This window comes from Gottfriedia sp. S16(2024) (genome assembly GCF_050473765.1).
Lineage (GTDB): Bacteria > Bacillota > Bacilli > Bacillales > Bacillaceae_G > Gottfriedia.
In genome coordinates, this window is the sequence record NZ_JBFLUO010000001.1 from 1,957,229 (window position 1) to 2,014,899 (window position 57,671).

General features: G+C 34.4%; 44 protein-coding genes (2 of these 44 running past the window's edge). 32 read left to right on the forward strand and 12 right to left on the reverse strand.

Features of this window, described 5'->3' with window-relative positions; translation table 11 throughout:
- The 7 genes from AB1282_RS09220 to AB1282_RS09250 form a co-directional block, all read left to right on the forward strand.
- Nucleotides 1-1,325, forward strand: the 3' portion of a protein-coding gene (locus tag AB1282_RS09220) for an OPT/YSL family transporter (RefSeq protein WP_429898933.1). The gene continues 280 nt to the left of window position 1, outside the view; the window shows 1,325 of its 1,605 coding nt (coding positions 281-1,605); its start codon lies off the left edge, out of view; its stop codon occupies nucleotides 1,323-1,325.
- Between the two features lie 11 nt (nucleotides 1,326-1,336).
- Complete coding sequence (locus AB1282_RS09225) at nucleotides 1,337-2,386, forward strand: DUF917 domain-containing protein (RefSeq protein WP_429898934.1); 1,050 nt, start codon at nucleotides 1,337-1,339, stop codon at nucleotides 2,384-2,386.
- Nucleotides 2,387-2,420: 34 nt separating this feature from the next.
- On the forward strand, nucleotides 2,421-3,365 hold the full coding sequence (locus tag AB1282_RS09230) for a DUF1177 domain-containing protein (protein ID WP_429898935.1): 945 nt from the start codon (nucleotides 2,421-2,423) through the stop codon (nucleotides 3,363-3,365).
- Between the two features lie 47 nt (nucleotides 3,366-3,412).
- Nucleotides 3,413-4,084: an AroM family protein gene (locus tag AB1282_RS09235; RefSeq protein WP_429898936.1), complete on the forward strand. Its 672-nt coding sequence runs from the start codon at nucleotides 3,413-3,415 to the stop codon at nucleotides 4,082-4,084.
- Nucleotides 4,085-4,503: 419 nt separating this feature from the next.
- The gene (locus AB1282_RS09240; protein ID WP_429898937.1) at nucleotides 4,504-8,646 is read left to right on the forward strand and encodes a S8 family serine peptidase; all 4,143 of its coding nucleotides are present in this window, start codon (nucleotides 4,504-4,506) and stop codon (nucleotides 8,644-8,646) included.
- 282 nt (nucleotides 8,647-8,928) lie between these two features.
- Nucleotides 8,929-12,462: a S8 family serine peptidase gene (locus tag AB1282_RS09245; protein ID WP_429898938.1), complete on the forward strand. Its 3,534-nt coding sequence runs from the start codon at nucleotides 8,929-8,931 to the stop codon at nucleotides 12,460-12,462.
- A 347-nt stretch (nucleotides 12,463-12,809) separates the two neighbouring features.
- Entirely contained in the window at nucleotides 12,810-16,934 is a 4,125-nt protein-coding gene (locus AB1282_RS09250; RefSeq protein ID WP_429898939.1) for a S8 family serine peptidase, read from the forward strand.
- Between the two features lie 342 nt (nucleotides 16,935-17,276).
- Here AB1282_RS09250 and AB1282_RS09255 read toward each other — a convergent pair whose 3' ends face one another.
- The gene (locus AB1282_RS09255) at nucleotides 17,277-17,501 is read right to left on the reverse strand and encodes a hypothetical protein (protein WP_429898940.1); all 225 of its coding nucleotides are present in this window, start codon (nucleotides 17,499-17,501) and stop codon (nucleotides 17,277-17,279) included.
- 475 nt (nucleotides 17,502-17,976) lie between these two features.
- Nucleotides 17,977-18,867 carry a LysR family transcriptional regulator gene (locus AB1282_RS09260; RefSeq protein ID WP_429898941.1) on the reverse strand — a complete coding sequence of 297 codons (891 nt, stop codon included), beginning with the start codon at nucleotides 18,865-18,867 and terminating at the stop codon, nucleotides 17,977-17,979.
- A gap of 727 nt (nucleotides 18,868-19,594) precedes the next feature.
- On the opposite strand from AB1282_RS09260, the gene AB1282_RS09265 reads away from it, so the two are divergent.
- The 4 genes from AB1282_RS09265 (at nucleotide 19,595) to AB1282_RS09280 (ending at nucleotide 27,038) form a co-directional block, all read left to right on the forward strand.
- Complete coding sequence (locus AB1282_RS09265; protein ID WP_429898942.1) at nucleotides 19,595-20,833, forward strand: helix-turn-helix domain-containing protein; 1,239 nt, start codon at nucleotides 19,595-19,597, stop codon at nucleotides 20,831-20,833.
- A 300-nt stretch (nucleotides 20,834-21,133) separates the two neighbouring features.
- Entirely contained in the window at nucleotides 21,134-25,312 is a 4,179-nt protein-coding gene (locus tag AB1282_RS09270; protein WP_429898943.1) for a S8 family serine peptidase, read from the forward strand.
- A gap of 182 nt (nucleotides 25,313-25,494) precedes the next feature.
- Nucleotides 25,495-25,671, forward strand: a complete 177-nt coding sequence (locus tag AB1282_RS09275; RefSeq protein WP_429898944.1) for a hypothetical protein — start codon at nucleotides 25,495-25,497, stop codon at nucleotides 25,669-25,671.
- Nucleotides 25,672-26,261: 590 nt separating this feature from the next.
- Nucleotides 26,262-27,038, forward strand: a complete 777-nt coding sequence (locus tag AB1282_RS09280) for a putative protein N(5)-glutamine methyltransferase (protein ID WP_429901100.1) — start codon at nucleotides 26,262-26,264, stop codon at nucleotides 27,036-27,038.
- Between the two features lie 56 nt (nucleotides 27,039-27,094).
- Here AB1282_RS09280 and AB1282_RS09285 read toward each other — a convergent pair whose 3' ends face one another.
- From AB1282_RS09285 to AB1282_RS09295, 3 genes are read right to left on the reverse strand one after another with little or no spacing between them, the layout of a single operon-like run.
- On the reverse strand, nucleotides 27,095-27,229 hold the full coding sequence (locus AB1282_RS09285) for a hypothetical protein (RefSeq protein WP_056467807.1): 135 nt from the start codon (nucleotides 27,227-27,229) through the stop codon (nucleotides 27,095-27,097).
- A gap of 58 nt (nucleotides 27,230-27,287) precedes the next feature.
- A complete protein-coding gene (locus AB1282_RS09290; RefSeq protein ID WP_429901102.1) occupies nucleotides 27,288-27,932 on the reverse strand; it encodes a YczE/YyaS/YitT family protein in 645 nt (214 codons plus the stop codon).
- Nucleotides 27,933-27,949: 17 nt separating this feature from the next.
- A complete protein-coding gene (locus AB1282_RS09295) occupies nucleotides 27,950-28,387 on the reverse strand; it encodes a GNAT family N-acetyltransferase (RefSeq protein WP_429901104.1) in 438 nt (145 codons plus the stop codon).
- 126 nt (nucleotides 28,388-28,513) lie between these two features.
- Here AB1282_RS09295 and AB1282_RS09300 point away from each other — a divergent pair, with 126 nt between their 5' ends.
- The 4 genes from AB1282_RS09300 (at nucleotide 28,514) to AB1282_RS09315 (ending at nucleotide 30,591) form a co-directional block, all read left to right on the forward strand.
- A complete protein-coding gene (locus tag AB1282_RS09300) occupies nucleotides 28,514-28,966 on the forward strand; it encodes a MarR family winged helix-turn-helix transcriptional regulator (RefSeq protein ID WP_429898945.1) in 453 nt (150 codons plus the stop codon).
- A gap of 25 nt (nucleotides 28,967-28,991) precedes the next feature.
- Nucleotides 28,992-29,510, forward strand: a complete 519-nt coding sequence (locus AB1282_RS09305) for a GNAT family N-acetyltransferase (protein WP_429901106.1) — start codon at nucleotides 28,992-28,994, stop codon at nucleotides 29,508-29,510.
- A 77-nt stretch (nucleotides 29,511-29,587) separates the two neighbouring features.
- Nucleotides 29,588-29,998: a GNAT family N-acetyltransferase gene (locus AB1282_RS09310; RefSeq protein WP_429898946.1), complete on the forward strand. Its 411-nt coding sequence runs from the start codon at nucleotides 29,588-29,590 to the stop codon at nucleotides 29,996-29,998.
- Nucleotides 29,999-30,288: 290 nt separating this feature from the next.
- Nucleotides 30,289-30,591 carry a transposase gene (locus AB1282_RS09315; RefSeq protein ID WP_429898947.1) on the forward strand — a complete coding sequence of 101 codons (303 nt, stop codon included), beginning with the start codon at nucleotides 30,289-30,291 and terminating at the stop codon, nucleotides 30,589-30,591.
- A 78-nt stretch (nucleotides 30,592-30,669) separates the two neighbouring features.
- Here the strand turns inward: AB1282_RS09315 and AB1282_RS09320 are convergent, their stop codons facing one another.
- Nucleotides 30,670-32,910 carry an MMPL family transporter gene (locus AB1282_RS09320; protein WP_429898948.1) on the reverse strand — a complete coding sequence of 747 codons (2,241 nt, stop codon included), beginning with the start codon at nucleotides 32,908-32,910 and terminating at the stop codon, nucleotides 30,670-30,672.
- Between the two features lie 117 nt (nucleotides 32,911-33,027).
- Between AB1282_RS09320 and AB1282_RS09325 the strand changes: the two genes are divergently transcribed.
- Nucleotides 33,028-33,651 carry a TetR/AcrR family transcriptional regulator gene (locus AB1282_RS09325; protein ID WP_390311638.1) on the forward strand — a complete coding sequence of 208 codons (624 nt, stop codon included), beginning with the start codon at nucleotides 33,028-33,030 and terminating at the stop codon, nucleotides 33,649-33,651.
- Nucleotides 33,652-34,090: 439 nt separating this feature from the next.
- Nucleotides 34,091-34,630, forward strand: coding sequence for a DUF2179 domain-containing protein (locus tag AB1282_RS09330; protein ID WP_056467793.1), 540 nt, complete (start codon nucleotides 34,091-34,093; stop codon nucleotides 34,628-34,630).
- 107 nt (nucleotides 34,631-34,737) lie between these two features.
- Here AB1282_RS09330 and AB1282_RS09335 read toward each other — a convergent pair whose 3' ends face one another.
- The gene (locus AB1282_RS09335) at nucleotides 34,738-35,706 is read right to left on the reverse strand and encodes a YeiH family protein (RefSeq protein WP_429901108.1); all 969 of its coding nucleotides are present in this window, start codon (nucleotides 35,704-35,706) and stop codon (nucleotides 34,738-34,740) included.
- A gap of 452 nt (nucleotides 35,707-36,158) precedes the next feature.
- Between AB1282_RS09335 and AB1282_RS09340 the strand changes: the two genes are divergently transcribed.
- The 5 genes from AB1282_RS09340 to AB1282_RS09360 all read left to right on the forward strand — a co-directional run bounded on the left by AB1282_RS09340 (nucleotide 36,159) and on the right by AB1282_RS09360 (nucleotide 42,310).
- Nucleotides 36,159-37,673, forward strand: a complete 1,515-nt coding sequence (locus AB1282_RS09340; protein WP_429898949.1) for a long-chain-fatty-acid--CoA ligase — start codon at nucleotides 36,159-36,161, stop codon at nucleotides 37,671-37,673.
- 33 nt (nucleotides 37,674-37,706) lie between these two features.
- Entirely contained in the window at nucleotides 37,707-38,762 is a 1,056-nt protein-coding gene (locus AB1282_RS09345; protein ID WP_429898950.1) for a TauD/TfdA family dioxygenase, read from the forward strand.
- Between the two features lie 88 nt (nucleotides 38,763-38,850).
- A complete protein-coding gene (locus AB1282_RS09350) occupies nucleotides 38,851-40,149 on the forward strand; it encodes an MFS transporter (RefSeq protein ID WP_429898951.1) in 1,299 nt (432 codons plus the stop codon).
- Between the two features lie 64 nt (nucleotides 40,150-40,213).
- Nucleotides 40,214-41,212 (forward strand): TauD/TfdA family dioxygenase, encoded by a 999-nt coding sequence (locus AB1282_RS09355; RefSeq protein ID WP_429898952.1) that lies wholly within the window; start codon nucleotides 40,214-40,216, stop codon nucleotides 41,210-41,212.
- Nucleotides 41,213-41,359: 147 nt separating this feature from the next.
- Nucleotides 41,360-42,310: an alpha/beta hydrolase gene (locus tag AB1282_RS09360; RefSeq protein ID WP_429898953.1), complete on the forward strand. Its 951-nt coding sequence runs from the start codon at nucleotides 41,360-41,362 to the stop codon at nucleotides 42,308-42,310.
- 91 nt (nucleotides 42,311-42,401) lie between these two features.
- On the opposite strand, the gene AB1282_RS09365 is transcribed toward AB1282_RS09360, so the two are convergent.
- A complete protein-coding gene (locus AB1282_RS09365) occupies nucleotides 42,402-43,175 on the reverse strand; it encodes an SDR family NAD(P)-dependent oxidoreductase (protein WP_429898954.1) in 774 nt (257 codons plus the stop codon).
- 443 nt (nucleotides 43,176-43,618) lie between these two features.
- On the opposite strand from AB1282_RS09365, the gene AB1282_RS09370 reads away from it, so the two are divergent.
- Complete coding sequence (locus tag AB1282_RS09370) at nucleotides 43,619-44,908, forward strand: MFS transporter (RefSeq protein ID WP_429898955.1); 1,290 nt, start codon at nucleotides 43,619-43,621, stop codon at nucleotides 44,906-44,908.
- A 30-nt stretch (nucleotides 44,909-44,938) separates the two neighbouring features.
- Entirely contained in the window at nucleotides 44,939-45,127 is a 189-nt protein-coding gene (locus AB1282_RS09375; protein ID WP_335409101.1) for a hypothetical protein, read from the forward strand.
- Nucleotides 45,128-45,191: 64 nt separating this feature from the next.
- On the opposite strand, the gene AB1282_RS09380 is transcribed toward AB1282_RS09375, so the two are convergent.
- A complete protein-coding gene (locus AB1282_RS09380) occupies nucleotides 45,192-46,097 on the reverse strand; it encodes a LysR family transcriptional regulator (RefSeq protein WP_335409103.1) in 906 nt (301 codons plus the stop codon).
- A 144-nt stretch (nucleotides 46,098-46,241) separates the two neighbouring features.
- Between AB1282_RS09380 and AB1282_RS09385 the strand changes: the two genes are divergently transcribed.
- The 4 genes from AB1282_RS09385 to AB1282_RS09400 all read left to right on the forward strand — a co-directional run bounded on the left by AB1282_RS09385 (nucleotide 46,242) and on the right by AB1282_RS09400 (nucleotide 49,924).
- Nucleotides 46,242-47,030 carry an SDR family NAD(P)-dependent oxidoreductase gene (locus AB1282_RS09385; protein WP_429898956.1) on the forward strand — a complete coding sequence of 263 codons (789 nt, stop codon included), beginning with the start codon at nucleotides 46,242-46,244 and terminating at the stop codon, nucleotides 47,028-47,030.
- 190 nt (nucleotides 47,031-47,220) lie between these two features.
- A complete protein-coding gene (locus AB1282_RS09390; protein WP_056467765.1) occupies nucleotides 47,221-47,697 on the forward strand; it encodes a 2,4'-dihydroxyacetophenone dioxygenase family protein in 477 nt (158 codons plus the stop codon).
- 236 nt (nucleotides 47,698-47,933) lie between these two features.
- Nucleotides 47,934-48,716: an SDR family NAD(P)-dependent oxidoreductase gene (locus AB1282_RS09395; protein WP_429898957.1), complete on the forward strand. Its 783-nt coding sequence runs from the start codon at nucleotides 47,934-47,936 to the stop codon at nucleotides 48,714-48,716.
- A 32-nt stretch (nucleotides 48,717-48,748) separates the two neighbouring features.
- On the forward strand, nucleotides 48,749-49,924 hold the full coding sequence (locus tag AB1282_RS09400) for a thiolase family protein (RefSeq protein ID WP_429898958.1): 1,176 nt from the start codon (nucleotides 48,749-48,751) through the stop codon (nucleotides 49,922-49,924).
- Between the two features lie 84 nt (nucleotides 49,925-50,008).
- Here AB1282_RS09400 and AB1282_RS09405 read toward each other — a convergent pair whose 3' ends face one another.
- Nucleotides 50,009-50,776, reverse strand: a complete 768-nt coding sequence (locus AB1282_RS09405) for a TSUP family transporter (protein ID WP_429898959.1) — start codon at nucleotides 50,774-50,776, stop codon at nucleotides 50,009-50,011.
- A gap of 242 nt (nucleotides 50,777-51,018) precedes the next feature.
- On the opposite strand from AB1282_RS09405, the gene AB1282_RS09410 reads away from it, so the two are divergent.
- The gene (locus tag AB1282_RS09410; RefSeq protein WP_429898960.1) at nucleotides 51,019-51,345 is read left to right on the forward strand and encodes a hypothetical protein; all 327 of its coding nucleotides are present in this window, start codon (nucleotides 51,019-51,021) and stop codon (nucleotides 51,343-51,345) included.
- 425 nt (nucleotides 51,346-51,770) lie between these two features.
- Here AB1282_RS09410 and AB1282_RS09415 read toward each other — a convergent pair whose 3' ends face one another.
- Nucleotides 51,771-51,950 (reverse strand): hypothetical protein, encoded by a 180-nt coding sequence (locus tag AB1282_RS09415; RefSeq protein WP_429898961.1) that lies wholly within the window; start codon nucleotides 51,948-51,950, stop codon nucleotides 51,771-51,773.
- 128 nt (nucleotides 51,951-52,078) lie between these two features.
- Here AB1282_RS09415 and AB1282_RS09420 point away from each other — a divergent pair, with 128 nt between their 5' ends.
- The gene (locus AB1282_RS09420) at nucleotides 52,079-52,498 is read left to right on the forward strand and encodes a hypothetical protein (RefSeq protein WP_429898962.1); all 420 of its coding nucleotides are present in this window, start codon (nucleotides 52,079-52,081) and stop codon (nucleotides 52,496-52,498) included.
- A 5-nt stretch (nucleotides 52,499-52,503) separates the two neighbouring features.
- On the opposite strand, the gene AB1282_RS09425 is transcribed toward AB1282_RS09420, so the two are convergent.
- Complete coding sequence (locus tag AB1282_RS09425) at nucleotides 52,504-55,620, reverse strand: efflux RND transporter permease subunit (protein ID WP_429898963.1); 3,117 nt, start codon at nucleotides 55,618-55,620, stop codon at nucleotides 52,504-52,506.
- 246 nt (nucleotides 55,621-55,866) lie between these two features.
- Here AB1282_RS09425 and AB1282_RS09430 point away from each other — a divergent pair, with 246 nt between their 5' ends.
- Together AB1282_RS09430 and AB1282_RS09435 are read left to right on the forward strand one after the other, a co-directional pair.
- Nucleotides 55,867-56,565: a response regulator transcription factor gene (locus AB1282_RS09430; RefSeq protein ID WP_056467739.1), complete on the forward strand. Its 699-nt coding sequence runs from the start codon at nucleotides 55,867-55,869 to the stop codon at nucleotides 56,563-56,565.
- A gap of 1 nt (nucleotide 56,566) precedes the next feature.
- On the forward strand, nucleotides 56,567-57,671 hold the 5' portion of the coding sequence (locus tag AB1282_RS09435; protein ID WP_056467738.1) for a sensor histidine kinase. The gene runs 254 nt beyond the window's last position; only the first 1,105 of its 1,359 coding nucleotides appear in the window; its start codon is at nucleotides 56,567-56,569; the stop codon falls past the right edge of the window.

Below are 57,671 nucleotides of genomic sequence, written 5' to 3' on the forward strand. Positions count from 1 at the left end.
GAATTCCATTCGTTATGGGGAACTCAAAATTAATTGTTCCAATGTTGATTGGTGCTGCGTTAGCGATGTTTGTTGATGCTGCTATACTTTATAAAATTTTCGATTCTAGGCTATTTCCAGCTTCTGAAACATGGGCACCTGGTGTAGCAACTGCTCAGTCAATTTTAGCTGGAGATAAGGGAGGAAAACGTGCTGCACTTTTAGGGGTTGGTACAGGGATTGGATTAATTGGGTCTTATTTCGGTATTTCGATGTCTGCATTCGGTACAGCATTTATCGGTAATATATGGGCGCTGTCGATGTTTGGGATTGGTTTAATGATTCGCCAATATTCGATTCCTTGGTTTGATTTCGATATTAATCAACATTACATTGCTCATGGATTCATGATCGGAGCTGGAATTGTAGCCTTATTCCAAGTTTCATTGCTGATTTTTGGGAAACAGAAGAAAAGTAATGAGAATTTCCAGACTAGTAAAGCAGAGAAATCAGTTGAGGATACTTTAACTAGACCGATTAAGGAAGCGAGACGCGCATTAGGCTATGGGTTTATTGCATATCTCATTATAGCCCTTCTGATTGCACTTACTGGTGGACTTATTACGAAAATGTCCATAGGGATGTTGCTTGGTTTTATGTTATTTGCAGCTTTTGCAGCATTTGTACATGAGTTAATTGTTGGGATTGCAGCTATGCATTCTGGTTGGTTTCCGGCCTTCGCAGTTGCATTTATTACGCTTCTATTTGGAATGTTAATCGGATTTCCACCTGTGGCACTTGCACTGTTAGCTGGGTTCAGCGCTGCTACTGGCCCGGCCTTCGCCGATATGGGATATGATTTGAAAACTGGTTACATTCTTCGAGGTAATGGTGAAGACAGAGAATATGAATTACAAGGAAGAAAGCAACAATATATTACTGGGATGATTTCATTTGGGGTTGCTCTTTTAACAGTACTTTTCACTTATAAAGGGTATTTCGCTCAAAATTTAGTGCCTCCAATTGATGCCGTGTATGTTTCAACAATTAAAGCAGGCGCATCTCCTGAGGTAGCAAAACAACTTTTACTTTGGGCGATTCCAGGTGCGATTCTTCAATTAATTGGTGGTCCTGGACGACAGTTGGGTGTTTTATTTGCAACCGGACTACTTATTTTAAGTCCAAATGCGTGTTGGGCTGTCCTGTTAGGGATTTTAATTCGAATTGTTGTATTAAAGGTAAAAGGGAAAGAAGCAGAAGCGCCAATGAGTATTTTAGCCGCGGGCTTTATTGCGGGTGACGCACTGTATAGTTTCTTTAATTCTATGTTTAAAATTAAAAAGTGAGGCGAAATCAATTGGCAACTATAAAATTAGATGAAAAAATGGTGGAATATGCAGTTTATGGAGGCGCAGTTCTAGGCGGCGGCGGTGGCGGCTGGATTGAAGAAGGTCTTAAAATTGGTAAGTTGGCTCTTCAAGTTGGCCAGCCGCAACTTCTTACAATTGATGAGCTTGAAGATGACGATACGCTTGTAACTGTATCTTTAGTAGGGGCTCCTGCTGCAAAGGATCAATTTGTTAAACCAATTCACTATGCTCAGGCATTAGAGCTACTTTCAAAAAAAATTGAAAAACCAATCAAAGGGATCATAACGAATGAGAACGGTGCAGCAACTTCTGTGAATGGTTGGTTTCAAAGTGCTGTAACGAATATCCCGGTGATTGATATACCTTGTAATGGACGAGCACATCCAACAGGCTCGATGGGTTCATTAAATTTATCTGAGCTTACTGATTATGTATCCCACCAAGCTGCAATTGGTGGAAAAGATGACAGATATGTCGAGGTGAGTATTTCAGGCTCTCTTGATAAGGCATCTAATATGGTTCGAAAGGCATCAGTTGAAGCAGGTGGAGTCGTTGCCGTTGCTAGAAATCCTGTGTCTGTAGAATACGCAAAGCAAAATGGAGCACCTGGTGCAATCAGACAAGCAATAGAAGTCGGTGAGGCTTTATTAAGCCATGAAGGTGAAGCTGCAATTGATGCGGTCGTTAAAAAGTTAGGTGGAAAAGTGATTACAACTGGAATTGTCACTGATTTTCAACTTGAAACAGCGGGCGGATTTGATGTTGGAACGGTCTGGATCAATGATTCCTATGAGCTAACATTCTGGAATGAGTATATGACACTAGAAAAAGATGGTGAGCGATATGCAACTTTCCCAGATTTAATTATGACTTTTGACGCAAAAACAGCAAAACCAATTGTGTCCGCGGCGATTGAAAAAGGACAGCATCTTTCAGTAATCGCAGTACCGAAAGAAAATTTAATTTTAAGTTCTACAATGAGCAACGAAAAACTACTAAGACAAATTGAAGGTATTATTAAAAAATCAGTTCTTTAATACACAAAGTATTAATGAGACGGGGGTTTTTATAATGGCACTTAAACAAACACTAACTGTAATTGATTTACTAGATAATGCATATGTAAATGGGAAAAAAGTAAAGGAATTATTTACTTCATATCCTAATGTTACAGTAGAAGTAACAACGGTATCAGGAGAGCAAGGTAGTACAGATTTTATTAAAGTAATGATTCCTGGAGTAGAAGGAAAAAGTAGGGGTGGTGTGGCTCCTACTATTGGAATTGTAGGTCGTCTTGGTGGTATTGGTGCACGCCCTAGCCGTATTGGACTAGTTTCTGACGCAGATGGTGCCATTGCGGCAATTGCTTCTGCTTTAAAATTAGCAGATATGCAAGTAAAAGGGGATGCCTTAAAAGGTGACATCATTGTTACAACTCATATTTGTCCAGATGCACCAACTCTTCCTCACGAGCCTGTGGATTTTATGGATTCACCCGTTGATATATTAACAATGAATAAATATGAAGTTTTACCTGAAATGGACGTTGTTTTATCTATAGATACTACAAAAGGTAATCGAGTTATTAATCATAAGGGAATTGCGATATCACCGACTGTAAAAGAAGGGTATATTCTTCGTGTCAGTGACGATTTGCTTCGAATTATGGAAATGACAACAGGTCAGCTTCCTGTTACGTATCCAATTACAATGCAGGATATAACACCTTATGGAAATGACATCTATCATATTAATTCTATTCTACAGCCGTCCGTTGCTACAGATTCACCTGTTGTAGGTGTAGCAATTACAGCGCAATCAGCTGTACCAGGATGTGGTACAGGAGCTAGTCATGAAACAGATATAGCATTAGCAGCTCGATTTGCGATTGAAGTTGCAAAGGAAATAACAAATGGTACTTGCAAATTTTTTGATGAAACTGAATTTGATAAAATTACGAAACTCTATGGTTCTATGAAAATCTTACAAACGATGGGGAATGAAGCTATTCATTGATAGTAAGTGATATGTCCACTTGCCTTGTTTATGGGAGGAAGTAGTAGATGGCAAAACTAGGAATGATTACAATCGGTCAAGCTCCGCGTCAAGATGTTGCACCAGTTATTGAAAAATATATAGATGGCCGATCTGAATTAGTTCAGGTTGGAGTATTGGACGGTTTGAAGAAGGAATATATTGAAGAACATTTGTCACCTGAAATTGGCGATTATGTATTAACCACTCGTTTGGAAAATGGTGATTCTGTAATAATGTCCAGGGAAAAAATACAACCTATTTTACAACAAAAGATCAATCAATTGGAGAAGATGGCAATCAAGCAAATCCTACTTCTTTGTACTGGCGTATTTCCAGGAATACACACAACATCATCCTATTTGATTGAACCAGATAAAATTATTCCTCCTGTCGTTAAATCAATAGTTGGTCAGCGTCGATTTGGCGTTATTTTGCCTTTGGCAGAACAGGAAGAAAGTTTAAGGAGTAAGTTTTCATCGTTTGGAATGAATCCATATTTTGCGGTTGCTTCTCCTTTTAAGAATGACTTGAAAAACTATGAAAATGCAGGAAATGAACTGAAGGATAAAGTAGATATTATTTTACTAGATTGCATGGCATATTCAGAGCAGTCAAGAGAATTAGTTTCCAAATTAACCGACCTTCCCGTGATCGTATCGAATGTAATGATGGGAAAGTTAATTTCAGAAATGATTTAATCGTTTCAGCAACCTTAGCTTTCGCATAAAGTAATTACTTACCCCAAAAAAGAAAAAAGCGCTATTCTTTCTGTCTATTTTTAAGAAAGAATAGCATTTTTTTATGAAGAAGTTTTTCGATAAATTATTACATTTATTTCCAATAGCTAACAACTTCATTAAAATGCGAATAGAAAACGCCAATCAGCTGTTAGGGCAGGGATTGGCGTTTGTTAATTCTATTAAGAATATTTATTTTAACTAGATTTATAAATAACATTAAATAAACTCTTTGTTGAAAATTATCGATTTATATTTGGTGGTTGAATGATTTTGTCAAAATAGCGAATCAATCAACTCTCATTATAATGTGATTAGAATTTTAAGAAAATTAAAAATAAATAACCTGTTTTGTATTCAGAAGGGAGAGTACTAATTCAATGAAGCAACATAGTAACAATAAAAGAAAAAATGCTTTTAATGTAGTAATGAGTCTAGGCGTAATATTAGGAACAGTGACTCCACTAAACTATCATTCTGTTGTAAAAGCCGAATCGAGTGTAGAATCACAAGATATTTTATCGCATCTAACTCAGGAGCAACGTTCTGCATTGAGAAAGATGGAATTAAATGATAGTACTGGCCTTAAGCTTAATCCAAGTATTGACCTAAATAGTGAAAAAGAAATTTCAGTCATCGTTGAATTCAAGCAAAAACCTGAAAAAGTTGCGCAGCTAGAAGCAGAGGTAAATGGAAAAAGCTTAACTGCAAGTAAGGCCAGAAGCTTACGAGATAAAGACCAAGCTACATTTCAACAAGATATAAAAACAATTTTTAAAGAAGATATTCAAAAGAAGAAGTCTTCATTTAAAGTAAAGCGTATCTATAAGAATGCCTTTAATGGGGTGGCTATGACGCTCCCTGCAAACAAGGTTAAGAGCTTACTAACTTCTAATGCTGTTAAAGCTGTTTGGAGCGACGAAGCAGTACAACTTGATCTTCCTAAAGAGGAAAATATAACAAAACAGGATGCAACTTCAGTAAACATCCCGGGCGGAAACTCGTATCTCGGTGTTGATAAATTACATGATGAGGGCTATACGGGTAAGGGAGTTAAAGTCGGTGTTATTGATACAGGAATTGACTATAATCATCCAGATTTAAAAGGTGCCTATAAAGGCGGATATGATTTTGTAGATAATGATGCAGATCCAATGGAAACGACCTATACGGATTGGAAGAACTCAAAGAAAGCTGAAACTACCAATGGTTCAACGTATTATACGGAACACGGTACACATGTCTCCGGTATGATTGCAGGACGTGGCGTAAACAATAGTGAGTATGCGACGACTGGTATTGCACCTGACGCTGACCTTTATGTATACCGTGTACTTGGTCCATATGGTTCAGGAACAACCGACGCTATTTTATCGGGTATCGATAAAGCTGTTGCGGACGGAATGGATGTCATCAACTTATCATTAGGTGCTGCTGTTAATAATCCACTATTTCCAACAAGTATGGCAGTGAATTATGCTGTTTTAAGTGGCGTAACAGCGGTTGTTGCAGCAGGAAATTCAGGTAGTGATTTGTATACTTTAGGATCACCAGGTGCAGCTGCTCTGCCAATTTCAGTTGGTGCAAGTGATGTTCCAATTAACATGGAAACATTTACAATCTCTACAGGAGGCGTAGAGTCTGTACAAGCTCATGTACGTTTAATGGCTAAAGCTTATTCAGATAATATACCTAGTTTAAATGGGAAAACATTTCCTATTGTAGATGTTGGAGTTGGTAGCTCAAGCAACTACTTGGGTAAGGATGTGAAAGGAAAGTTCGTACTTGTTGCTCGAGGTTCAATTACTTTACAAGATAAAGTGAAGTATGCACAGCTAAAGGGAGCAGCTGGAATTTTGATGTATAATGACAATCCAGATGAAGGGCTTATCCCTTACTATCTTGGAGAAGGTACAGCGAATATTCCAACATTCTCGTTATCAAATGCTGATGGATTAGCTTTATTAAAACAAGTACAAGCAGGAAATACATCGTTTACGTTTACAGAAATGGATAAAGGAAGCCTAGAAGGAGACACGTTAGCAGATTTTAGTTCTCGTGGTCCATCACGTATCAATTATGATATTAAGCCTGAGATTGTAGCTCCTGGTGTTTCGATTATGTCAACAGTGCCATCTTACATAAATAGTAAAGATAATCAAAGCAACTACCAGTATGCTTATCAAAGATTATCAGGTACTTCAATGGCATCCCCTTACACTGCGGGTGTTGCAGCGGTCATGTTGCAAGCAAATCCTAATCTTCAGCCAGAAGATATAAAGTCGATTCTTATGAATACGGCTGATGAATTGAAGAAACCATACAGCGTATTTGAAGTTGGGGCAGGTCGAATTGACCCTTATCGAGCAGTCCATACAGGGATGGAGATTGAAGTTATAGATAAAACGCCAATTATTAGTAATGGTGAAGAAACATCTATTCAAGAAAAGACAGGCGGAATTAGTTACGGTTCGTTTGGAGCTTCCGGTAATGACATTTTAGAGAGCCGTAAAATTAGTCTAACTAATATGGAAAATGAGACTAAAACCTTTAGTGTAGATGTACAATTCCAAACTGGTGTAAGAGGTTCAAAGGATGCAAAACAAAATGATGTACATGTTATTACAGATTCAGAGATTAAGGTGAAAGGGAACAGTCAAAAGCAGACGAGTGTGTCTATTTTTGTTCCGAAAACAGCTGAGAATGGTACATATGAGGGGTATATAGTTTATACAAACAAAGCAAATCCAAAAGAGACGTATAAGATTCCTTTTGCAATTCGGACAGTTGAAGAAGGAATGGGTGATTTATCGATTGCTAATCCTTCTATGTCTACCGTATCAAATGGAGCTGATCAAATATACCCAACAAATTTACTGTTCGGTTTCAATGTAAAGTCTCATATAAAAGTGATTGATGCAGTATTAGTGGATGGGAAAACAGGAAAAGATCTTGGCTATATTGGGCAGATTGATGGAATAGCGGTCAATGAAAATGTAGACTATGGATGGCTTGGTTATGATGGATCGTATTTTCCATTTACAGGAAATAAAAATCAGCCAATCTCAGATAAACTTATCAAAGCGTCGCAAGGGCAGTACAAGCTTAAATTAATTGGTACAAACGATCATGGTAAAACATTTTCAATCGAAAAAGATTTTTTTGTAGATAACACAAATCCGGATTTCCAAACGAACGTAGATGATAAAAATGTAATAGAATATCCTGTCAATCAAACGTCTTATCCAATAAAGGCTACAGTTATTGATCATGAAGTGGCAGAAATGCAAGCTCTTGGCTTTGATATCGATCAATCTAAAAATAAAGTAGGATTTACTTATTCTGGTTTTTCAGGTTACCCTGACTCTATAAAACAAGTAGATACTAACGGAAAATTGGAATATGACCTTCCACTAGATAATCGTAAAGATGTTATTACTGCATATATAGATGGTCTTGATGCTGCGAACAATAGGAAGAGTCGAAAAACAGTTTATTTTTTGAAAGAAGGTACAACTTATTTAACAGGTGAATTGGACAAAGATGTAGTAAGACCAGGGGATACGGTGAAGTATTCAGTAACTGCACAAAACCTCAAAAATTTTAAGCAAGTACAATTTAGACCTTATATCGATCCTAAGCAAGTTGAAGTTGTAAAAGTAGATGTACGTCCTGAACTCTCTAAATATGGTTCAGTCGATTTGAAGCATGAAACTAGACCAGTGAATGGTGGAATGTATTCAAGTGAAATCTATACATTGACGATGGATGGTACTCAGGAAGTGACAGGTGATATACCAATGGTTGATGTATATCTAAAGATAAAAGAAGGCAATCAGTCGGATTCAACTGGATTTTTAAGTTTTGCTTCAACTTTCTATGATACAGCAGGAAAATGGGTATCACCTCAACCTTTCTTTAACTACAATGGGATTAAAATAGCTCAAGATAAATCAACTGTATCAGGGAAGGTCATTTCTCAAGGATTACTCACTGAGAGCAATGCATGGAATGGGGCATTAGATTACTCGAAAATTGGTGGAAAGATAAAGTTAGATGATTCTCAAGGAACTATATTAGAACAAAATTTAAACTCTAATAGTACATACAACTTTGGAGATGTACCATTAAATGCTAAGGGATATACCGTATCAATTGATGTGCCAGGACATTTCACCTATTATGACACGGTTAGTACAACAACTAAAAAAGGAAATCTGTTATCAGGTATAAATGCATCAGTTAGCGATGCGTACGTGATTGCAGGAGACGTAAATAAAGATAACGTTATTGATATTTTGGATGCTGAATATATAAAAACTTATTGGGGAACTAACAAGCGTGCAGCAGACATTAATTTCGATGGTGTTGTAAATGAAAAAGATATGAAACTCGTAAAATTAAACTATTTAAAGCAAAATTCAACATTAGAGTATCTACATCCAGGTTCATCACCAGAGGCAAAGAAAAAATATAAAGGTGATACATTAGAATCAATTTTAAGTGAGCTTGGTGTTAAATAGTATTTAATGTGAAGCTGGTTCAATGAGAAAGTAATTTTCCAAAGAACTAGCTTCAACTTATCGCTAATTGTTTCTTTATTAATTAGTTTTTTTAGCAGACGAGTTTAGTTGAAGATGATTATTTATTCTATAGATTTTCTAATGCATATAATCAAATCTGAATTTCGTTTGAAAGATTTAGGTTATTCTTTCAAGTTAGAGTTACTTGAAAACTATAAAATTCTAACTTGGAGTTAACATAGATTAATAGTTATAAGATTACGAGGGGAGAGTTTTGAGTTAATGAGCAAAAGAAAAGTTCCGTTTCAAGTCATTACAGCAACTACGTTAGCCGCAATGTTTTTAACTACACCAGGTTACGCACAAATTATAAAAGAAAATCAATCTACAAGTTCCAACCTTAATGAAAAAGCACAAGGTGCACTAAAGAGCTATTTAGATGATCTTAACAAAGAAGCAGCTATAGATTCTGTTAATTCCGTTTATAAAAATATGAATGAAGAAAATTCAAAAGGTTTTAGTCCGAATGAGAAAGTGCGTGTAATTGTTGAAGTTCAAGAACCAGAACAAGCTACACAAGTTACACAAGTTACACAAACGAAATCCAAGCTAAGTAAAAAAGCTTTAATGAAACAAAGGCAGGATGATGTCGTTTCTAAAATGACGAAGCAGAAATTGAGCCCAAAGATTAGACACCGCTTTTATGATGGCTTTAATGGGTTTAGCTTAGATACAGAGTACAAAAATATTAAAGATTTACAAGCAACCCCAGGTGTTACGAATGTACATATAGCAAGAACTTATGAACAAACAATGAAAACAAGTAAAGAGTTAGTACAAGCACAAAGTGTATGGGAAAAATATGGTTATCAAGGTGAAGGATTAGTTGTTGGTGTAGTCGATTCAGGTATAGACTATACTCATAAAGATATGACTTTAACAGAAAAAGGAAAACAGAAAGAGAAATTGACTCAAAGTAATATTCAAAGTAAATTTTCTGAAACTTCAGTTAATGAACAGTGGTATACTGACAAAGTTCCAACTGGATATGATTGGGCTGATAACGATACAGATGTAATACCACGTGGTGCAAGCGGAAATCCACATGGTACACATGTTTCAGGTACAATTGGTGCAAATGGAGATGAAGACAATGATGGTGTATTAGGAATCGCACCAGGCGTTCAGCTGTTAGCCGAAAAAGTATTCTCTGACAAAGGTGGAGGAGCATACGAAGATGATATCATTGCAGGGATCGACCATGCTGTTGCCATGGGAGCAGACGTTATTAATATGAGTCTTGGAACTGATTCAGGATTTGTTGGTGAAGACAAAGATCCAATTCAAAAGGCAATTCGTGAAGCAACAGAACACGGGACACTTGTTGTAGTTGCGGGCGGGAACGCAGCTTATAGTACGAAAAATAGCATCATGGCTGCTTCTGCTCAACCGTATGCAGATAATCCTGATATTGGAACTGTAGGAGAACCAGGTGTCAGTCCGTATGCTTTGTCTGTAGCTTCCTATGAAAATACTAATTACGAATTAAATACATTAGCGGAAGAAAATGGTTTACATCTTCCATACCAAGATCAATCACAATATAACTTTAAACTTTCTAGAGTACTTTCTCCTAATGAAAGTTATGAGTTAGTTTACGTTGGTGAAGGATTTAAAGACGAGCATTATGCTGGAAAAGATGTAGCTGGAAAAATTGTAGTTTTTAAACCGAATACATCTTATTCAACTTATTCTTCAATGCAAGCTCAAGCTAAAAAGCGAGGTGCAATAGCTACTATTTTAGTTCCAGCTACTAATATGGCAGATTATCCATACGTGAATTTAGGTAGTAATCTTACCCCTACAGCAACAACTAGTAAAGAAGCAGGGGATGCTTTAATTGATAAGTTAAATAGTGGACAAGTTGTCAAAATGAAAATGACAAAAGGGACCTGGATTGATAACCCACTTCGAGATACAATGTCGTATTTCTCATCTTATGGGGCACCAACTACTTTAGATTTTAAACCTGAAATTTCTGCACCAGGAGGAAAAATATACTCTACAGTGCCAGGAAATGAATACGAGGTTATGAGTGGTACATCAATGGCAACTCCGCATGTTGCAGGTGGTGCTGCATTGGTTCTACAATCACTTTATGAGAAAGGTCTAACTCATTCAGAAGATACTGCATTAAAAGCAAAAATTGCTTTAATGAATACAGCTAAAGTGGTGATGGATCCTAAAACTGATAGTAAAATACCATATTCTCCTCGTATACAGGGGTCAGGTTTAATGCAAATACAAAATGCGATTCAGACGCCTGTCATTGTGACAAGAAAAAATACGCCACTTGAGCAAGCTGGCGCAGTTGCATTAAAAGAAATTAAAAATGACAGAGCAACCTTCAATTTAAATGTTGAATCGCTTGTATCAAAAGATACGAAAAAAGATTATGAATATACTGTTAATGTAGACTTACTAACAGATGGAATTGATACAAAGCAATTTGACTTTAATGGTGATGGAGCTTTAGAATCAAAAGACTATTTATCATTAAAAAATGAACGTATTGAAGGTGCCTCGATCTATGTAAATGGAGAGGAGCTTACTGGTGCTGAAGGTTCAACATTGAAAATTAAAGCAGGACAAACGAAAAATCTGAATGTAGAGATTCGCTTACCTAGAACATTAAGGAAAAATGAATTTGTTGAAGGCTTTGTCCGCCTTGTACCAACAGGACAAAATAGTGATTCTGCAGTTCCTCTAACTGTACCGTATATGGGCTTTAATGGTGATTGGACTGAACCGAATAATATTGATCCTGCAGCATGGGATCGGGAAGATGCATTTTTAGGTTATACAGCACTTTGGAATGATGAAGGTGCTTCAGTTCCTATGGGTTATGATTCTAAAACAGGTAAATTTAACATGAATGCAATCGCTTATTCTCCAAATTCAATACTTAAAGGGGCATTTCCAACATTTACAGCATTTAGAAACTTGGCTAAAGCAGAGATGTATATTGAAGACAAAAAAGGAAAGATGATTAGGTACCTAGGCGACTTCAGTGAATATAATAATGGTGCGCCTATGTCGCTTCGTAAGAATATACTTTCTTCGAGTAGAATGTATATGGGATATAACTGGGATGCGAAAGATCAAAACGGTAACACAGTAAGTGATGATATATATACCGTTGTCATCAAAACAACGTTGGACTATCCAGGTGCAAAGCCACAAAAGGTAAAGCTACCAATTAACATCGATTCAGTTGGACCAAAAGTATCGAATGTTAAAGTGACACCAAAAGATGGTAAATATGAAATTTCATTTGATGCAGTTGATAGTAGTTCAGGCTATAAGGGTGCGATTCTTTGGTATAATGGCATACAAAAATCGGCAGCACCAGGAGAAACATCTGTTTTAGTAGATCAAGACCCAAAAAGTGTTGTTGTAATGGGAATAGATAATGCAATGAATATTAGTTATAAAGTTTGGGGAGATCCTTCATATATTAAGTACACAATGCTTGTAGCTACATTTAATGTAAGCCCAAGTACAACTATCAACGCAAGCAAACCAGCTCAAATATTTGGTCTTGCTCAAACACGTGTAAATTGGACAATTTACGTAAAAGACGCGAGTGGAAATATAGTAGACAGTATGAAGGTGAATAATGAACATCAAATTAGTCCTAAATGGACACCAGATGCAGATTTGCCAGCTGGAACGTATTATATCTCCGCTGATGCAGTTGATAAAGAAGGATTTAAAGTAACAACTAAGACAGTTACTGTTACTGTTGTTAAATAAGTTAGATAAGCCGATCTTCTATAGGGAGATCGGTTTTTTTATAGTAAAATGATTAGTTTCTATTCTGTAATTTTACTCTTTTCTAAAACTATTAATTGTCGAAAAATATCTGCTATCAGAGAAATAATAATAGTTATCAATCCATTAATAAGGTTAGTAATGAGACTTTACAGCTATAAGTCTGCTAAATAATTTCGGTCTATTATTCAAAAAAATGTTGAAAAATATCGATTAATATTTAGTAAGTTGAAAGAAATTGTCAAAATAGCAAACTTATCAATTGTCATTATAATGTAATTAGATTTTTTGGAAAATTCAAAATTATATTTAGGAAGGACTTGATAAGATTGAAAAAGTTGAATAAGAAAAAGCCTTTCGCTTCGGTGAAAAAGGCTGCAGTTGTCGTGTTAAGTACTGGCCTTCTACTAGGGCCTGTAGCGAACTTAAATTATACTTCTGTTGCACATGCGCAAACAAATACAAAAGCAGAAAGTATATTAGCGAGTCTTACGAAAGAGCAACGTGAAGCATTACAAAACCTAGATAATCATAAATTAACAACGGGATTACAATTATCAGATGATATGGATTTATCAAGTGATAAAGATGTAACGGTTATCGTTGAATTCAAAGAACTTCCAGCGAAAGCAGCACAAATAGCCAAAGCAATTAAAGGGGAGACACTTTCTCTTGCACAAGCAAATGAGAATGTAGAAAAATCTCAAGTACAATTTAAAAAAGACTTGCAAACAAAGTTAAAAAAGACCAAATCAGGTAAAGAAGCTTATCGTGTGAAATTTACATATAAAAACTCCATGAATGGTGTCGCATTGACCTTGCCAGCGAACCAAGTAAAGTCGTTACTGAATTCGAATGTCGTAAAAGCTGTTTATAGTGATTACACAGTACATGTTGAACCGCCAGCTCAAACAGAAGAAGCAAATGACCAAACAAGTGATCAAACTAAGGTTGATAGTATCCCATTTTTAAATCTTGATAAACTACACGACGAAGGCTACACAGGAAAAGGTGTTAAAGTTGGTGTTATTGATACAGGTGTCGATTATAATCACCCCGATTTGAAGCATGCATATAAAGGTGGATATGATTTTGTTGACAACGATAATGATCCGATGGAAACAACCTATGCAGACTGGCAAAAGTCAAAAAAAGCAGAGACTTCGAATGGTGAAACATATTATACAGATCATGGAACTCATGTATCAGGAACAATTGCGGGTAGAGCAGAAAACAATTCTGATTATAAAGTTATAGGGGTAGCACCAGAATCTGACTTATATGTTTATCGTGTTTTAGGCCCATACGGAAGTGGAACTACTGCCGCTATACTTGCTGGTATTGATAGAGCTGTGAAAGATGGAATGGATGTTATTAACTTATCATTAGGTGCTTCACTCAATGATCCGCTATATGCTACAAGTATCGCAATTGATACTGCTGTGTTAAGCGGAGTGACTGCAGTTGTCGCAGCTGGAAATTCGGGAGATGCGTTGTATACGTTAGGTTCTCCAGGGGCTGCAGCGTTAGCATTAACTGTAGGAGCAAGTACTGTTACTAGTAAAGTTACAAATTTTGAAAGTCAGTTTATTTCTGGTAGTAGTAAAACTGGTGCGACAATGCAGTTGATGACGAAGAAATGGACAGATGATTTCAGCAGTATAACTGGTAAATCATTTGACATTGTGAATGTAGGTTTAGGCGGTCCAAACGATTATATAGGAAAAGATGTGAATGGTAAAATCGCGTTTGTCCAACGTGGTACATATGCATTAATTGAGAAAATGCAGTACGCAAGAGATCATGGTGCAGCGGGCGTGATCATTTATAATACGAATCCAGATGAAGGTCAAATCCCATTTTCCTTAGGTGAAAGCAATGATAATATTCCAACATTTTCGATGACAAATAAAGATGGACTAGCTATCACCGATCTGTTTGCAAATGGTGTACCAACAGTTACTTTTGGCGCAAAAAGTGAAAAAGACCTTCCAGGAGATGAATTGGCAAGTTTTAGCTCCAGAGGACCATCTGGGACGTTATATGATATTAAGCCAGAAGTAACGGCACCGGGTGTCGACATATTATCAACAGTACCTTCTTACATAGCAAATAAAAATAATACGTCTGATTATTCATCGGCTTACTTAAGAATGTCTGGTACATCTATGGCATCTCCACATGTGGCGGGAGTTGCGGCGTTACTTTTGCAAGCTCATCCAGAATATACGCCGGGTGATATAAAGACTGTTTTGATGAATACAGCAGACCCACTAAAAAATCCATACAGTGTATTTGAAGTTGGAGCTGGCCGAATCGATCCAACCAAAGCACTTCATTCTGATACGATTATTAGTGTTCAAGATCAGACACCTTATATAGAAAATGGCGTTGAAAAAATTATTCCAGAACAAACAGGTGGTCTTAGCTACGGATTTGTTGCTGTTTCGTCAGATAAGGATCATACAGATACTAGGAAACTATTATTCAACAATTTTGGTAACAATGATAAAAAGTATGAACTATCTGTCGAATACAATGTAGGCGTTAAAGGATCATTAGATGCGGAGAAAAATGGAGTGACTTTACAAGTACCTAATACACTTACAGTAAAGGCTAATAGCACAAAACAACTTTCTGCAACACTGGAAATTCCGAAAACAGCTGAAAAAGGCATTTATGAAGGCTATATTAATATTAAAAACAAAAACAATCCAGAAGAAAGCTATCGTATTCCATTTGGTGCAAAAGCTGCGGATGAAGGCTTGGCGTACTTTGAACCATATACTAAGAGTATTTCAACGAACCGAGTCATCAATTTATTCAGCCGAAAGGATACTGATTTAGATTTTAGATTAAACTCTTCGATGCAAACATTGGACTGGGTATTAGTTGATCCAAAAACTAATAAAGACCTTGGACTAATTTATTCTGCTAGTGCGACTGGTGTAGCTGTTGATAAAGACTACACTTTAGACGGCGGATTTTACGGCAGATATTTTCCATTCACTGGAGATGAAAAAAATCCAATCGCTTATATGTCTGAATTAGCGCCAGATGGAGTTTATGACATCAAAATGATTGGTACAAATAGAGATGGTAAACAGTTTGTGAAGACATCGAAAGTAAGTGTTGATAATAATGGACCAACAATCAAATTCGATGATACAAATGCGATGCCAAAGGGCGATACCCAGATTGTAGAATTGGCAGAGGGACAAAATACGGTAACAGTTTCAGGAACAATGTTGGACCCTGAAATAAACAAAACAAAAGAAGTAGGAATCCCTCTTACTCAGGCGAATAATAAATTGTTTTATGGTCCTGGTTCATCATCAGCGTTTTCAATAAGTACAGACGAAAATGGAAAGTTCAAGACTGATGTTAGTGTGCCAGGAACGATTAATCCAATCCAATATGTAGGCGCTGATTACGCAGGTAATGCGACATTACCTAAAATGGTCTATTACACGAAGAAAGGCGCTTCCTATATCTATGCAAAACCAAATAAAGATGCAATCGAATATGGTGACAAAATTACCTATACTTTCTACGCACATAATTTACGAAAAGCGAACACACTTAATTTCAGTATGGACTACGTAGCTAAATATATGGACAACGTTGAGTTTAAAAAGGCTAATAGTTTACCAGAAGGTTCAGAACTTACAACAACTATAAAAGGTACTACAAGTTTGAATACGACAGTGAAACTTACTGTACCAGGTGATGGGATTGTTGGAGATGTGGCGTTATTTGATATGAACGTTGATACAAATGCTAATGAATTCTTAAACCCATTTGCTCAAATTTTCAGTTTTACTACAATGCAAGTAAATAACGAGAGTGCAAATAGACTTCAAATTATTTTAGGTACATTACCGATGTATCCGATCTACTCCACTGCAACAGCTAAGATAAATGGCGTTGGTTTATATACTGCTGCAGGTACTTACAACAGTAGCATTGATTATACGAAAGTAGGAGCAACAATGAAGTTGAAAGGCACTAATGGTGTTATGTATGATGGAGTAATTGAAAAAAATGGAAATGTTACCTTTAAAGGAATCCCAGCAGCGGTTCAGAAATACACGGTAATTATGGATATTCCTGGACATTTCACAACCTATACTCCATTAGAAATTGGCCGAACTGAGAGAGGAATTAATATTGGAGAAGCAATTACTTACGCTACAGTTGGTGCTAAACCAGGTGATATTAATAAAGATAATGTCATTGATGTGATGGATGCGTTAATGATTCAAACCTATTGGGGCACGAGTAAGCGAAGCGCTGATATCAACTTTGATGGAATTGTTGATGCAAAAGACTTAGCGTTTGTTGAAAAATATTACTTAATGCAAAATCCTTTTGTGACAGAAGCACCAAAGGCAGTCAAAAAGTTTAAAGGAAGTACGTTAGAATCCATTAAAAGTGATCTAGGATTACAATAAAAACTTCAGTTTACTGTTAAGTAGTATCAGTTAACATAAAGTTTTTAGGAATTTGATTTTATGTAATGCATTTTATCCCTTTATAATAGACAGTTGAAATTTATTCTATTGTTTATTATAAAGGGGATTTTTTTATGGAAAATTACTCCAAAGTAATCATCAGGTCATTGTTCGAATACTAGCTTACCATACAATAAATTACTTTTTTTGATATATCGATATAATATATAAAGCGAAAACCCCACATAATGTATGCAGGTCTTTATTGTTCTGTATGATATTTACATTGTGTTATAAGACCGTTGAATGTAAAAATAATTCCTACATAAACTTTTAATGTTATTAATAAAGTGGTTGTTGTGTGTGGCAAGGTGGAAACCCATTAATATCTTGAATCGTATTGAAATCGTATTGTTTTAGAGCAAACTGTGCTTGGTACATATATTCATAAACTAGAAGCTTATTACCTGATACACCACACAATACCCCTGATGTACCTTGACCATTTGTGAATGAAACACCAATTGGTTGACCGATTAAATATCTAATTTTTTGACTCCAAGGCATTTTGATCACTCCTTTATATTAACTATATTAGATTGAGAGTGAAGAGGTGCTTGTGTAATTTATATTGTAGGATTAAATCAGAGACATTTATTTCAATAATTCAAAAAAAATTCAATGTTGATTTTTTTTTGCAAAATTAAAATCACATCAACTATGCATATAATGAAATTGCCAACCAAAATGATAACAGTTTAGATTTTGTTAGGGGGATTCTTATTCTTAAATAAGATTTCTCCTGCCCTGTTGGATTTTGGCAGCAAAGGTAATTTTAAATTACATTTTATCTTAAATTTACATGTTAAAAGATATAATATAGGAGGAACTTTATGAATATTGAACAATTAAGTCATCTTAGTGGAGTAATAAAAAGTGTCCTCGATATGAAACGATAATAGAATTTTAATATAATTTTTAAGACCAAATCATTAAAAGATTTGGTCTTTTTGATTGTTTAGTTATACAAGATATTGATTTCTTAATGTGTTATGCTAGCTTGAATATATTTAATAAAAATTTTAGAAATTTTAGTAAGAGGTTTACTTTTAAGATAGACAGTCCAGAGTTCGTCACTAATATATGGTGAGAATATTAAAGGAATTGTCTTAAGTTGACCAGATAAAGTATCCGGATGATTTTTAATTGTAATATCTCGAACAAAAGTAATCCCTAAACCATTTTTTACTGCCTCGCGTATACTTTCTGTATTATTTGAAATAAAATGTATGTTCATATTTTTTACGATTTGACGACTGTGTTCTACAAGTGAAGAACTGTTATACAGGACAAAATTTTCATGGAGTAAATCTTCAGGAGTAACTTTATCTAAATTATATAATGGAGACTGTTTACCGACGAGTGCGCAGTATTTTGTCATAGTCAAAAGATCATATTGTATATCTTTATTTTCTTTTAGTTTATTTTCATCTGAAAATATGAAAGCAATATCAGGTTGACCAACTGGTACATTATTTAGGACTTGGTCTGGAGCATATTCATAAACTAGAACATCAATCTTTGGGAAATCTTTTTTGAAATTAATAATCGATTCGTTTACTAAATAAACTAAACCTGGAGGTGTTGCAATTTTTAATTGAGTTTGATTTGTATCATTTTGAATTGCAATCTTCTCCTCTAGTATTTCATATTCATTTAATACTTTCTTAGCCTGATTAATGATTTCTTTGCCAGCTTCGGTTGGTACTGTCTTCATTTTTAAACGTATAAATAACTTCAAATTTATTCTCTTTTCAAACTCTCTAAGAGCTTGACTAACGGCTGAAGCAGAAATATGTAAATTTTTAGCAGCCTTAGTGATTGATTCTTCCTTCGATATTTCAACGATATATTTTAATTGTTCAATATTCATTGTTAATTACTTCTCCCCCATCAAACGTAAATGAATTATTTTTATATATGTTTCTAAACATTTTAAATTATTAATAAGTAATATGATAATGGGAAAATTTACTATTTTTATGTTTGTGAATAGTTTTACCATTTATTATGTAAATATAATTACTGGAAATTGCAGAATTAAGAAATACTTAATAGGTTGTAAACTATTATGCGTTTTACAGGACAAATTCAAATAACTACAATATAGATAATATAATATTGGGGAGGTTTAAGTGATTCCTTTTCTGAAATTTTAGAAAAAATTAAAATTATTAAAATTGTTACTTTTTTAGCTAGATTAAGTTGAAAGTGCATTTGGTTTTGTATTCTATAATAATTTTTTTATTCGCTTTTTCCTCATTATTGCTATTTATTACTATCGGGAAATATTAACTTGTTCGATTCACATAATATAAGTATGTACAAGTTATGTGGATGTTGAAAATGTTAAATTCAAAATGCAATCCTTCAAGCACCGGACAAGCTATAATTGTTTGCAGTTGCAGCTACATGGAAAATGGGATTAATCACAAAATCTTATACTCGCAGGTTTAGACAGCATCTTAGCATTTCAACATATTTAATTCCAATAAACAATAATTTTGATGCTGTAAACCATATGTAAAATGGTTTATGGCATTTTTGCTTTTTATATTTAGAGATTAAAAATTATTAATATTAGGTGGGTGGGGTGCAACATGAATGATTTTCTACTTTATGAATTTACCAAGTTGATGAAGAAAAAAAAATGGAATCTTAAAGAGCTAGCATTAAATGCTGATATTCATTACAGTGACATGAGTAGAATTTTTAATAACAAAAAAGCACTTTCTTTACATTATTTGGATAATATAACCGAAGCTTTCGATCTACCTAAAGGATCCTTTTATAAGGGATATGTAAAGCTATGCTTTAATGAACGAAATCTTTTAGATAAAAGAAGAAGTGATGCTTTTGTTTATGAATGTGCGAAAAATGGTTTTAAATCGGAATTATTTTATATTTTATCAGTTATGATTGAGGAAAAGTCAAAGGCAATTCGAACTAAATATTTTCAAAATTTATTCTTTATTGCTGAACAACTGTTTTTAGAAGGGAAAGAAAAAGAAGCATTACCTCTTTACGAACTGATTATTGAACATATGCCTAATACAGCAACAGAGGAAGTTGCAATTAGCTATTTTCGAAAGTTTTATATGACGCGATTAACAAACGAAGGAAGTTTAGTTTTAGTTCGTGTTTTAGAATATATTTCATATATGCCACCAAAATTTCAAGAATTAACGATTTTATGGATTACAGCTACTTACTATATGTTAAAACAGTGGGATGAGGTTTTACATTATGCTAAACGATTAGAAAAAATCGCGAAAATAAAGGACCATATAGGTCGTGCATTAATGTATCAGGCATTTGCGTTAACTAGATTAGGTAACAATTTAGATGAGGTTTTAAACTTAATTGATCGATATGAACAAATAAATGACTATTATGCAGATCTTGCTGCTGGAAATCGATATGTAGCACAGATTGATTTTGGTAATATTCAAGTTGTTGATTCATATAAGAATTGGTTGCAAAGCCGTGATGATTTTTATGTTGGAATACCGAGAATTCTAGAAAGTTATGTCAAATTAGGTCGATTAGAAGACGCTGAAAACTTTATTGAAAATCACTATGACCAAATCGTCGACATGAGCAACTCTAAAAATTTGTTAAAACAGCATATTTATATAGATTACTGTTATGCGCTTGGATTGCTAAAGTGCGAAACAAATAAAATTAACGAAGGATTAGATGAAATATTAAACGTGGCTTTAAAAGTGAAAAACTCTGAAATTCACGAAAGATTTCAAAAATGTCTAATAGCAATCTGGCATTATCGAGATTTTTTAAGTAAAGAATTAGAAGAAAAATATATTCGAATTTTAAGTTGAATAAAATTATATGTAAAAAAGATGGGCTCCAGAACTAAACTGGAGCCTTTTTATATTTTTTGAAATGAAGTAACAATCTGAGGAAAAACATAGAAGATGCTTGGGATTTATCGAATTATATCAGTGGAAAAAGTGGATTGAGATAGTATAGAAAATTTAGCCAAAGGGATATTATTAAAATATGTCGGAATTTATCGATAAAAAAGTCGAAATTGATAACTTTTGTCAAAATGTCGAAACTGTAAACTCTCCGTATAATCAATTTTGAAAGAGAAATTTTTAAATGGGGGAGACAATAGGATGAAGCGTTTAATCAAAAGTACAGCAGTTTTGACATTAAGTACTGGTGTATTATTCAATGCATTTCCAGTAACTCATCATCAGTCGATTGTAAAGGCTGCAGCACAATCTTCAATTGAAGAAGTGCTCGCAAAGCTTACGCCTGAGCAGCGTCAAGCTTTAAAAAAATTAGATGTTACTAGTCAAGAAGGATTACAGTTACCTTCTTCAGTAGACTTACAGAGTTCTAAAAATCTATCAGTAATCGTCGAGTTTAAAGAACAGCCAGCAAAGGTAGCCGTTTTAGAAGAGGCTGCAGAAGGTAACAGTTTATCTCTTGATGATGCAAAACAAAAGGCAGACGATGCTCAAGATACATTTAAAACTGATTTACAAACCATATTTAAAGATGATTTAAAAGAAAATAAAAATCTTTATAAAATTAACCGAACATACAAGAATACCTTAAACGGTGTTGCGATTGACTTGCCTGCGAATAAAGTTAAGTCATTATTAAAATCTAAGGCTGTTAAGGCTGTTTGGCCAAATAATGTGATTCAAATTGAGCCAGAAAAAGCAACTGAAAGTGCACAAGGTACGACAACGAAAACAGAAACGGAAGTATTTCCTGGTGTAAGCAAATTACACGCAGAAGGATTTACTGGAAAAGGCGTTAAAGTAGGAGTCATTGATACAGGTATTGATTATAATCACCCGGATTTAACAGATGCGTATAAAGGCTATCGCGCACAGCCTGGTGTTGATCCAAAGACAATCAGTCCTAGTTCTGTAAAGGGTTGGGATTTTGTTGACAACGATGCAGACCCAATGGAAACAACTTATGATGATTGGAAAAAATCTGGGTTAGGGGAAAAGGATCCTCTTACGGGCGAAACTTACTACACGGAGCATGGAACACATGTATCAGGGATCATCGCTGGTCGCGGTAAAAATAATACGGATTACGCTGTAACGGGTGTTGCACCTGATGCTGATTTATATGTATACCGTGTATTAGGAAAATTTGGCTCGGGTACAACAGAAAATGTTTTAGGTGGAATTGATAAGGCAATATCTGATGGTATGGATGTCATCAATTTATCACTTGGCGCTAGCATAAATGATCCAGAAAATGTTGAAAGTCTTGCATTAAACAACGCGGTCCTTTCTGGTGTAACGGCAGTTGTAGCGGCTGGTAATGCTGGTAATGGCATGTATACAGTAGGTGCACCTGGAGCTGCTGCATTATCAATTACTGTTGGTGCAAATGATACAAAAACAGTCATTGCTACATCAAAAGGTACTTTACATGGAACGGCTGATGTAAGTGCTGATTTAAAATTATTAGGCAAGGGCTTAAATGACAATGTAGATAGTTTAAAAGGTAAAAACTTACCAATCGTTTTAGTACCGAATTACGGTGCGGATACTGATTATAAAAATATTGATGTGAATGGTAAAATCGTACTTGTAAAACGAGGTTTAAATGCCCTGATTGATAAAATCACAATTGCCCAAAAGCATGGTGCAGCAGCAGTTCTTATGGCTGACAATATAGCTGGTGAAGGGTTTATTCCAGCTTACTTAGGTGCAGGCTATGGAATGATTCCTACTTTCTCTATGTCATACGAGCAAGGCAATGACCTGATTTCTAAACTTGGAACAGGTACGCCAACATTCTCATTTGATGAAATGGGACAAGTAACGAATCCAGGAAATACATTAGCTTCATTCAGTTCACGTGGACCGGCTCGTATCACATATGATATTAAGCCTGAAGTAACGGCTCCAGGTGTAGCGGTATTCTCAACTGTACCATCTTACATGCATGGGGCAGATCAAATTGGAAATTATCAATATGCTTATGATAATTTATCTGGTACATCGATGGCTACTCCAAACGTAGCTGGAGTTGCAGCCTTGTTAAAACAAGCTAATCCAAACTTAACACCAGCTGAAATTAAAGAAACATTAATGAATACAGCTGATCCATTAAACGGTGATTATAGTGTATTTGAATCTGGAGCAGGACAAGTTGATCCATATGAAGCAATTCATTCTCAAACTCGAATCGAAGTAGTTGATGAAACGAAAGGTGCAGTAGATAAAAAAGGCAACCTTAAAACAGTTAAAGACTTAACAGGTGCACTTGCATTTGGTGTATTTGCACCAGCTGGACAAAATATTAGTGATCAACGTTCAGTCAATATCTATAACAATAGTAATCAAGCAAAAACATATGACGTAAAAGTAAGCTACCAAGCAGATCGTCGTGGTTCATTAAATGCTGATGACAATGGCGTAATGGTTGTTACTGATAAATCGATTAAAGTTGGGGCAAATTCGAAAAAGAAATCAACTGTAGCGATTACTGTACCAAAATCAGCAAAATTAGGTATTTACGAAGGATTTGTAACCTATACAAACCATGATAACCCAGCTGAAACATACCAATTACCTTTCGCGATTAAAACAGTGGAAGAAGGAATCAATCCAATATCGTTTACGCCACAAGCAATTACGCAAGTATTTGACTATTCGATACCAGGCCAATTAGTATATACAAATGCGATTATGAGTATTAAATCACACATGCGTACATTTGACGCGATACTTGAAGATGGTAATACTGGTAAAGAGTTAGGTTTTATCGGAACGATGGATGGGTTAGGAATGGATGAAAATATCACTTATACAGTAAGTCATATATTTAATGGTCAATATTACAAGCCTACAGGTAATGATGAGCAACCATTCGAGTACACTTCAGATATGGCGAAACCGGGCTATTACAAGATCAAAATAATTGGTACGAATGATTCGGGCAAAACATTCTCTCAAGAAGCGCCAATTTATTTCGATAACGGGGCTCCTAAATTAACAGTAAACGCTCCAGATATCGTTGAATATAAAAATGGTGAATCTAGTGTCACATTCACAGGTTCGGTTTATGACAAAGAAACAGAAGAAATGCAAAAGCTTGGCATGAACTTTAATCAAGGAAGTACAAAAGTTTATTATCGAGATTATTTTGGAGGAAGAGATACGGTAGTACCAGTAAATCCAGACGGAACATTTACGGTGACAATTCCTACAGTTGCAACAAGAGCGATGGAACTAAGTTTCTACGCAGTTGATGCGGCTACAAATAAAACATTTAAAGGGGCTAGGGAAATCCTTGTTACACGTGACGACTTACCATATGGGTATATACAAACTGACAAACGTACAGCAAAAATGGGTGAAACAGCAAATGCAACTTTAACATTAAAGAAAGCAAGTAATGTAAAACAAGTTGTTTATAAGTTCAATCATTATAATAGTGTTGCATCAATGAATGTTACACCAGACCCAAGTGTAGCTGATAAAGTAAATATTTCTGTGAAAGATACTCTGAGCATTCCAGGGTCTGATATATATCAAGCAACAGTAACTGTAACGACAAAAGATGGTGTAACTCCATTATCAGGTGATTTAAAACTTGCGGATGTAGAGTTTAAAATGAGTAATGTCTATACTGCTTACCCAGTTATGTACTCATATAATCCGTTCACCGTTTCAGTAACAGATAATAACGACATGACACAGACTGTTGTAAGTGGAAAACCAGATATTTTTCAAATGGAACCGACTTATTCTTTACTTCGTGGTCCAAAAGCTGCAGAAGCGTTCTTAGCTCCAAATGGTCAACCATTAGGACAAACTGCACTTGATTATTCTAAATTGGGCATGAAAATAACAGCAACAAGTTCAAACGGTACCGTGTACCAGGGGGTAAACGATGCTACGCCTACATTCCAAGTACCGAATATACCATTAACGGATGATACGTATGAGCTTAAAGTAGATATCCCTGGACATTTTACAGTGCACAAAGACTTTACAATTGGATTCCATGAAGATGGAAAAGTAACTTATCAAAATCTTTATCTATATGGATTACAACCGACTTACGCAGGGGATGTAAATAAAGATGATGTCATCGACGTAAGGGATGCACTTTACTTACAAACATACTGGGGCACAAATAAACGCGATGCAGATATTAACTTTGACGGTGTAGTTGATGAAAAAGATATGGCATTTGTGGAGAAAAACTACTTAATGCAAAATCCTACAATTAACTATGCACCAACACCTCTGGAGAAATATAAATCACAAACGTTAGAAAGTGTTAAGATTGCATTAGGAATAAAGTAATAGTAGAAAGACGTTTATCGGCTCCGGTATATTATATCGGAGTCTTTTATTTGATTAATATAGAACTTTTATTAATAAAATAAAATCGGAAATGATGAATCTTAGCAAAATTAGATTCATGTCAATTTAACATATAATAGAAAGTAGAAATTTAATCGGAAACCATTTTTAAGGAGTTTAATATGATTGTTGTATTACCTGGATTATTTTTAATTTTTGTTACTGCAATTACTGTTTACATTATTATCAGATTTACGAATACAAAGTATGAAAAGATGATCACAATGTTGGGGACATCTGTTTTAGCTATTATGACAATTGTCTTTATTACAGAGACTGTATCTTATTATAAGGTCTAAAGAGAACAATGCACTAGCGAAGACCACTTTAAAAAAGTTATGGCTACCATTGATAAAGAATACGAACATATTAGAAAAAATCCGCTCGACCATTCAGCGGGACAAAAAAAGAGCCTTTGAAGAGTGCAGGATATAGGAAAGATAAGTTTCATTCTCAATGCCAACCAATTACAAAAAGGGCAAACATGAGATTAATCTATCTATATGACGAGGAAGAGGAAAGCATCTTTTATATTGGCATAGGATGGCGACGCAATGAGGATCCAAATATTTATGACAGGGTAACCAATCGACATAATTTATTAAAAAAATTGAAAAAATATGTAAGGAGGCGACCATAAACTGTCGCTTTTTTTTTTGTTTATCATTAATACCATAAACAATAACAAAATCGCTAATATGCGTTTAAAAAACAGATTAATCCCTATAAAAAGTCAATCTGTTTTTTAATAAATGTTTACAAATCGCCTAGCAATGACCATCTCCAACTACTGTTATCCAAATTGAAGAAGGTTTTTTACAAGATATAACGAACTCCCAATAATAACCTTTATAAAGATTGGGTGGTAATTATTATAAAGCAAAATGAAATTTCTAGTAGTGACTATATAATCGAGCAACTTAGGAACGCCGGTTGCGTTTTTGCAGAAGAAGAGGCTCAGCTTCTCATTTCTGAAGCGGATACTTTGGAAGAACTTTTAACAATGGTAAATCTTCGAGTAACTGGCTCACCATTAGAATATATCCTAGGTTGGGCGGATTTTTATGGCAATAGGATTGCAGTGGTCCCAGGTGTCTTTGTTCCCCGACGTCGGACAGAGTTTCTTGCTAAAAAGGCGATTGACTTATCTGTACCTGGTGTCAAAGTGGTCGATCTTTGCTGTGGTTCTGGTGCAGTGGGTGTAGCGATTTCCAAGGCAGTAGGGCTGGTTACGTTGTATGCGGTCGATATTGATCCTATTGCAGTTCAGTGTGCCAAGTGCAATGTTTCTAAACTAGGTGGTCTTGTTTATGAAGGGGACCTTTATAATCCACTGCCACCTCATTTACTTGGGAATGTTGATATTATAGTGGCGAACGCACCATATGTTCCAACTGAGGCAATAAAGTCGCTCCCGCAGGAGGCACGTCTTTATGAGCCAAAAGTGTCACTTGATGGTGGTAAGGATGGAAATGAAATTCATCGAAAAGTAGCAGAAAATGCGTCTATCTGGTTAGCTTCAGGCGGGCATTTATTAATAGAGACGAGCAAAATTCAGGCTTCTCAAACAGTTGAAATCTTTACTCAATGTGGACTAATAGCTGAGTTAGCACACAATAATGAATTAGACGCTACAGTCGTAATTGGTACAAAACCGCCATTATAAAAAACAACCAGTGAAGCCCCGTTATGGGTTACTCTGGTTGTTTTTAGTAGCAAAACTTATTTTTTGTTCGACTTTTTTGCTAAATTCTGTAGTTCACTTTGAGGCTCAGTTGAAAATTCAACGTCTTTTCCGTATCCTTGTGGATTAACACTTGGAGCTTTTTGTCCTCTTCCAGATGATTTTTTACTCATGTGCTTCACCTCCAAGGATAGTGTTTCCGAAGACAGTAGATTTATGAGCTAGTACATTCTATATAGAAAGATTTTTCTCTTTTTCTAAGTTAGAAGATGTACTATTTTGAGATAATATGGGGTCTAAAAACTTTTTTGTAAGTGGCATAAAGTAATTAAGTATTAACCCACCAAAACAAACGGTTAGTATCGTGCCAATGCCGATTGGTCCATTTGAAATTAATGCAGCTATTAAGAAAATGAGATAAATGACTGTTTTCGAAAAAAAGATATTTGTTCTAGTTAATTCCTGTAGGATTAATGTTAATCGGTCCACTGGAATTGGTGCAAAGTTTGTGTGTAAATAGGTTGCAGTTCCGAGTCCTGAAATAACTAATCCGATACTATAACAAGCTGTTTTGGTATACCAAATTTCAGGTGTTACTAAATTGTGTAGTAAATAAAGCCACATATCAATACCGATACCCGTAATAAAGGCAGTTACTAATCCTAAAAATTCTGGTCTTTGTCTTTTTATAAAAGAATTTATACATATTAGTAGTAAAGCAATGATGATTTCCCAACTTCCGACAGTCAGCCCCACATTTTTGGATAGCCCTACTAAAAGCGCATCAAAAGGTGAAGTTCCCAGGTTAGATTGTATATTGATTGAAATACCTAAAGTTAATATTAAAATTCCTATTACGTAAAAAGCATATTTCACTATAATTAATCGCTTTATCATTTAGTTAATTCTTTTTGCATCAGAATATGTGGGATTCCATCCTCGATAAAGATATCAGATGCTGTAGAATATCCAAGTTTTTTATAAAAACCTTCTGCATATGTTTGGCCATGCAATTTTACTTTCGAAGCTCCTTGTTCTTCCGCGATTTCTTCTAAAGCTTTAATAATGTTTTTGCCAAGACCAAATTTTCGGAAAGACTCAAGGATACAGATTCTTTCTAATTTACCTACGCCCTCAACAAACCTAATTCTTCCTGTTCCGACTGGTTGTTCATTGTAATGAACTAATATGTGTTCGCAATCTCCATTTAAATTATCATATTGATCAAATTCATCTTCTAGAGGTACACCTTGTTCTTTCACAAATATATCTTTCCTTATTGCAAATGCTATTTCTAGCTCGTCTTCATTCGTTACTTTTTTTGTATTCATCATTTTTATCAGTCCCTTTTCATTAAATTTTTTGTTGTTTTATTGCAAATGCAACATAAATAAGTTAAATTCAATATATACCATTTTTATTGCATTTACAACAAAATTAATACTAAGGAGTTCATTATGAAGGAAATTCTTCGTGAAATTGGAATGATCGCAAGGGCTCTAGATTCAATTAGTAATATTGAATTTAAAGAGCATGACCTTACAAAAGGTCAGTATTTATATCTAGTGCGAATAGTTGAAAATCCAGGAATCATTCAAGAAAAATTGGCTGAGATGATAAAAGTAGATCGAACTACAGCAGCGCGTGCTATAAAAAAACTTGAAATGAATGGATTTATTGAAAAGAAAGAGGATAAAGAGAACAAAAAAATAAAAAAACTCCTTGCAACAGAAAAAGGGGAAAGTGTTTATCCATTTATAAAAAGAGAAAACGATTATTCTAATATCGTTGCACTAGAGGGATTGTCCGAAATAGAAGTTGAAACCATTTTTAATCTTCTTCAAAAGGTAAGAAAAAATGTAGAAAAAGACTGGGAATTTGTAAAAAAGGGAAATAAGAGAAATTATTGATTAGATAGAGGAGAGACGTATGAATATGACGATCAATATAACAAAATGTAGCTCTAAGGATTCACACAAACTTCAACAAATCGGTTATGAAACGTTTAATGAGACATTTAAGGATCAAAATACATTAGAAAATATGAATGCTTATTTAGAAAAAGCGTTTAATTTAAATCAAATAGAAGAAGAATTGTTAAATGAATCTTCGCAATTCTATTTCATTTATTTTAATCAAGCGGTCGCTGGATATTTAAAGGTCAATATAGATGATGCCCAATCTGAAGTAATGGGTGATGAATCACTTGAAATTGAGAGGATTTATATAAAGAAGGAATTTCAAAAACACGGGCTTGGTAAAGTTCTGTTTAATAAGGCCATAGAAATTGCAGATGAACTTAATAAAAAGAAAATCTGGCTAGGCGTATGGGAAAAAAACGAAAATGCTATCGCATTTTATAAAAAAATGGGTTTTGTTCACACTGGGTCGCACTCATTTTATATGGGTGATGAAGAACAAATAGACTTTATCATGATTAAAACACTTGTATAAAAAGTTTTTTTGTTATTGTTCACATGTAAAAAATCTCTCATTTAAAGATTTAAGATAAAGACACAAAGGAGAGAACGATGGAAATTGCGATTAGACAGGTAAATAAGGAAGATGTTTGGGAATTAAGGCATAAAGTTATGTGGCCAGATCAGCCTTTTGATTATATAAAATTGAAAGATGATGATTTAGGGGAACATTATGGCCTTTTTAAAGGATTTACTCTAATTTCAGTCATTTCTATTTTTATAATCAACGGAGAATGTCAGTTCCGTAAATTTGCAACTCTTCAACAAGAACAAGGTAAAGGGTATGGGAGTACACTGTTAGATTACGTTATAAACGAAGTTCAGAATTATAACGTGAGGAAAATTTGGTGTAATGCTAGAAAGAATAAAGTGAATTTTTATAAAAAATTTGGTTTGGAAGAAACCAATACTAGTTTTATCAAAGATGGTAAAGACTACGTTATTATGGAGAATTATTTATAGTAGATATAATATACTTAAAAATGTTGACAATGATATTGATAATCATTATCATTTAATGCGTGATAACATTCAATACAAATAACCCCGGTATTGATTAATGCTGTCATAAGACCTTATGTATAATTCCCCACCCCTTTTTCATACGGTTACCAAAAAAGCTTGATTAGTCACCAAGCTTTTTGGTGTTTTTTAAAGTGGAATGAAAAGAGCGGTCAATTTGGATAGTTAATATAAATTGGTAAAGAATAAAATTAACATAATTCAATAATAAAATGGAGTAAGTAAACAACTTGAAAACTTTAATATTTTGTTCAATTATTTTTTTTCCTATTATTATGAATGGATTAGCTAGATTTAATCGAATATTTAACACAATCTTTAATTTGATCGCCATCATTTCTTATGTAGTATTTGGGGGAATTTCAGCAATATCAATTTATGAGATTATAAAACATGAAGTTGTTTTTATGACAAATATTCATGCTGTATTTCTTAATATTTATTTTTTAATTTCTGGTTCTTACTTAGGGATATACGGCCTATATCTATTGATTAATCTGATGATGAAACAGCTTAATCAAACGAATAAGTAATTTACAAAGAGTGTATCAATGAAAAACACCACAACGCATCATGTCCGTATATCATGCATTGTGGTGTTTTTATTATGTTTATTTTTCTATTTGCATTTTTTGCTTTGATCCATAATCCTTTTTCGAAAGTTCACCTGGCCAATATGCAAATCTACCTAAAACTGTAGTAATTGCTGGAACTAAAAGTGGACGAACGATGAATGTATCAATTAATACGCCAACACAAGTAACTATACCAAATTGTACTAATACTTGAATTGGTAGTGTTGCTAACACTAGGAATGTACCGGCTAAGATTAATCCAGCAGATGAAATAACAGCCCCTGTTTTTGCGACTCCATTTGAAATTGCTTCGCGATGAGTTTGTTTCTTTTTATTTTTCCATATTTCGGAAACCATGAATATATTGTAATCTTCACCTAATGCTACTAAAAATACAAAGGAATATAAAGGAATCGAACCTTGTATCGCGCTAGCCCCAAATCCGTAGTGAAGAATTAACCAACCAGCACCTAATGCTGAAAGATAAGATAATATGACGGTTAGAATTAAGTAAATCATCGCTGTTAAGGAACGTAAATAAGATAACAGTAATAATGCAATTAATCCAATCATTACCGGAATGATAATGGATTCATCACGCTCAGTTATAATTTTTGTATCTAAATTCGTAACTGTTTCTCCACCAATCCAGTAATGCTTATTTACTTTTTGTATATCATTTTCGTTCAATAGTTTCTTAATTTTCTTTTCTAGTTGAGGTATTCGCTCTAATCCTTTAATCGAATATGGATTATCGACTAAAGAAACTTCATATAATTGTAATATTTTATTATCTTTACCTGTTATAGGGTCAGACACATCTTTTACGAATGAAAGTGATTCTAATTCTTTTTTTACAGGAATATTTTTATTTTCTGTATCGACTATTACTTTAACAGGTGCTAATAAACCTGATGAATAATGGTCAGATATTAAATCAAAACCTTCTCTTGAAGGCATATCTTTAGGAAATGATTGAAGTAAATCGTATGTGTATTGTACTCGAGGTACAAATAGAGCTAGCCCTCCTAAGAGTATGATAGAGACTAGAATAATTGTCCAAGGTTTATGAGTAACTAGTTTTCCTATTTTTTGATTAAATGTTACTTTGATTTTTGTTTTCTTAATTGATTTTCCTTTTTTCTTAGCTCTTAATGCTTCCATTTCCTCTGTTCTTGGGATAAAAGGAAAAAATGAAACTCTACCAAATATAGAAAGTAGGGCAGGTAGAATTGTGATCGCAGCAATACCCATAATAAGGACTGCCAAACTAAATGGTACTGCGAAACGATGGAAAGCACCATATTGAGCTAATAAGAGTGTGCCTAATCCAATAACGACCGTTAAAGCACTCATCGAAATGGCTCCACTAGATTCTTTGATCGCGAGCTGAAGTGCTTTATATTTGTTTTCTTCAACAAGTAAATATTCACGATATCTAGATATTAGAAATAAACAATAATCAGTACCTGCACCAAATAATAATACGGTCATAATCGAAACAGCTTGAGAATCCACCGTAATAATACCTTTATCACCTAAGAAACCTAATAATGGGTTTACGATTCCATAAGCGAAACCAACGACTATTAACGGGACAATTGCCATAATCGGCGAACGATATAGAAGGATTAAGAAAACTAATACAAGTGATATAGTTGATAATAAAAGTTTAACATCGGCCTGTGAAAATAAACTTACAGCGTCTGTTTGAATACCAACCGGGCCAGAAAAGCGGACTTTTAGACCAGATTCTGTTAATTTTCTTTTTACTGGGTCATCACCAGTATTATTTTTAATTTGTTTTTCTAGTATGTTGATATTTTTTTGTAGCACTTTATCATCTGCTTTTTTGTCAAAAAGAACAGCCGTAATAATTGTTGTACCATCCTCTGATGAACTTCGTTTAATGGCCTGGATCGGCATTAAATCATATGACGGTGATGTTAGTTGATTTTTTAATGGATTGTTTCGAAGTTCTTTATAAACAGTTTGAATGACTTTGTAGTCGTCTTCATTTAGTCCGTCTTTACGGTTCCAAACAATTAATAAAGGGTTTCCGGAATCATTTGGAAATTCTTTTTTTATTAACTGATCCGCTTTTTGTGACATGGATTGCTTAGGTAAGTTATCTGCAGCATTGTTTTCTACTTCGTTTACAGATGGAAAAGTAAACGATAATACAACCGTTAATAAAACCCACACCAACAATGTTATCCATCTCGTACGTTTACTACTTACAAATTTGCCCCAAGAATGAAAGGGGTGATGTTTCATATGGAATTCACCTCACGTAAAATTTATTATCTTAATTATATATACTGGTTAGTTAATTATTCAAGAACTTTTATTATGATATAATGAAGGAGAATTAAAAGTTTAGGAGAGAAGCTTATGGAACAAATGAAACGGCCTCTTGGAAGACCACCGCAGGATTCAAAAAAAAAGCCTACAAAAACAACAATTGTTGAAAATGCAATCCAATTGTTTCTTCAAAACGGTTATCAATTAGTTTCAATGGATGACGTGGCTAAGAAGTGTGGTGTGACCAAAGCAACGGTTTATTATTATTATCCAACAAAAGCAGATCTCTTTACGGATGCAATGGTTCAAATGATGCTTCGAATAAGTGATCGAATTGCTGAGATTTTATCTACAGATAAATCCTTAAAAGAAAATCTCAACGAAATGGTAAAAGTCCATTTAAGAGCTACTTTTGAAATTGATTTAAAAGCTTTTACGAAAGAAGCGAAAGTCTCTTTATCAGATGAGCAATTACAACAGATGAATAAGGCAGAAGAAATGATGTATAACGTGATCGAAAAAGCAATGACAACGGCAATAGAGAATGGAGAAATACCTGAAGGGAATTCAAAATTCTATACCCAATTGTTTCTTGCAATTTTATCAGTTGGAAATTTTAAGGATACAGATCAAAATTCAATTTTTTCTACAATAGATGAAATGGCTGAACAAATCATAGATTTCTTTTGGAATGGAATAATGGGCAATAAATAAAAGAAGATTTACTTTTTGAGTAGATCTTCTTTTTTGCGTGTAAAACATATTCAAAATTGAGATGATGAAAAACTTATACTTACTCCTAAGAAGGCTTATGAGTAAGTAAAATAGCAAGAAAATGAAAAGAACATACTCATAACAGCTTCATGAGTAAATGACTTAGAATAAGAGGTTCGTTTTATTTTTTACAGTAATCATTTAATCTCCATAAAGATAAGCAGGAATTTAACTGAACAGGTTGAATTAAGTACTACAACTGGTAAATAATACAAAAAAATCACATTATTTACGCATCAATTCAACTTTATTATTCAAATAATTTTCTACTAGGCTTTCACTTTGATTCCTTAAAAAAAGTTTAAAAGCAAGGCTTAGGATGAAACAAATTATATACCTAAATTTGCTGTCCAAAAATTTAAACTTTGAGGTGTCTACATTGAAAGATATTTTACTAATTTTATTATTGCAATTGATTTATGTTCCTGTCTTAACATTGAGAACTATTTTCCTAGTAAAAGGATTGAGTGTGTCTGCTGCGCTTTTTGGGTTTTTAGAAGCAATTATTTATGTATTTGGATTATCACTTGTTTTTTCCGGAGACCAAAGTACTGTATCAATGGTTGTTTATGCTGTCGGATTTGGAATCGGTATTCTAATTGGCAGTTACGTAGAAAACCGCTTAGCAATTGGCTACACGACACTAGTAGTTAATTTAACGAACAAAAATAAACTGCTAATTAATCGACTTCGCGAGGAAGGATTCGGAGTGACAGTGTTCCAAGGCGAAGGAAGGGACAGCGAGCGATATCATTTAGATATATTGACAAAACGTAATAGAGAACCCGAACTAATGGATCTTATTGAGCAGTATGAACCAAGTGCCTTTATTATTTCATATGAAGCAAGAAGGTTTAAGGGTGGATTTTTATTAAACGCAATGAAGAAAGCTAAACATAAGAAATCAAACGTATTATAGACATTATATAGTAATTAAAAAAAATCAGAGAAACTGACGTAAAGTTTCTCTGATTTTTTTATTTAATATCATTTAAACGGTGAGTTTGCTGTCAATTAAGGATCTATTTAAACCAAGATAAATGTAAAGATAGATAGAAGAATTGATGTAATGATTATGGCGATTAGAGGGCGTAATGATTTTGTACGTAATTCTTTTAGGTTAATATTTAATCCTAAGCCAGTCATAGACATTGTTAAGATAAATGATGTAAAAGCAGCAATGTCTGACATGAAATTTTTAGATACTGGAACTTCTTTTCCAAGGACGTAGCTCCCTACAAAACTCATAATGACAAATCCAATTAAAAACCATGGAAACTCCAATTTTGCTTCTCCATCTAATTTTCCTTTCTTTTTCATCCAGAATAAAAGGAGAAAACAAACTGGAATTAATAGAAAAACACGAGAAAGTTTGGCAAGCAAAGCATGAGCGAGAGCATCTTGACCTGCAGGAGCAGCTGCTAAAGCAACATGAGCAATCTCGTGAAGACTTATTCCAGCCCAAGCGCCATATTCAGTTGGGCTAATCGGTAATAAAGGATAGATTAGCGTATAAATTATGGAAAAAATTGTGCCAACTAATGCTATGATACCAACGGCCATAGCTGTGTCTTCATCTTTAGATTTAATGATTGGAGATACTGCAGCGATTGCAGCGGCGCCACAAATGCCTGTTCCAATACTTAATAATAAGGACAGATTAAAGTCGGCTTTAAGCCATTTTGCTATAAGTAAAAGAACAACAATCGAAAATATAATTGTTCCAGCCCCTTTTAGTAATAAAGGCAAACCGTCATTAAAAATGACAATAATATTTAGTTTTAATCCGTACAGTATGATGGCAAATCTTAAAAGTCTTTTTGAAGAAAATTGAATTCCTTCGCGCAACTTTTCAGGATAACCAAAAAATTGTCTATACACTAAAGCAAGTAAAATGGCACATGCAAGTGGTCCAACATGATCGAACCCTGGTAACTTTGCCATCAGAAAACCTAAAACAGCTATTATGAATGTAAAAGCTACTCCGTAGATCATCGATATATTTAACTGTTTAGTTGGCTTTTTTTGTTGCTCTGGTTCTGTATTAATTATTGCTTTTTGTTCCATCTTGTCCATCTCCTCGTGGCGTTCTATGTTATTATCGTATCGAATTATTTATCATAAGGAAAATAAATTATTATTATAGTTATAATAAGGAAATGCGATACATAGAAAAAGAAGAAATAGATTAACTAAAAATAAACAGAGCCTTTTCAAGTTTAGGCTTTGTTTTTTTATTTTAAAGCTATCCAATAAAGTGTGTCTTATTGGGACCTTATTATAATGAACAATGTTCTTAATATTAGTTAGACTTACATACAAATTAAAATCTTTAATTTTATTTCATTTTTATTTATGAGTATACTTAGTGTAGTAATATTTTAAATATTCAAAATAATTAATTTATAAAACGCTTCCAAGCGGTTGAAAGGGGGAATATTCAATTAATGAGTAATAACTTATACGAAATCTTAAATAGAAGCGCAATTAATTTCCCGGATAGTATCGCTTATATGTTTGGTGATCAGTGTGTAACATATGGGGAATTAAACCAGCTTGTAAATCAATTTGCTGCAGGAATGTCTGGACAAGGAATCGGCAAAGGAGATGGAGTTGCCCTTTTATTAGGAAATAGCCCAGAATTTCTCATTGCATACTATGGAATTTTGCGACTAGGTGCATTTGTTGTTCCAATTAATCCTTTGTTTACCCAAGATGAAATCAGCTACATATTGGAAAATAGTCAAGTAAAAGCGGTTATTGCTCATGAATCCGTTGGGCCAACGTTATCAGAACTAAAGAAACAGTTGGTTAATCTTAATTTAGTCATTTATACAGAAGCAGAGAAACAGGAATGGACATGGGAACACCTTATGAAACCGAGTGCAAGTGTAAGTGAAAGTCCATTCGTTGATCAAGAAGATCTAGCAGTTATTCTGTACACTTCGGGTACTACAGGCAAACCAAAGGGTGCAATATTAACACATCGAAATTTGGCATCGAATGCAGATTCTATATCAAAATTGCTTGAAATGGATGAAAACGACCGAGTAGTTGCTGTTCTGCCAATGTTTCATGTTTTCTGTATGACAATTTGTTTGAATGCATCGATTGCTTGTGGCTCAACAGTTTTAATTCAGCCTAAATTCAGTCCTGTCGATGTAGTCAATAACATCCAAAAAAGAAATGCCACAATATTTGCAGGAGTACCTACGATGTACAATTTTATCAATCAATTACCTGAAGCTTCGTCAGAGCATTTTAAATCCATTCGTATTTGTATTTCAGGTGGTGCTTCGATTCCAGTAGAGCTTCTGCAAAAATTTGAAAGTAAGTTCAACGTACCTATATTAGAGGGTTATGGACTTTCAGAAACTGCGCCACTTGTTGCAATTAATCCGTTAAAAGGAATTAGGAAACCAGGTTCAATCGGTAGAAATATTCCTGCTGTTCAAAGCAAAGTAGTAGATAAATTTGGAGAAGAATTGCCAAGAGGCGAGGTTGGAGAATTAGTTGTACAAGGGCCAAATGTAATGAAGGGATATTTAGGGATGCTAGAAGCTACATTGGCCACTTTTAAAGACGGGTGGTTTTACACTGGTGATCTTGCAACAATGGACGAAGATGGATACATCTACATTGTTGACCGAAAGAAGGACATGATTATTGTTGGAGGATACAATATTTATCCTCGTGAAGTGGAAGAAGTACTATATCAACATCCCGCAGTTTTAGAGGCAGCAGTAATTGGCGTACCTAATAAAGAATACGGAGAAAGTGTAAAAGCATACGTCGTAGTTAGAGATGAACTGTTCACAGAGAACGATATGATTCAATTTTGTAAAGATAAGCTAGTTAAATACAAGGTTCCTAAATATGTAGAATTTTGTAAAGAACTACCAAAGAATTCAACAGGGAAGATTTTGCGAAGAGAGTTAAGAGAATTGGCTGAAGTAAAGTAAACAAATAAATCATTCATAAAGGGAGGATTCATTATGTCAACAATTTTAAAGGAAAAGGTTAAAGGGTCAGTAGCTTGGAAAGGAACAGACCTAGCAAAGGATGAATCTTGGATTTATTACTTATCTGAGGAAGCAATTGTTGAGCTTGAAAATGCACTAGCCCATGTTAAACAAAAGGGGGTAAAAGCACCCGATTTTAACAAAGAAGACTTCCAAGTTCCAAATCTTTTAAATGAAATTGATTACTTTGTTGAAGAACTTGAGAATGGAAGAGGATTTCTATTAATTCGAGGTTTACCGATTGAAAGATATACAGATGAAGAAGCAAGCATCATTTATTGGGGTCTTGGCCTTCATATGGGTACTCCAGTATCACAAAATGCTAATGGTGAACTTTTAGGGCACGTTAGAGATCAAGGTCTTAGTTTAGAAAATTCAAACGTTCGCGGTTACCAAACGAAACTGCATCTTCCTTTTCACGCTGATGGTTCTGATGTAGTAGGTTTATTAAGTCTACGAAAAGGGAAATTAGGGGGAGAGAGTAGCATTATAAGCTCAATGGCAGTTTACAATGAGATTCTAGAGAAGAACCCTGAATATTTAGGAATACTTTGTCGCCCGTTTAACTTTGATCGCCGTGGTGAAGAGGGGCCAGGAGAATCGCCAATATTTACATCACCAATTTTTAGTTACTATGATGGAAAACTAAGTTGCCGTTATGTTCGTTTATTTATCGAATCAGCACAAGCGAAAACGGGTATCGAGTTATCAAAAGTTGAAATCGAAGCATTAGATTTACTGGACTCTCTACTTCATGATGAAAATTTACATTTCAATATGATGCTGGAGCCAGGCGATATGCAATTTGTAAATAATTATACGGTTCTTCATTCACGAACTCAATACGAGGATTACGAAGAACTAGATCAAAAACGTCATTTATTAAGATTATGGCTCACGATGCCTAATGGCCGTGAAATTTCTCCGGATTTCGCAATGTTTTTTGACGAAAATACTGGAAAACCGGGTCGTGGCGGTGTACCTGCTCGTAATAAAACTGCGGGTGGAATAGTTGAAACTTTAAAGTAATTTTACTTCTGTAAGAATGAGTGTGAACACCTTTTCTTTTTTTAGAAAAGGTGTTCCTTAAATAGTGAAAAGTGAGGGATATACTTATATGCCAAGAACTCCAAAGTACGCCTGGGTTATCTTATTATTTCTAGTTCTTACCGGTATGATCAACCAAGTCGATAAAATTATCATTGGTTTGGTTTCTGTTCCCTTAATGAAAGAATTACATTTAAGTCCAACAAAATGGGGAGTTGTAGGAAGTTCATTTTTTTGGTTTTTTACATTTTCCTCAATGATACTCGGAGGAATGGCTGATTCGAAAAATACGAAAAAAATGTTGTCATGGCTGTCATTAGTTTGGCTAATTGTTCAGTTTGCAACTCCTTTTGCTTCTAGCTTAACTTTGCTTTTGATAACAAGAATGTTTTTAGGATTGGGCGAAGGTCCAGCCCCAGCTCTTTCTACGGCAATCATGGGAAAATGGTTCCCAAAACATAGACATGGTATAGGTTTTGGTGCGGTTCTTTTAGGAACGACCGGGGGTTCGGCAATTGCCTCTCCATTATTAATATCATTAATTGATAAACATGGATGGAAATCGGCATTTTTAGTGATGGGTGTTCTTGGACTAATCGTGTTAGTTTTGTGGTTAATTTTCGGTAAAGAAAGTCCAACAGAAATCGGACTATCAGCTATACATCAAACAAAGAGCCAGTCTTCTAGCATTCCTAAGGTTTCAATGCGACAGTTTTTTCCACACCTATTTTCTAAAAACTTTCTATTAACCGTTTTGTGCGGTGGTTGTGCATATTGGTTATTATCCATTCAGGCAGTATGGTTCCCGTCTTATTTTACAAAAATTCAACAGTTTGACCCTCAGACTTTAAAACTAGCGGTATCATTGCCTTTTCTTTTTGCAGCTTTTTGCCAAATTGGATTTTCTATGTTATCTGATCGTCTTTACCGCAAAACAGGCAATATTCGTAAAGCCCGAATTAATCTTGCGGGTCTCATGATGATTTTATCTGCTATTTGTCTATATCTAGCGGTAACCGTGAATTCAGTTACTATGTCTATTGTTTTCTTTACACTAGCACCGGGTTTTGCGTATGTAATTCTTTCACTTGCTCCAGCTATATTGATGGAGTTCTTTTCTCCCGAGAACATTGGAAAAGCACAGGGAGCATTCATTGCATTTGCAAGTATATCTAGTATTATTGCTCCACTAGTCTTCGGATACTTTATCCAACATTCGCTAACCCAAGCAATTGGTTATAATTACGCATTTGGCTTTTCTTCATTAGGAATGTTAATTATAGGAATCGTATTTTGGCTTGGTGTACATCCCGCAAATCAAAGAAACGCAATAAATGAGTCGGGGGAGCAAATGAGTAGTATGAGTTAAAAATAAACGTTTTAACTATTTGACTATTAAATTAGTAATCTTCATTTTCGAAGGAGGAGTTTTAATGTCAACCATTTTAAATGAAAAAATTCAAGGGCGATCTGCGTGGAAAGGTATTGATCTAGCTAAAGATGAATCATGGATTTATTTTTTAACTGACACGACAATTGCAGCACTTGAGAAGGCTGTATTATGTGTTCAACAAAGGGGTTTAAAAGCACCTGACTTTAAAAAGGAAGATTTTCCAATTCCTGATCTAGCCGACGAAATTAAGTACTTTGTTGACGAATTAGAGAATGGAAGAGGTTTTCTTTTAATACGTGGATTGCCAATGGAGCGATATTCCGATGAAGAAGCAAGTATCATTTACTGGGGGCTTGGACTCCATTTGGGACTGCCAATCATCCAAAGTAAAAATGGTGAACTCCTAGGTCATATTAAAAATGTAGGCAAGGACTTTAATGATAATACAAAAGTACGTGGTTACCAAACGAATGTACATCTTGATTATCATACGGATCTTGCTGATGTGGTTGGATTACTATGTCTTCGTAAAGCTAAATCTGGTGGTTTAAGTAGTATCGCAAGTGCAATGTCGATCTATAATGAAATTCTGGAAAAACACCCAGAATATCTTGAAATTCTCTATCGTTCATTTGCCCATGACCTTCGTGGAGAGGAAACGCCAGGTCAATCACCTGTCGTTCAATCACCAATCTTTAGCTATTTCGGTGGTAAATTAAGCTGCAGATATATTCGCCAGTATGTTCAATCAGCACAAACGAAAACAGGTATCTTTTTGACAGAAGAGGAAATTGAAGCATTTGATTTTATTGATTCTCTTACTCATGATAAAAACTTCCATATCGATATGATGATGGAACCAGGTGACATGCAATTCGTTAATAATTATACTGTTTTCCATTCACGTACTCATTTTGAAGATTTCGAGGAAGAGGATAAAAAACGTCATTTATTAAGATTATGGCTAATGATGCCAAATGGTCGTAAAATTGCTGCAGGTTTTGAGTTTTATATTGGTGGTTCACCTATAAATAGCTAAAGAACTAGTGGGAAATAAGCTTATAAGTAATTGGTGATTTTATTCAAGGAAAAACGTGAATAAAATCACCATTTATCATTTAGATTGACTAATTGTCTAGATAAGAGTTTAGGTAATGAAAATTAAAACGAGAGAGGCTGATATTGTTTGGCAAAATTAGATCTGCAGGCAGAGAAGTTTTTAAGTGCACTAAAACAGATGCCACCTTTTCATGAACTGGAACCCAAAATTGTAAGAGAAATGCTATCAAAGTCACCACGACCCCTTGTAAATTTAGAAGGATTATCAAAAGTAGAGGACTTTATGATTCCAGTAAGTAATCATGAAGAAATTAATTGCCGAGTTTACATGCCAGAAGGTCAGGGGCCCTTTCCAATATTCATATACTACCATGGTGGTGGATGGGTTCTCGGGGATATTGAATCAACGGACCCAAGCTGTCGCTTAATTGCTAATAGAACAAAGAGCATTGTTGTATCCATAAATTATCGCCTTGCACCTGAATATAAGTTTCCGACAGCAGTGGGAGATGCATTTTCTGCTTTGGAGTGGGTTTATGAAAATGGTATTTCCTTTAATGGGGATGTCTCTAGATTGATCGTTGGTGGAGATAGTGTAGGGGGAAATCTTGCTACAGTCGTTACAATGATTGCAAGAGACAGAAAGGGTCCTAGCATTTCTGGACAAGTTTTAATCTATCCCCCAACAAATCTTGAGTTTAATACAGAATCACATCAAATGTTTGCAAAAGGATTTGGTTTAGATCGAGAGCAGCTAATTTGGTTCCGAACTCATTATTTAAGAAATGAAGAGGACAAGACGGATGAGTACGCTTCTCCGTTAATAGCAAAAGATTTAAGTGGTCTTCCGCAAGCATTAATTATTACAGCGGAAAATGATGTACTAAGGGATGAGGGAGCAGCCTATGCCAATCGGTTGAAAAAGTTTGGAGTACAAGTTGAATATGCATGTGAACCTGGAATGATCCACGGCTATTTTGCACATATGGCAATTTTTTCGAACAATATTGAATCGACAGTTTCTAAGATTGATAAATTTATACGCTCTGCCTTTGATAAACGCTTACAATCAGTCTGATAATCAAGTTTTTGGAATTTGTCTACACACTTAAAGAGCCTCAAAAATAGTGAGGCTCTATTACTTTGAACCATTAACTCAAATAAGTATATTAGAAATAAACGGTATTTCCGATACCACCAGTTACCGGTATTACTTCCCCAGTAATTGATGCTGATAAAGGTGATGCTAGGAACGTAACGACGTAAGCAATCTCCTCTGGAGTAATCAGGCGACCTAGAGAATTTAGTGATTTAACTTGTTGAATTGCTTCCTCATTCGTTACTTTGTCTCTAAAAGTTTCGGTATCAACAATTCCAGGATAAATTGCATTGACGTTAATTCCATGCTTTCCTAATTCCATTGATGCGGATTTTGTTAAATGGACGACAGATGCGTTACGAGGACCAGAGCTAAAGTAATTGCCGCCAATCCTAGCAGCTAGTCCACTAATATTGATAATTCGTCCCCAGTTGTTTTCAATCATATATGGTGCAACGGCTCTAATACTTCGAAAATAACCCATATATTTTTCTTCAAAATCCTTTATAATAAGTTCTTCTTTAATACTATTAAAGTCCTCAGGCTCATGTCCACCAACACGGGCTCCACTATTAATTAAGATATCTATACTTCCCATTACTGCTGCTGATTTTTCTACTAGATTTAAGATGGAGTCTGGATCGGTAGTGTCAGCTACGATTGGATAAATATTTCGATTAGTTTCTTTTGCTAGTTCCTCTGCAGTAATCTTTAGCGTGGATTCATTTCTTGAACAAATCGTACAATCTACACCTTCAAGAGCTAGCTGGCGGGCAACAGCTTTACCAATACCTCGACTACCTCCAACAATAAGTGCTTTTTTTCCTGCTAATTTTAAGTCCATTGTTCAGCCTCCGTTTCGATCGTACTATAAAAAATTGAATGGTATAGTATTTACTCATTACTATCCTAATTCTACCTATAAATAATATTTATATAAAATTAAAGATTTTAATTTGTAATTCAGTTCTGCTAATATACTGTGGTGTTAAAATCCCTCATGTACTATGGTATATATTTCATATATTAGTAGTATTTATATGTAAGTTAAAATGTTTAATTTTATTTAACTGAAAATTATGAATATAATAAATAAAAAGAATATTTGAATATAATTAAAGCTATGAAATGAATCGATGTAAATAAAGGGGGGAAGGGTATCTTTGTCATTTGGTTGGTAAATTATGTAAGCGCTTTACTATAAAGTGAGAATTGATAATTTTAGTTAGATAACAGGTTGCTTTTTAGAGATGTTCAATAATTAGAAGGAAAGAAAGGGAGATTTTTTTGAACACACCAAAATATTCTTGGATTATTTTATTAATTCTAGTTGCTTCTGGCATGGTCAATCAAGTTGATAAAATCATCATAGGTTTAGTTTCAGTTCCGGTAATGAAAGAATTACATTTAAGTCCATCGCAATGGGGATTAGTTGGAAGCTCGTTTTTTTGGTTCTTTACGATCTCTTCTTTTATTCTTGGTGGCATGGCTGATTCTAAAAATACGAAAAAGATGTTTACTTGGATTATGTTAATATGGTTAATTGTTCAATTTACAACACCTTTTGTATCTAGTTTATCTCTATTAATGTTTTCAAGAATGCTATTAGGAGCAGGGGAAGGACCAGCTATTTCTATTTCAACTTCAATCATTGGAAAATGGTTTCCTAAACATAGACATGGTATTGGTTTTGGAGCCGTGCTCTTTGGAGCTACCATCGGACCTGCAATCGCCTCTCCACTATTAATCTCACTAATTAATCAATATAGTTGGAGAGCCGCATTTGTAGCAATGGGTACAGTCGGATGTATTGTTCTACTTTTATGGCTGATTTTTGGAAAAGAAAGCCCAAAAGATATCGGGATCTCTACATATGAACAAGAGAATAAAAACACAATAATCCCAAATAAGGTTTCATGGAAGCAGTTTTTTCCTTATATTTTTTCTAGAAATTTTATTTTCACTGCTATTTGCGCAGGTTGTGCATATTGGCTATTATCTGTTCAAGCTGTTTGGTTTCCGGCCTACTTTTCGAAGGTTCAACATTTTGATGGTAAAACATTAAAAATGGCAGTATCTTTACCATTTCTCTTTGCGGCTATTTGCCAAATTGCATTTGCCCTAATTTCAGACCGCATTTACCGCAAAACACAAGATATTCGAAGAGCAAGAATAAATCTTGCAGGAATTTCAATGATGTTATCAGCCATTTGTTTATACATTGGAAGCGTCGCAAATTCAAGTTTGATTTCCATCATATTCTTCATCCTTGCACCTGGTTTTGCGATTGTCATACTTTCACTTGCGCCAGCAATGTTAATGGAGTTTTTTTCACCAAAAAACATTGGAAAGGCTCAAGGGACGTATGTTGCTATATCTAGTTCAACGAGTATTATAGCTCCTGTTATATTCGGTAATTTTATTGAAAATGCAGGCAGTGAGTCAGCAGGATATGGTTACGGATTTTTGGTGACCTCATTAGTTATGTTTGTTTTTGGATTATTATTTTGGATCGCTGTACGTCCTGCGAAGCAAACAAATACTACAATCACATTAGAGGAACAAGTCATTTTATAAAAAGTATGATTTAATCGAGGAGGAAAGAGTATGTGTAAAAATAAGAAAGCCTTTGATGGAATCGATTGTTGCGTTGAATGTCATGAAGAATTATCCATTATGGAGAGAAATCGTAGTAACTGCTGGAGTTGTCAGGATAAAATAACTGAAACTTACGCTGATGACCATATCGATATCGAAACAGAAGTCAAAACTGAGCAAAATATTAGTTCGAGATAACTAAAAGATTCGAATAAAAAGGAGAAGCTTTCGCGTCCACTTTGAACGCAATTGCTTCTCCTTTTTAGCTATTAATAATTTCCGATTTTAGAAAATTAATATATTTAGTAGCATATGTAGATAAATGTTTATCTTCTGATCGAACTAATCCTAAAGAAATGTTAACAGTACTATGGTTCACTAAATCGATTGGAATAATATCACCATTAATGACAGATGGATAATTTTGCATGACAAAATCAGGGGCAAATGTAATTGCCAAATTCTCATTGACGGCTTGGAGAAGTCCGGCCATATTATTTGTTGTAAATAGAATTTTCATAGGCTTATATTTGACAAAAAAATCTTGAACAAAATATTGCATTAATTCGCCTTTATATATGACGAGCGTTTGATCAAGAATGTCTTCCGGGGTTACAGTACCAAGAATAGCTAAAGGAGAATGCTTAGAAACGTACACTTTTTGCTTTCCATCAAGTAGTGCTTCAAAAGCGATTCCTTCCATATTTACCCCTAAATCACTTGAATATGTAATTAGTCCAAAATCAGTCTTATGCTGTTTAACATCATCTATTACTGATGTACCACTTTTTTCAGTAACTTCAAGATTTACATGAGGATAATCATGGCTAAATGTAGAAATTGCTTTAACGAGAAATGTCATTAAACCAGGTAAAGAAGAAATATTAAGCTCACCCACCTCGGTAGAGTTAAATAGGTTAGCTGCCTCTTTTATTTCTTCAAGTTTTTTTTGAACTTCATAGGCCAGCTTTAAAATGACTCTGCCTTCGTCAGTCGGGACAGCACCATGTCCCCGTGACCGTTTAAATACTTTAATTTCTAGCTCCTTTTCTAAGTTTGTTATGGACTGGCTAATTGTTGATTGAGTCACATGTAGATTTTGAGCAGCTACTGACAAGGAACTGTATTTTGCGACTTCAACAATATAAATTAATTGTTCAATATTCATGGTTGTCCCCTTTTTTTGAATATTAGTGTTACTAACTTACACATTAAAATCTTTAATTTTTTTTCATTATAATTTATATGTATAATCAATATCAATAAGATTTTCAAAAATTAGAATATTCTTAATTTTAGGAGGGAAAGTAAAATGTCATTAACACAATTATTTGATTTAACAGGAAAGACGGCGATTGTTACAGGAGGCGGAAGTGGGTTGGGACGTGTAATGGCAATAGCTTTAGCAGAAGCAGGGGCAAATGTAGTAGTTTGTTCTAGACGTTTAGAAGTCTGCGAAGAAGTTGTAAAAGAAATAGAGGCATTAGGCAGACGTGCGTTAGCCATATCATTGGATGTGACTAGTCCGAAATCAATTGAAAAGGGATTAGAACAAGCTATTTCCCAATTTGGTAGCATCGAAATTTTAGTAAATAGTAGTGGAACTGTTTATGAAACGCCAGCTGCAGAAATGCCTTTAGAACAATGGCAATCTATGCTTGATACGAATGTGACAGGAACGTTTTTAATGTGTCAGGCAATTGGTAAACATATGATTAATAACGAATATGGCAAAATCATTAATATTTCTTCTAGTATAGGGTTTAAAGGTGTTGACCCTGAAGCTGTAGATTCTGTTGGTTATACAACAAGTAAGGGTGCCGTTATGACTTTAACGAAAGACTTAGCAGTTAAGTGGGGGCGCCATGGTGTTAATGTAAACTCAATAGCTCCAGGAGTTTTCACTACAGGAATGAATAATCCAGAAATACCAGGAACGCTTGTACATAAAGCAGGTCCATTTATTGCTACTCAAGTTCCACTTAGAAGATTAGGTAGTGATCATGATTTAGTAGGTGCTACTCTTTACTTTGCTTCAGCAGCATCTAATTATTGTACAGGACAAATACTAGTTCTTGATGGAGGCCTTGGTGCTAAGTAAATTTCATCACAATAAATTAGTGATGTAAATTAGTGAAACTTAAATACAAGTTAAAAATACTAATTTTACTTTACAGAAAATTACAAATATACTGGTAATAAAGAATTCGAAGTAGTTTAAAGTGCTCTTACCGATGTAAGGGACTACTATAGACGAATTTAAAAAACATAAGTTGGAAGAGGGGATATAAGTGAGTAATATAAAGGGAATAAAAGAAGTAGTAGTGCACCATGCTGGAAATATTAATGTAGACGAATTGCCTTGGATTCCTTATTTTGGTGATTCAAAATTTAAATTACTTAAAGCAAACCCTGTAACAGGACAAACACTTACTTTATTATATGTACCAGCAAAAATGCAACTTCCTGCACATTTCCATCCTGGAACAGTTATTGTATATACTGTTCAAGGAACGTGGAGATATCTTGAGGAGTCTTGGATCTCTAAACCAGGAGATGTTGTATATGAACCTGCTGGATCGAAACATACGCCTACAGCTGTAGGTGACGAAGATGTTATTACATTTAATATTGTAGAGGGCACATTAGACTACATAGGTGAGAATGGTGAAATTCTTGCTAGAGATAATTGGGAAACATTCCTAAATAGATACTATGAATATTGTGCAGCTGAAGGAATCGAGCCTGTAGATGTAACTAAATATTAATAAATAGTATAAGAAAAGAGAATCTGACCGTCGTGTGACGGAAAGGATTCTCTTTTCTTATTTATGATTCTCTTATCTGCATTAAAGTAAATCTTTTACTGTTCATATATTAATAGAACTAACTTGTAAGTTAAATTCTTTAATTTTATTTAATTATTACTTATGAGTATAATTAGTTTATGAATTAATATTTATAAAATTTAGAATTTTTAAAATGAGAGGAGGTCTATAAATAGATGCCAACAGAAACAGTATTGATCACTGGTGCTACAAAAGGCATTGGATTGGAATTTGCAAAAGTTTTCGCAGGACAACACTATAACTTAGTCTTAGTTGCCAGAGATGGGATGTTGTTGGAAAAACAAGCTGAGTATTTAAATAAGGAATATGGAGTCGAAGTAAATACTTTTGTCGGTGATCTAAGTAACCATGAAACTGTTGAGAACTTGTACAGTTACTTGAAAAATGAAGCAATCAGCATCGATATTTTGATTAATAATGCAGGGGCGGGCGGATTAGGGTTAATGACAGAATTAGATATTAAGAAAGAAATAGAATGTCTGCAGCTGAATATGATTTCTTTAACATATTTAACTAGACTAATAGCGGATGAAATGGTTAAACAAAAACGCGGTAAAATCTTAAACGTCGCTTCAACAGCAGCTTTTCAACCAACTCCACGAATGTCGATGTATGGGGCAAGTAAATCATATGTTTTATCTTTTACAGAAGCGATAGCCGAAGAACTAAAAGGTACTGGGGTTCAAGTTAGTGTATTATGTCCTCCGTCAACAAAGACACCACTTACTGAGGGGCTTGCTTCAACAGGAACAAAAATTTTCATTAAAAATTTAATGGACCCTAAAGCAGTTGCCAAATGTGGTTTCGAAGGCTTAATGAAAAATAAAACGGTGATCATTCCAGGCTTTAAAAATAAACTGATGGCTAAATCCGTTGGAATACTACCAAGGAAGTGGGTAACTATTTATACCCGGAAGATGATTGAGGAAAAAGTGTAAGTAATTTAAGACAATGAAGTGAGGGATAATGAATGCAGAATGTTTATTTAGTTGAGGCACTCCGAACTCCAATAGGGTGTTTCGGAGGCTCATTAAAAGATGTAGGTGCTGTACAGCTTGCATCAACAGTTATTAAGGAGGTATGGCAAAGATCTGGTCTATCTGCTGATTGTATTGATGAAGTAATATTAGGTAATGTTCTAAAGTCAGGGCTTAAAGGAAATCCAGCAAGACAAGCCGCAATTAATGCTGGCTTACCTGTTTCTATACCAGCCATTACAATTGATAAACAATGTGCATCTGGAATGCGAGCAATCACATTAGCCTATCATCAAATACTAGCAGGAGATTCGAATGTTGTAATTGCTGGAGGGACGGAAAGTATGAGTAATGTCCCACATTTAGTCATGAATGCAAGATGGGGACAAAAGATGGGAGACCTAAAGACAGTAGATGCAATTTTTCATGACGGACTCCACTGTGCAATAGAAGGTTATCATATGGGAGTTACAGCTGAAAATTTAGTTGAAGACTATCGTATATCACGAGAGGTGCAGGACATTTTTGCTTTAGAAAGTCAGCAAAAAGCGATTAGAGCTAGGGAACAGGGCAAATTTGAAAAAGAAATTGTTCCAGTTACGATTAAAACGAAACAAGGTCCCATTTTATTTAAAGAAGATGAGAACATAAAAAATACTAGTCTAGAGAAACTACAAACTCTTAAAGCAGCTTTTAAAGAGAATGGAACAGTGACAGCTGGAAATGCTTCATCATTAAATGATGGTGCAGCTGCTGTTATTATTGCATCTGAACAAGCAGTGAGAGAATATGGTTTAAAACCGCTTGCCAAAATTCGTTCGGTAGCAAGCGCTGCTGTTGCTCCTTCGATTATGGGAATTGGTCCTGTTCCAGCAACACAAAAGGCACTACAACGAGCAAAACTAACAATACAGGATATTGAATTGGCTGAAATTAATGAAGCATTCGCTGCACAAGTGCTAGCAGTAAATAAAGAATTAGGTTTATCAGAGGAGATTATTAATGTAAATGGAGGAGCTATTGCATTAGGGCATCCAATCGGCTGTTCTGGTACTAGAATTGTAGTTACTTTATTACATGAATTAATACGTCAAAAGAAACAAATTGGGCTAGCAACTTTATGTGTAGGTGGTGGACAAGGAGTTTCAATGATCATAGAAGCTGTATAATCTATTTAAAAGAAATGGTAAGCAAATTCACCGAAGAATTGCTTACCATTTTAGTTTATAATCTAGATTCGTTTTTTAATTATCTTAATGAAGATAATCAAATGTATTTTTTGCTAATAATAAGAAGGTTACTGTAATAAAAAGGACTCGAACGTAGCCACTACCTTTCTTAATCGCAAATTTTGATCCACAAATGGCACCAGCTATTTGTGCAAGTCCCATAGCTAAACCATATGCATAATGAATTTGTCCTAAATACATAAACATTAATAATGCAGCTATATTACTTCCAAAATTTAAAAACTTTGCATTACCTGCCGCCTTTAAAAAATCAAATCCCATCATTAAAAAAGCGAATATTAAGAATGATCCTGTTCCAGGACCAATGAATCCATCGTAAAAACCAATACCAAAAATTAAAAGCATAAACAGAATGATTCGAGTAGCTGACAACTTTATATTAGAAGTAGTATCTCCCCAGTTTTTCTTAAAAATAGTATAAACTGCAACAGCAGCAAGCATCACGAGCATAAGTGGCTTAAGTACAGTAGGGTCTATTAAATGAACCGTCCAAGCTCCTAAAATCGAACCAATAAAGGTGAGTGGGAATAACTTATAGACGGATTTTATATCAAGCTTTCCAGATCGATAGAACATGATTGTGCTCGTTAAAGAACCGATTGACCCAGCTAATTTGTTTGTTGCGACTGCAGCTGCTGGAGATAGACCAGTAAATAATAATACTGGTAAAGTAATTAGCCCACCGCCTCCAACTACAGAATCAATAAATGCAGCTAAAAATCCAAATACAATTAAAGTTACTAATAACGATGGATCAATATGGAATATCATCAAATCTACCTTTCTTTTATTTACTAATTTGATAGTAGTTAAAATAGGAAACAATGTAAATCATTAATTTAGTAAAATAAGAATATTTTAATAATTACCACAGTAAAAGCGATATGACACTATTTTATTTCGCTGGATTACTTTCTGCAAAAATAATCATGAGTTTTTATTTTGGCTTGTTCCATTTCCTAAAATTTTGCATATATTGATATGTGATAATTTAATGATGGGGTGTGTATGGGTTGAATTTCGAACAATCAAATACTACTACTGAAATAAGACAAGCTAAAGAAAAATACTTTGAAAAAAACATCAATCGTTTAACGCAAGAAATTGTTACAAAGATCGAAATGAAGATGGCACTTGAAGAACTAAAAGTTAAACGTATTATCCGATATGATGGTCTAGAAAATGATGAAGTTATTAAACAAGTACAATATGATTTAACAAAAATATTGGAAGATGCAATTAAAGATATTCAACTAAAAATGAATGAAATTGAACTCTATTTTTATTCATTAGATGAAATAAAAGGCAATTCAACAAGGAAAAACGATTTCAATAAATAAAAAGAGTGAGAAACACTAGGTTTCTTCACTCTATTTTTTTTTGCCAATGTTTGGGGCGGATTCATTTTGGGTAATTGCTTATTTATCGTTAATGTTGATATTAATAATAATTTGTCTATCACAATGAGATGGTGATTGACCATTTTGGATAGCACGTAATATTTTAGCGATTACATCTGTACAGCAATCGCAATTCTTGTGTTCACAGCTGTCACACTCATGGTCTTCGCAGCAATCACATTCATGGTCTTCACAGCAGTCACATTCATGGTCTTCGCAGCAGTCGCATTCATGGTCTTCACAACAGTCACATTCATGGTCTTCGCAGCAGTCGCATTCATGGTCTTCACAGCAATCACATTGATGCCTGTCGAAATGTTTTCGAGTTTTCTTATCTGTTTTACAACAACAATTAATATTTATATTCACCTTAATACAGCAATCACATTTCTTGTGCTCATGACAATCACATTTCTTGTGTTCGTGACAATCGCATTTCTTGTGCTCATGGCAATCACATTTCTCGTGCTCATGACAATCACATTTCTTGTGCTCATGACAATCGCATTTCTTGTGTTCACAGCAATTACATTTCTTATGTTCATGACAATTGCATCTCATGTGTTCGCAGCAATCACATTTCTTGTGCTCATGACAATCGCATCTAATGTGTTCGCAGCAGTCACATTTCTTGTGCTCATGACAATCGCATCTCTTATGTTCGCAACAACATTTGCATGGCGGACATGGAGGGCACGGAGGACACGGAGGACACGGCGGGCACGGTCGACACGGAGGACACGGTGGGCTCGGCGGACTCGGCGGCTTAGGTGGACTCGGCGGCTTAGGTGGACTTGGCGGCTTAGGAGGACTCGGTGGCTTAGGAGGACTCGGCGGACTTGGAGGACACGGTGGACTAGGCGGACACATTGGTTTAATTGGCTTACGTATATCTTTCATTAAAAAATCACCCATTAAAATTGAATTATTTAGGTCTTCTAACTATCAATATGTACGAGTAGGACAGCTTGTCAGTGTCTTTGACTATATTTACTTTATTTATTTAGATGAAAATATGTACAAGATGTTAGTCCAAAAAATAATTCTAAAACTAAAAAAGGTAACTCTCAAAAAATTAGAGTTACCTTTTTAGTTTAGTTAAAGTGAATTAACTTCCTCAGTTGAAATTACTTTCTTATTTGATTGTTTTTTATGCAACCATTGATAAATGATTGGTATTACTAAAAAGCTATTTAAAGTAGAGGTGATCATCCCACCTATTACTACAATTCCTAATGTTTGTGAAATAACAGTATCACCTTGATGTGAAAATGCTAGTGGTAATAGTGTTAAAATTGTTGTAGCTGCTGTAATTAAGATTGGTCTAATCCTTGAAAGACTACCAGAGATAACAGCGTCTTCAATATTCATACCGTTTTTGCGATTACGTTCAATTTTATCAACTAGTACGATCCCATTTGTCACTACAATTCCTGTTAACATTAAGACTCCAATTAATGCTGCTAAATTCCATTCTCCTCCTACTATTACTAAAGAGATGACAACACCACTTAATGCTAATGGAATGCTTAATAATACAGAAACTGGAGCTCTCCAGCCTTTGAATAATGATGAAGTAATTACCATAACTAATAGTATAGAGAAGGCTACGGCAATCGACATATCAAAAATCATTTCTTTAACTTGTTGAGTAATACCTCCCATAGAGTAACTTACTCCTTTAGGAAGATCTTGTTTACTAATGACGTTATCAACTTGATTGGCAACTTTACTAATGTCATTTGAAGTAATTTGACCTGTAACGATTGAATAAGGCTCTCCATTACGTTCGTTAATTGTTGAAGGAACAGTATCTTTCGTAATAGATGCAATTTGGTCAAGTTTGACAGTTTTATTACTGCTTGTTAGGAAAGTTTCATTTTTAAGCGAATTGATGACATCTTCTGGTGATGCATTTAATTGAACTTGAGTTTTTCCACTACTAATTTGATCAAGATACATGTCAACTGGCAGACTTACATGGTCAACTACAAATGTAGCATCTTTTGATTGTGACATATAACGGTTAATCACTTTCATTACATCTGCTAATAGAATTCCATTTTGTTCAATTGCTTGTTGGTTAAATGTAATTTTATATTTTGGAAGACCAGATGTTAAATCTACTTTTCCATCAACACTTAATCCATCAATTTTCACAAGTTTTGATCTCATTTGATCTGCAATCTTGTCAAGTGTAGCTTGATCAGAGCCTGTAAATATGACTTTCAATAAAGAATCGTCACCGGCAATACTTTGACTTGAAACAGTATAAGCTACGTTGTTAGATAGTTTTGGAAGTTGATTTCCAAGCTGTTTAATAATTGTATCTGCATCTTTTGGGTCTTTTAAAACAACTGCAAGATTCGCTACATTTGGTTTTTGTAGGAAACCACCACCTTGGTCGAATACATCGTCACCTTGAGGCGTATTAGTCGAACCAAAATTAGAAGTATACGACTTAACTTTTGGATTGTCTTTTAATTGATTTTCCACTTTTTGAACTTCTGAATCAACTTGCATTAATGTGCTACCTTGAGGTAATTCAAGTTTAATTGCAACTTGGCCAGTTTTAGCAGTTGGCAAGAAAGATACTGGTAAAAATGATCCATATGCTGCAGCAAAAATAAATAATAGTACGGAAATAGAAATAGTTAATTTTTTCTTTTTAATCGTATTTTTTAAGATCGGCTGCATGAATGGTTCTAACGAAACAGCTTTTGTTTTCTTTGTATTATTTTTCCAACCCATTAGTGCAAGTGCTGGAATAACAAGAATTGCTACAAAGAACGATATAATTAAAGAGATAACAACTGACCATGCAAAACCGCTATATGAAGCACTAATCGTTCCACCTACAAAGGCAATTGGAATATAAACAGCAATTGTCGTAAGTGTAGATGCTAAAATAGCAGGTGTCATTTCATAAACTGCCGAACTTAATGAAAATAGTAATGATTTATCAGGGTTTTGTTCTCTTTTACGGTACATATTATCAAGGATAACGATGGAATCATCAACAATACGACCCATTGCAACAATTAAACCTGAAACGGTTAAGATATTAAGTGTAATGCCCATTGATTTTAGAATAGCTGTTGTAGCTAATAAAGAAATTGGTAATGAAATTGCAATGGTTAATGTTGATTTAACATTTCGGAAGAAGAAGAATACACAAACCATTGAGAAAAGACAGCCAAGTAAACCTTCGCGAATTAAACCATTTAGTGAATCATTTAATTCTTTTTCACGGTCTAATTGAGGAGTTAATTTTACAGTACCATCTTTTACTTGTTGTAAACCTTTAATTCTTTCTTTCACATTTTTTGCTACGTCTGTAATGTTTGCACTTTGCGTTTTAATAACATTTAATTGAACACTTGTTTTTCCATCTGTTCTTGCAATAGTTTTTACATCATTTAGGGCATGAGTAACAGTTGCAAATGCCGACAGTGGAATTTGATTACCATCTGAATTTTTGATTTTTACATCACCGAGTTGTTTCTCATTTAAATTCCATCCATCAAATTTAACTGGAATAGATAATTGGTTTTGTAAGATAGTCCCTTCAGGGAAGGCTGGAATTGCTACTGCTAAGGCTTTATTTAAGTCGTCTAAAGTAAGTTTATTTTTTGCTAGGTCTTTCGTTCTAACAGTTAGTACATATCCGTCCTTTGCTCCACCGAATACTGATACATCAGATACACCAGGAACCGTTTTAAGGTGCTGTACAATATCCATTTGTGTAATTGATTTTAATGTATTGTCATCTAATTTATCACTAGTTAAACTGTAAGTTAAAATAGGAAATGAACTAGTTGTAAGTCTTGTTACTAGAGGTTTAGATGTAATTGTCGGAGGAATGTCCGCATTTTCTAAAGCTCTATTTACATCAATTTCGGCTTGCTTCATATCTGTATTCATTGGGAAGTACAGACTCATAAAAACTCCACCATCATAGGAGCTTGTTTCAATATCTTGTAATCCTTCTGTTGTTCTTACAGCACTTTCAAGATTATTGGTTATATTTTGTTTTACTTGATCCGCCTGGTACATAGGTAGACGCATGCTAACTGTAAGAGTCGTATTATTAATACCCGGTAAATAATCACGTTGCATTTGGTAAGCTGAAATAGCACCCCAAGCAACAATCATAACGACACAAACGATCATTAAAATTGCTCTTTGCATGGTCCCTTCTATAACTTTCTTCATCCTATACCTCCTAAGATTTTTATTGAAAATAGAAAATTATTTCATAAATCAACTCCATGTCATTTTAAAATTCCTAACTGAAACTTTAATGAATAATCAATTAAAATTAGATTAAAATGAAAAAAATACGAATTAAAAGTTCTATAATGGCATGTATACAAGGAACTTCCAAGACTAGAATCGGTCTTAAAAATAGAAAAGAGTTTTTCGAGACACTAAGACTATTAATAGAAATAGGTGAGTTAAATGAAAAGGATCTTAATTATCGAGGATGAAGTGAATATTGCTCGAGTTTTAAAATTAGAAATAGAATACGAAGGTTATGAAGTGTTAGTAGAACATAACGGAAAAGCTGGTTTAGAATCGGCTCTAAGTAAAAATATCGATCTAATTTTATTAGATGTTATGTTACCTGAATTGAGTGGAATAGAAGTATTAAGAAGAATAAGGAAAACAAATCAATTTGTACCTGTAATTTTATTAACAGCTAGAGATGCTACACATGATAAGATTATTGGACTTGATTATGGTGCGAATGATTATATTACGAAACCTTTTGAAATCGAAGAAGTGTTAGCAAGAATACGTTCGTGTTTACGATCAAGTAATCTTGTTCATGAATTTAAGAAAAGCGAAGACGAAGATCCCACTTTAACGATTGAAGATTTAGTTGTTAATTTAGAGGCCAGAGAAGTAAAGAGGAATGATCAAGTCATTTCATTAACACCAAAAGAGTATGATTTATTAGTTTATCTATTAACAAATCAAAATAAAATTATGACTAGAGAAGGCATCATAACTACTGTCTGGGGTTATGAGTACGAAGGGGAAACAAATGTTGTTGATGTGTACATTAGACATTTAAGAAAGAAAATTGAAGAGGATTTTGACGTTCCTTTAATCCGAACTATACGAGGTGTGGGGTACACAATGAGGAAGGGTTAAGATGAAAATAACGACTAAAATAAATTTGCTAATTACTTCATGGATCTTAATCATTCTAATTTTAATAAACGGGTTAGTTTTTTATTTGTTTATGAAAACGACTGTAAATATGGAAGAGCATGTTGTAAGTCAAAAGGCACATGAAATCTTAAAAAAACAAGATATTCCTGTAACATTGAAACTGAATGAAGAGGCATTATATCCATTTATGTCTAATCATTCTTATATTCGAATCATTGATCCAAATTCTAAAATTGTGACAGAAATTAGTAATGATAAACTACTGAACCGTATTAAACCTAAGTTCACTAGAAAAGAAGAAACGAGACTAATTCCTTTTAGTGAGCATCAAAATATAGTCGTACGTGTACCGATTTTACAAGACCAAAAAGTAATTGGAACTTTAGAAATTGGAGAGTTGTTAGTAGGACTTGAAGGTCGAAAAGATATGTTATTAACAATAATGGCAATCGTTACTGGCGTCTCTGCAATTTTATCAATGATGGCTGGAAGATGGTTAACACGCATCATAATGAACCCAATTATTTCTATGATTACTACGATGGAAGATATTGAAAAAAGTGGGGTTCCAAAAAAGATTTTAATAAAAAATGAAACGAAAGATGAATTGCACAAAATGGCAAGCACGTTTAATCGAATGATCAGTAGGTTACAAGAAAACATCGAAAAACAGAAACAGTTTGTTTCAGATGCTTCTCATGAGTTAAAAACTCCGATTACTGTCATTAGTAGCTTTGCTAATTTATTAAGAAGACGTGGTTTGAAAAATGAGGAAATGGCGACGGAAGCAATAGAAACGATATATTCTGAAGCAAACCGTATGCAAGATTTAACAAAAACGTTATTAACTTTGGCCGAATCGGAGAATTTAAAGAATATCGAAATGAATCCAGTCGATCTAGTTGCTTTGTGTAATTCAACTTTAGTACAACTGCAAAATGTATATAAACGAGAAATTACTTTACATGCACAAAAACAGAAAATATTTATAAAAGGTAACGAACTTAAAATTAAACAAGTTATTATTATCTTCCTAGATAATGCAATAAAGTACAGTTCTAACAAAATTGAAGTAAGCATTAGTT

Bases quoted from the DNA above. Each gene is read 5' to 3' on its own strand.
- AB1282_RS09230 (WP_429898935.1), top strand. From the start codon at position 2,421: ATGGCACTTAAACAAACACTAACTGTAATTGATTTACTAGATAATGCA.
- AB1282_RS09235 (WP_429898936.1), top strand. From the start codon at position 3,413: ATGGCAAAACTAGGAATGATTACAATCGGTCAAGCTCCGCGTCAAGAT.
- AB1282_RS09240 (WP_429898937.1), top strand. From the start codon at position 4,504: ATGAAGCAACATAGTAACAATAAAAGAAAAAATGCTTTTAATGTAGTA.
- AB1282_RS09245 (WP_429898938.1), top strand. From the start codon at position 8,929: ATGAGCAAAAGAAAAGTTCCGTTTCAAGTCATTACAGCAACTACGTTA.
- AB1282_RS09255 (WP_429898940.1), bottom strand. From the start codon at position 17,501: ATGCCTTGGAGTCAAAAAATTAGATATTTAATCGGTCAACCAATTGGT.
- AB1282_RS09260 (WP_429898941.1), bottom strand. From the start codon at position 18,867: ATGAATATTGAACAATTAAAATATATCGTTGAAATATCGAAGGAAGAA.
- AB1282_RS09265 (WP_429898942.1), top strand. From the start codon at position 19,595: ATGAATGATTTTCTACTTTATGAATTTACCAAGTTGATGAAGAAAAAA.
- AB1282_RS09270 (WP_429898943.1), top strand. From the start codon at position 21,134: ATGAAGCGTTTAATCAAAAGTACAGCAGTTTTGACATTAAGTACTGGT.
- AB1282_RS09275 (WP_429898944.1), top strand. From the start codon at position 25,495: ATGATTGTTGTATTACCTGGATTATTTTTAATTTTTGTTACTGCAATT.
- AB1282_RS09285 (WP_056467807.1), bottom strand. From the start codon at position 27,229: ATGAGTAAAAAATCATCTGGAAGAGGACAAAAAGCTCCAAGTGTTAAT.
- AB1282_RS09295 (WP_429901104.1), bottom strand. From the start codon at position 28,387: ATGAATACAAAAAAAGTAACGAATGAAGACGAGCTAGAAATAGCATTT.
- AB1282_RS09300 (WP_429898945.1), top strand. From the start codon at position 28,514: ATGAAGGAAATTCTTCGTGAAATTGGAATGATCGCAAGGGCTCTAGAT.
- AB1282_RS09305 (WP_429901106.1), top strand. From the start codon at position 28,992: ATGACGATCAATATAACAAAATGTAGCTCTAAGGATTCACACAAACTT.
- AB1282_RS09310 (WP_429898946.1), top strand. From the start codon at position 29,588: ATGGAAATTGCGATTAGACAGGTAAATAAGGAAGATGTTTGGGAATTA.
- AB1282_RS09320 (WP_429898948.1), bottom strand. From the start codon at position 32,910: ATGAAACATCACCCCTTTCATTCTTGGGGCAAATTTGTAAGTAGTAAA.
- AB1282_RS09325 (WP_390311638.1), top strand. From the start codon at position 33,028: ATGGAACAAATGAAACGGCCTCTTGGAAGACCACCGCAGGATTCAAAA.
- AB1282_RS09335 (WP_429901108.1), bottom strand. From the start codon at position 35,706: ATGATCTACGGAGTAGCTTTTACATTCATAATAGCTGTTTTAGGTTTT.
- AB1282_RS09340 (WP_429898949.1), top strand. From the start codon at position 36,159: ATGAGTAATAACTTATACGAAATCTTAAATAGAAGCGCAATTAATTTC.
- AB1282_RS09345 (WP_429898950.1), top strand. From the start codon at position 37,707: ATGTCAACAATTTTAAAGGAAAAGGTTAAAGGGTCAGTAGCTTGGAAA.
- AB1282_RS09350 (WP_429898951.1), top strand. From the start codon at position 38,851: ATGCCAAGAACTCCAAAGTACGCCTGGGTTATCTTATTATTTCTAGTT.
- AB1282_RS09355 (WP_429898952.1), top strand. From the start codon at position 40,214: ATGTCAACCATTTTAAATGAAAAAATTCAAGGGCGATCTGCGTGGAAA.
- AB1282_RS09365 (WP_429898954.1), bottom strand. From the start codon at position 43,175: ATGGACTTAAAATTAGCAGGAAAAAAAGCACTTATTGTTGGAGGTAGT.
- AB1282_RS09375 (WP_335409101.1), top strand. From the start codon at position 44,939: ATGTGTAAAAATAAGAAAGCCTTTGATGGAATCGATTGTTGCGTTGAA.
- AB1282_RS09380 (WP_335409103.1), bottom strand. From the start codon at position 46,097: ATGAATATTGAACAATTAATTTATATTGTTGAAGTCGCAAAATACAGT.
- AB1282_RS09385 (WP_429898956.1), top strand. From the start codon at position 46,242: ATGTCATTAACACAATTATTTGATTTAACAGGAAAGACGGCGATTGTT.
- AB1282_RS09395 (WP_429898957.1), top strand. From the start codon at position 47,934: ATGCCAACAGAAACAGTATTGATCACTGGTGCTACAAAAGGCATTGGA.
- AB1282_RS09400 (WP_429898958.1), top strand. From the start codon at position 48,749: ATGCAGAATGTTTATTTAGTTGAGGCACTCCGAACTCCAATAGGGTGT.
- AB1282_RS09405 (WP_429898959.1), bottom strand. From the start codon at position 50,776: ATGATATTCCATATTGATCCATCGTTATTAGTAACTTTAATTGTATTT.
- AB1282_RS09415 (WP_429898961.1), bottom strand. From the start codon at position 51,950: ATGAACATAAGAAATGTAATTGCTGTGAACACAAGAAATGCGATTGTC.
- AB1282_RS09425 (WP_429898963.1), bottom strand. From the start codon at position 55,620: ATGAAGAAAGTTATAGAAGGGACCATGCAAAGAGCAATTTTAATGATC.
- AB1282_RS09430 (WP_056467739.1), top strand. From the start codon at position 55,867: ATGAAAAGGATCTTAATTATCGAGGATGAAGTGAATATTGCTCGAGTT.